A 57,671-nucleotide genomic window follows, 5' to 3' on the forward strand; every position below is an offset into this window, starting at 1 on the left:
GTGGCCAAGCTGGGAGGACGCCCGGATGCCATCGCCGCCGCACAGTCCGGGGTGAAGGCAGCCCGCGACCAGCTCGCCGGAGCAGAGTGGCGGTTAAAGGAAAAATCCCAGGCGTCCCCGGCTACCGGCCGGGTGGAAGACACCCTCTATGAAGCCGGGGAATGGATCCCTGCAGGCACACCGGTGGTGACACTGCTGCCACCGGAGAACGTGAAAATCCGCTTCTACGTGCCGGAGACCCGGCTGGCCCGACTCGCCAAAGGTTCCAGCGTGGAGATCCGCATGGATGGCGCGACATCTGTGCAGGCAACCGTCAGCTTCGTTTCCAACCAGGCGGAGTACACGCCCCCGGTCATCTACAGCCGGGAGATCCGTGAAAAGCTGGTCTTCCTCTGTGAGGCCCGCCCCAAGCCTGAGGATGCCGCAAAGCTGCACCCCGGCCAGCCGGTGGAAGTGCATCTCCGTTAGGAAACAACTACCCATCAATGCGACCATGAGCGCTGTGATCGATGTACGACACCTCACCAAGGCCTTCGACGGCCGGAAGGTGGTGGATGACTTTTCCATCCGGGTGGAGGGAGGCCGCATTCACGGCTTCCTGGGCCCCAACGGCAGCGGGAAGACGACAACCATCCGCATGCTGTGCGGACTGCTGACCCCGGACGCCGGTGAAGGCACCTGTCTGGACTTCGACATCCGCACCCAGACGGCCGAGATCAAAAAGCACGTGGGCTACATGACGCAGAAGTTCAGCCTCTACGAGGATCTGAGCATCTCAGAGAACCTCGACTTCATCGCCCGCATCTACGCCGTGCCGCGGAGAAAAGAGGTGGTGGCAAAGACCCTGGAGCGTCTGGGCCTGGCCACCCGCAGCCGGCAGCTTGCCGGGTCCCTCTCCGGAGGGTGGAAGCAGCGCCTGGCGCTCGCCGCCTGTTTGCTCCACGAACCCAAACTGCTCCTGTTGGACGAGCCCACCGCCGGCGTGGACCCCAAGGCACGACGAGACTTTTGGGAGAACATCCACCAACTCGCCGCGGAAGGCATGACGGTGCTGGTCAGCACCCACTACATGGACGAAGCCGAGCAATGCCATGAACTGGTGTACATGGCCTATGGCAGAAAGGTGGTGGAAGGCACCGCCGGAGAGGTGGTGGATCGCTCCGGCCTGGACATCTGGGAGGTGACCGGCCCCGACCTTCCCAAGCTCTCCCGCGAACTCAGGCAACTCTCTGAGGTGGAGATGGTGGTGCCCTTCGGCCTCACCCTTCACGTGAGCGGACGCAACCACGGAGCCCTGGAAAAGGCACTCGCCCCCTTCGGCCAGCGTTCGGGCCTGACGGTACATCGCATCAAGCCGGGCCTGGAGGACGTGTTCATCAGCCTGATGGACAAGAGCGTCGATAATTTTGGTTAGGCGTTAGATGTTAAAGGTTAGACGTCAGCACACACCAAAATTCCACGTCCAGCCATCCTCAAGTCTCCCACCTCTTAACTCTTAACTTCTACCCTCTAACCCATAACTCTCCCCCCCATGAGCCACCGCTTCTCCCTCGCACGAGTCCGGGCCGTTCTCATCAAAGAGTTCATCCAAGTCCGCCGGGACCGGCTCACCTTTGCGATGATGATCGGGGTGCCGCTCCTGCAACTGCTGCTCTTTGGGTATGCCATCAACTCTGATCCCAAACAACTGCCCACCGCAGTGGTCTGTGCGGATCCCGGCCCCTTTGCGCGGAGCATCGTCAGCGCCTTGGAAACGTCGGCCTACTTTGCAGTGACTCACAAGCCCGCGAGCGAGGCAGAGGGTGATCAGTTGCTGGCGCTGGGCGAGGTGCAGTTCCTCGTGGTGATTCCCGCAGGGTTCGACCGCAGCCTGCAGCGCGGGGAACGGCCGAACATCCTTGTGGCGGCGGATGCGACCGACCCCTCCGCCACCGGAAATGCGCTCAGCGTCATCAGCACCCTGGGGCGCCAGTCCATCAACCGGGAGTTGAGCGGCCCTCTGGCATCACTGAAGACCAATGAGGACCCGTTTGAGGTGCGGGTGCAACGCCGTTACAACCCCGAGGGTCTGACAAGTTATAACATCGTACCCGGCCTCATGGGTGTGATCCTCACCATGACCATGATCATGATGACCGCCCTTTCCGTCACCCGGGAGCGGGAGAAGGGCACCATGGAGAATCTGCTGGCCACTCCTGCCCGCCCGCTGGAGGTCATGGTGGGCAAGATCATCCCCTATGTGGTCATCGGCTACGTGCAAGTGGGCGTGATCCTGATCGCTGCCAAGGTGTTGTTTGAGGTGCCCATGCTAGGCTCACTCGCCCTGCTGGCCGGTGCAGCAGGCCTCTTTATCGTCGCCTGCCTGGCCGTGGGTTTTACTTTCTCCACCCTGGCGAAGAGTCAGCTGCAGGCCATGCAGATGACCATGTTCTTCTTCCTGCCGAACATCCTCCTCTCCGGGTTCATGTTCCCCTTTCGTGGGATGCCCGAGTGGGCACAGTATGTTGGCAGCGTCTTTCCCCTCACCCACTTTCTCCGGATCGTCCGCGGCATCCTGCTCAAGGACAACACCATGTATGAAGTCCTGCCCCACGTCTGGCCCATCCTTGCCTTTGTGCTGGTCGTCTCCGGCCTGGCGCTCAAGCGGTACAAGATGACGCTGGATTGACCAGGAGACAAAAGAAGAGCCCGGCTGCAACCGAAGTCACAGCCGGGCGAGGATCTCGCATGACAGAGGCGGAAATCAAAGGTCCGCAATGAACTTGCGGACTTCGTCCTTGCTTCTGCCAAGTCGTTTTTGAAGTCGGCCCAGAAGTTCGTCTTCTTTGCCTTCTTCAAACTTGAGGTCGTCGTCTGTCAGCTGACCATATTTCTGTTTCAGCTTGCCTTTGACCTCGTTCCAAGTGCCTTTCATTTGTAGCGTTGTCATGCCTCTGATTCGGGACATGCCCGCAAGGTGGTTGTCTCATCATTTTCGTCCCGGGCAAGTCCGCAGCAACCGCCTCCGCACATCCACGCGATGGATGATTGAAGGGTGCAACCTTTGCCTGCCATCATGCCGACGCCCGACTCCAATCCCACTCCCAAGGATCATCGCGAGCCAGGCACTTCTCTGCGGCAACCTATCGCAGGCTGGTGGGAGAGACTTCGTCGCATCAGAATCACTCCACAGCAGTGGCGACTGGCAGCCTTTCTGGTTGCCCTGTTGTTGTTGCTCTCCTGGGGATACCGGCAGATCGATGTGGCCGCGCTGCACGACCGGGCAGCCCACATCAGCGGGCCGGTGGTGTTCGTCCTCATGACCGTGCTACCTCTGCTGGGGTTTCCCGTGAGCGTGCTTCACGCCGTGGCGGGCGTGCGCTTCGGACTGGGGTGGGGATTTCTCCTGGTGGCGATTTCCATCCTGCTACAGTTGCTCGCCGCGCATCGCATCGTCGGCCTGGCACCACACTTCTTTGCCCGCCGGTTGAATGCCCTGCGCCGTCGTCTGCCGGATGCAGCGCACCAGCCTCTTACCATCTTCACCATGCTGCTGCCAGGAGCTCCCTACTCGGCGCAGATCTACGTGCTGCCTCTGGTGGGAGTGCCGCTGAATGTGTACCTGGCATGGAGTCTGCCCATCAATGTCGCCCGCAGCATTGTGGGCATCGCATTTGGCGAGTTCAGCGACCGGCTGACGCCGCTAACAGTCAGCCTGTTCCTGCTCTATGGTGTGACCATCATGGTGCTTTCGGCGTGGTCGTTTCAACGGCTTCGGAAGCAGATAGCCGCAGGTCGGCCACCAGCGGAAGGTGATCCGACGCCACCCGCGTGACCTGAGTGCGAGGCACACGCAGCTTCTCCACAGTGAAGTGCGAGGAAACGAAGACGTGATCCAGTCGAATGAAGGGCTGTAGAGAGCTGAAGGTGTTCACCGGACGCCACCCCTTCGTGATCCGTTGCACGTCCCGCAGAGTAGTGAGGGCCAGCTTGTAGCCCGGGCTGCCCACGCCAAAGTTGAAGTCTCCACAAAGGACGACCGGCTCCTTCTCCACAACCGGGCCGAGCCAGTGCGGCCCAAGCAAGGCCAGCATCTGGGCAACCCGCTCCCTGCTGCTGAGCCCCAAGTGGGTGGCCACCATGTTGACCACCTGTCCCTCCAACTTCGTCCGCACCCAGATCGCGGAGCGTGGCTCCGGCCACCAGTTTCCCGGATCAGCCGGCAGCAGACCCGTCTTCACCACCTCTACCGGGCGGCGGCTGAGCAATGCGTGGCCATAGCGCTCCGCTGCTCGGGTGACCGTGGGGCAAAACACCACCTCGTACCCCGTGAGCTCCGCCACCCGGGTGGCCTGGTCCTCGCCGCGAGATCGTGACCGCCCATGCTCCAGCTCCTGCACCGCCACGAGGTCCGGAGAGTAGTGATTGATCACCCGGGCGATGCGCCGGGGTGAGACGCGCCCATCCATGCCAATACAGCTATGCGCGTTGTAGCTCATCACCCGGAGCACAGGCCCCTCGCCAGCATCCGTGTGCGGTTCGAGGTCATTATCACGCCCCAGGAGATGCAGGGCCGCTGCCCGGAGCCGGTCGGGGCGGACAAAGCCGCTTCCTCCCACAAGCCCACGAGTGGCAGGCGGCACGAGCAAGAAGCCCTGTGTCTCCTCCGGCCCTGCCCCAGCATGAGATCCCCTCTCCGCGGCGAAGGTCCAGCTCCGGTCCTGAGGTCCCCACCCCAGCAGCACGAGATCGCCTGCGTTGGGATTGTTGCAGAAGGTGACCAGATCCTTTGCCAGCACCTCCCTCATGCCCTCTGGGTGCCGGTTGAACAATTCCGCCGCCCCGTCTGGAACTGAAGCCTCACCACCCGCATGATACCAGGTGATGCGGCCATCCTCCTGTTTCATCAAAACTCCCGGCACCTGTTTTTCCTGAACCAACTGCCTGGCCAGTCGGGTGCGATCATCCACTGCCAAGGGCCTGTTGAAGTAGACGTGCCCCACCGGCCCCACTGCAGCGACAGAGAAGCCCCGCCTCATTTCGCCCTCGGGCACAGCAGTATCTTGATGAGACCTTTGCTTCTGGGCCTGTGTATTGCAGGAGGGATTGGACGTCACCGCGGCTTCACTCTTGCGTGCCGTGGGAGGATCCACCCCCAGGCAGTCGGCGATGACCGCCTCGATGCCACCTTCCACTTCTGTGGCAAAGGAGCGCGATCTCTCCTGACCGTGATCGGAGAAGATCCACACTTGATAGTCCCGTCGACGCGAACGATGCGCGGCGCGATAGAGGTTCTTGATGGCGCGGTCGATCCCCTTGAGCGACCAGTGCGCGAAGTGGGAGCCCGGACCGCGGCGATGGGCCAGTTCGTCGTAGCCCAGAAAGTTGAGATGCACGACGGGAAGACCGCGGGTGACGTCCACCTTCCCGCCAATCGTCACCACTTCACGCAGGCCGATGCCGATGAAGGTGCGAGACAGGACCATGGACATCTCCCGGCCCCAGCCCTGCCCTCTGATCACCCCCATGAGGGCCAGAGGCACCGCGATCACCACCTCCAGGAGCAGCAATCCCACGATGCGCAACACCGCAGGGATGTTCAGCACGGCGAACACCAGCATGTTGCGAAACTTCCCCGACCGCCACATGTCTCCCAGCCCATTGCTCGCCGCGCAGAAGTGGCTCTCCTCCAGATCAGCACCTCCGGAGTAGATGTTAGACCACGAACTTCCGCCTTTCAGCAGGCCCTCGGCGCGCGCCTGAAATTCGGCCTCGAACTTCTTGGCCCACTCTGAGTAGAACATCATGCCGGTCTCTCCACTGGACCGGTCCCGGAAGCTGAAGGCCGGCACCCCGGCGTGCACGCCGTAGTAGAGCTCTGCCTGCACCGCCGGTGTGGTGCTGGGCAGGCCGGAGTAGAAGGTGGTCAGGTGATGCTCACTGCGATCCACCAGCTTCTTAAGGAAGGGCATGCGCCCCTTTTTCATCGCTGCTTCCAGCTGATGACGGGCCAGACCATCGATCTGGATCAGCAGGAGCCCCGGCTCCTCCCCGGTGTCATCTGACGCCTTCAGTCCCAGATGGCGGATGGCCCACTCGCTGCGGCTCACGCGACGGCGGAGCCGATGGAAGAAAGATTCAATACGGTCAAACATCTTGAAGGGAGTTTATCGTCACGCTGCACGCGTCATTTCCTCATACCAGCAACGCGCTGACCACGGCATCTGTCCTCTCCGCCAGGAGACGCCACTCCACGCCAAGCCGTTCCACCACGGTGCCCCAGGGACTTTGCTCGATTTCCTGGCGCTGCTGTCTCGTCCCGTTTCTGATCTCCGCGTAGAAGTCCAGCGCCATCTCCGCGCACCGTTCCTTTGAGAACGCCTTGGCCGTCTGCCGGGCCGCTATCGCACAGGCATCGCGCATGCCCGGATCCTGGTGCAAACGTTGGAGCGCATGGGAGAATCTCCGCACCCCCGCTGACTCTGGAAGCTGGATGCCATTTACCCCGTCTTTCAAGACCTCCCTGGCACCCGGCGCATCCAGGGCCACTACAGGCAGACCTGCGGCCATGGCCTCCGCCAGCACCAACCCCTGGGTCTCGCTCATGGAGGCGAAGGCAAACACATCCATGGCATGGTAAGCAGCCGTCAGCGGGGGGCCCGTGAGCTTGCCTGCCAGGTGGAGGCGGTCGGCCACGCCCTGCCGCGTGAGCGACGCCAGCACCGTATCCTCGGCAGGCCCGCTGCCCACCACCAGGAACCTCGCACCAGGGGTATTCTTGAGAAACAAGCCCACTGCGTCAGCCAGGTATTTGAGATTCTTTTCCGCAGCGAGACGGCCCAGGTGACCCACGACGAAAGCATCGTCCGGGATCTTGAGTTTTTTCCTCATTCCCCGGCCGTCACCGGAGGAGAAGGCCTTGATGTCAATGCCGGTGGGCACCACCTTGATGGGAGACAACACCCCGCGCTCCTTGATCATGGCAGCGATGCTCTCACTCGGAGCAATCACACCGTCACAGAGATTGGCAAACTGGGTGGACAGATTGATCGCCACTTCGCGGAAGGCAGGGGAGTCGAACGGGACATAGTGCGTGTAGTCCTCGTACCGCGTGTGGTGGGTGAAGACCACCGGCACATTCTTGCTCGCCCCCACCCTCAGGGCCGTGGCGCCCAACAGGAACGGGTGATGCGCATGGATGATGTCCGCATGAAAGGTGTCCAGCCGCTCATTCAGAGCTCCTGCCATGGGCAGACAGACGGAGAAGTCACTGCCATTGAAGTTCTGGATGGCCGCGACCCTTTCCACGTAGGACTCCAGTTTTTTTGCGGGCGGTTTCCCCTCGAACGTAGGGGCCACCACCAGCACCTTGTGGCGCTGTTTTCTGTATTCCTCCGCAAAGGTGCTCACCGAGCGGGCCACCCCACCCACATGGGGCAGGTAGGTGTTGGTCATCATGCAGATATTCATGTGATGTCTTATCTGCGTATCGCATCTGACCGCCTGTCACGTGGCTTTTCCGTTACCAAGCACAAGTTGATACCCGCAGCAGAAGAGGCACCTCCGTAGCTCCGAAAAACCCACCCTCCTTCATGACTCTGTGCACCACCCTCATCCCGTCCGCGCCGCCGCCCTCATCATCGAAACGATCCCCCCTCCCCTTCCTGTTCACCGGCGGGCAGCTTCCCGTCTGGGTCGGCGGCTACATTCCCTCTGGCAAATCTTTTGGGTCCCTGCTCGTAGGGGTGTGGGAACGCAAGGGACTGCGCTACATCGGCTGCCTGCAGAAGGACTGGAGCGAGCGTGAGAAGGCGGAGATCCTGGCTCAGATCGAGGAGATTCCGCTCAAGCGCTGCCCCTTCCACAACCTGGAGACTGAGACTGCCCTTTTCCCCAAAGGCACCACTCCACACTGGCTCTTCCCCTCGCTCAAGCTGACCGTCACGGCGGAGGATCTGACGCCGGCCGGCCCTCACCACCAGGCCGACCTCGGCCCGGTCCTGGTGGCCTGATACCCTGTCTTCTCATCGGGCGTTGAATTCCCTCCATCCATGAGTGGAGCAGCGCCCGATTCAGTGGGGGTATCCTAATTCACATCCTCACGGCCATGAAAACTGATTTTGACGAGTTCAAAGCGGCGTTCGATTCCTACCTCGACATCTGTGAAGAGCCTGTGGAAGGCATCCTGTTCCTCCGGTACGAGGACCTGGAGGCAGCCAGCCATCTTCACACTGTGCAGGATGAGGGATTCACCCCAGTGGTAGCCCTTCAGGATCACATTGACACCCTGACAGACTGCCAGAACTACGCGGTGGAGCATGGCGTAACGTCCACCTACATCTTCTTCAAATCGCACTCCTACCAGCAGTGGCTGGACGCTCGGGAGTGGGTGGACAGCCCGGCCCATCGCGCCCAATGGGCTCAGGATCAGGTGGATGTGGAAATCGTCCCCCACGCCTCCCGCGGTATCATCTGGTTCTACAGCACTGGGGTGCCCATCCGCCAGCTCGTGGACGTGCTAGAGTAGGGATCCGCTGCTCACCCGGATCAGTGGGAGGCCTCGCCCTGATCCGTGGGATTGGGCTGGCCTGTCGCCTTCATCTCCTCGTACGCCTTTTCCCGGTCCTGGCCTGTCACGGTCTCGCGGCCGTCGCGTTTGGCGATTTCCACCGCGCGCAGTTCCAGCTTGTCCGCACTGGCGGGCTGGGGCGGATCTTCTTGGGTCACAGGAGGTTTCGTATTCATGGGATGCGGGCTTTCCTCAGGCATCGGCTCGCGCCACCAGCCCGGTCGCATTAAGGGGATCATCCTTAGTTGTCCAATCTGTCACCTGTAGACCGGTCCACTGCTGGAGGCGCGGGGTTGGTTTCTGAATAGCACTCTCATTTGCCTACGATCACCCACCGGACACTTTGCGATAAACGATCATGCAGGTTTTGTCTTCAGGCGTGGCGATTAGCGGTTTGGTACTGGTGGTGGATGATCAGGTCCGGAACCGCCAGATGGTGACCAATCTGCTCACGCATCGTGGATTTGAGGTCATTACCGCCACTGGAGGTCGGGAGGCCCTGAACTGCCTAGCGGCCAAGATCCCTGACCTCATCCTCTTGGATGTGATCATGCCAGAGATGGACGGCTTTGAAGTGTGCCGCCAAATCAAGAGCAACCGGGCCACGAGTCATGTCCCCGTGGTGTTTCTTTCCGGCAGCGCGGATCAGTCCTCCATCGTGCGGGGGTTTGAAACAGGTGGAGTGGACTACATCGCCAAGCCCTTCAACAAAGCCGAGCTGCTTGCCCGCGTCCTCACCCACGTGCAGCTGGTACAAACACAACGCCGTCATGAGGCGCAATTGCTGGAGCACAACCGCACACTGGGCATGATTGCAGAGGAGTGGCATCAGCCTCTTCAGCACATTGCCCTGCTGACAAAAAAGATCGCTGAACTCCACCGCCCGGGGGAGACCTCGCTGGCCATGGAGGCCAATGCGCAAGTTGAATCCATGCTCACCTCTGTGGAGCGCTTTCTGCACAAGCAATCGCAGGAACAGGCAGGTCTTCGCGACTTTCCTGCCATCACGGAACAAATCACCTCGAACCTGGAGACACTGGCCGGCCGCTGGTACCTTACGGCCAAGCGCAAGTGTGTAGACATGCGCATCACCAGCCCTTCACAAGAGCCACTGGTGGCGGCCTCACCCTTCGCTGTGAGGCAGATCGTGGATGCTGTCCTTTCCAATGCCATCCATCACACCCCGAGAGATGGCATGATCCTGGTGACCATCAGTCGCAGCAATGGTGATGTTCTTTTCCAGGTGGAGGACCAAGGTTCAGGCTTCCCCGAAGATTATTTAAACGAACCCTTTCATCCCTACGTGCGACATGCCCAGACCAGTACCCCGGCTCTGGGACTAGGGCTGGCTGCGGCCAAGCGCACAGCCGACCGCATCGGTGCCACCCTCTCCATCAGCAATCCGGCCCAAGGTGGAGCGCGGGCCACCGTGTCCTTCAAGGATCACGCCAGCCACTAGGGCGATCACACCCGGTCCTTCAGGCCCTGCTCACCTGCGTGTTTCGCGCAGTGGGCACAGCAGTAGATTCCTCCGTCCGATTCAAGGCCGTGCCCCACAATTCGACAGCCACAGTGGCTGCACTGGGGCGCGAGCGCATGAATAGCACATTCAAAGCTGTCAAAAGTGTGGCTTTCACCAGCAATGACGACTTCAAAGGCTTTGTCATAGACATTCCCACAGGTTTCACAGGCAGCAGACATTGGTCCTCCTTTTTTAAAAGGGTTCTGGCAACAGGGGCAGTCCGGCCGTTTCCATTGAACGGGGGGTGTTCATGTCACGGAGTGGCAAAGCGCGAAGGTGGCCTCCCGCCCGAACCCTTTGGTCAGGCCGCCTGCCTCAAGCTTCCTTAGTCCCGTGGACAGGTCGGCTGCCGCTGTTGCCAAACCCCACCTTCTGGAAAATGTCCGCCCCCACCTTCAACAAGAATCTCGCGGGACTCCTCGTGCCCGTCTTCGCCTTGCGTCACGCCAATGACTTCGGCATCGGTGACACGCTCGCCATGAAAGAAGCCGTGACCTTCTGCAAGGAGAACCGCTTCGCCGTGCTGCAGACCCTGCCCATTCATGAGACGATCGGCGACCACAGTCCGTACAATCCCATCTCATCGCGGGCCCTCTCGCCAGCCTTGCTGGACCTGTCTCCTGCGAGTGTACCGGGATTGACGGAAGGCGTGCTCACCCACTTCGCCCCCGGAGCCTGGCTCTCCCAGCTCCGCGAGGGCACGGTGAAACACCACACTGTGCAGCTCCTGAAGCTGCACATCCTCCTCGCAGCGTTTCATCGCTTCAAATCGGCTCAGGCAGAGACTCCCGATCTCTGGCATGAGTTCGAGGAATTTCAAAAGGATGCAGCCGACTGGCTGCCTGCCTATACTCTGTACCGCCTCCTCATCCGCGAGTATGAGGGCAATCCGAACTGGACCCAATGGCGGCCTGAGCACCACGGGGTGGAGGCCGCGGAGGGCTGGTTCGAGTCTCATCCTGAGCGCCGCTATCTCACCGAGCTGCGCCAGGGCTTTGCCTACGTGCAGTGGGTGGCCTGGCGTCAGTGGCAGGAGGTGCGTCGCCATGCGGATGAGTGCGGCGTGATGCTCATGGGGGAGATGTCCTTTGGCGTCTCGAAATCCAGCGTGGATGTCTGGGCCAGTCCTGAACTGTTTGACGCAGACTGGAACATGGGCACCCGGCCCATCGTGTATTTTGACACCAACAAAGACTCCGAACGCTGGGGGCAGAACTGGGGCCTTCCGCCCTACCGGTGGGAGAACCACCGCTCCAGTGGCTTTGCCTGGCTGCGCGGCCGCATTGCCTCAGAGAGGCAGTTCTTCCACATCTGCCGGCTCGATCACCTGAGAGGTTATTTCCGCGCCTACATGTTCCCCTGGGGAGGCGGGGCCCGGCACACGGAGTTCGCCACGTTGACTGATGAGGAGGTGCTGCGCCGTACCGGAGGGCGCATGCCCCGGTTCGTCCCCGGCCCGGATGAAGATCCCGTGAGCGCCAGCATGAACGAGCTGCAAGGTCACGAGATCATCTCCGTGATGAAGGAGGCAGCGGGGGACATGTATCTCATCGCCGAGATCATGGGCAACATGCCGGACTACATGCGGCGCACGCTGGATGACCTGGGCGTGGCCAATCTCGTCTTCCCCCAACTGGAGCGCACCGACGAACGCACCCTCCTGCCTCCCACCACCTACCGGCGCCCCAGCCTGGGGGCCTACGCCAATCACGATCACGCCCCGCTCGCCTCGCTGTACTTGCACCTGCTGGCCGGCGCCAAGGCAGACCTCCAAGGCGATGCCGCCAAGGACCTTGCCAACCTCCTGGGCTTCGCCGGATGGTCCGCCCCTGCGCCGGACATGCTGAATGATGAGCTCCTCCTCGCACTGCAGGAAGCCCTCTTCAAAACCCCCTGCGACCTCACCGTGCTCATGAGCAGCGACTTGCTCGGCACGCCTCAACGATTCAACCTGCCCGGCAGCTACGGCACCGAGACCTGGAACGAACGGCTGGACCACCCACTCTCCACTTGCGTCAATCACCCCGTCTTTGGCCCCCGCATCGCCAGAGTCCGCGAGTTGATTCAACGAACCCACCGCGTGCCGGATCCAGGTTGAAACCCGAGCCCTGTTAACTCTTAACCCCTAACCCATAACTCCCCCCACTACCTCACTTCCACCTTCACTCCGGCTTTGACCAGACCGGCAAGGCGAAGCACATCCCAGTTGGCGAGACGGATGCATCCATGGCTTTCTGACCTCCCAATCGAGTCGGGGGCCTTGGTGCCGTGGATGCCCAGCCCTTTGCGATCCAGCTCAATCCAGATCACGCCGACGTCGTTATTGGGCCCGGGTGGGATCATGAGAAACTTGCCGCTGCGCTCCCCCTCCTTGAGCATCTTCTCATCGCGGCGAAACTTGGGAAAGCGCTCCATGCCCTTGATCGTCCACGTTCCGGTGGGCGTCCCAGTCTCCGTGGATCCAATCGTCACGGGAAACGCCGCGGCAATCTTATCTCCTTGCACCACCTCCAGCATGTTGTTGCTGCTGAGAATTCGCACCAGCGTTTTCTCCTCCCCCTGCGGCATGGCGTGGCCGGGCGCGACCGTTTTCACCGTATTGACGTCGAAGGGCTCCACCTTGGGTACCAGCACCTCATCACCTACTTTGAGAGCATCAGCCTTGCCTCCGTTTAGCTGGCGGAAGAATTTCTCGTCGCAGTGGAACTTCTCGGCCACCGCCTCGGCCAGGTGGGCATACGGCAGCCACTCCCGCCCCGCCTGATCCTCCGGCTTCTCCGGGACCTCGCCTACCAAGGAGGCATCCTCCTTGGTCACGACATACTCCGTGAGAGCCTGGGATCCCTCTGGACCCGCCGCCGGGGCGGACGCATCCACCTTGAGCTCCTGCTCAGGCACGGGGCCATGGGCTTTCTCATAGAGCTCCCTGGCAGTCCGCGTGAACTGGCCATCTTTGCCGTCGATTTTTCCAGGACCATAGCCCGCTCGATCCAGAAAGACCTGCAATCGAAGCATGGACTCCACCTCCGGCGTGAACTTGATCTCCGGCTCCTCGGCGAGGGAGCCAGTCCATACACCGAAGGCGAGGAACGCAGTCCCCGTGAGTAAGATACAGGGCAGTCGTTTCATGTCCCCGAATCGCGGCACCGAGTGGCACCGGTTGGAGAAGCATCGTCCCCTACCTACACCCGCGAAAATGTTCACCCCGCGTTTTCTGCCAACCGCACGCGAGGATTGCTCCGATAGCCCTGTACAAGGCCCCCATCGGCCGATCTCTCCCTATGTCCTTTACTCGAGCTCCCCTCCGTCCTGGTCGCCCCTTCCCACTCGGTGCCACCGCCGCGCTGGACGGCACCAACTTTGCCGTGTACTCCGCCCATGCCACCCGCGTGGAACTCTGCCTCTTCGACGGGCCCAAGCTTCAGCGGGAGACGCGCATTACCCTGCCAGAATGCACCGATCATGTCTGGCACGGTTTCGTGCCCGGGATCAAAGCCGGCCAAGTTTACGGGTACAGAGTCCACGGCCCCTATGAACCGGAGCACGGTCATCGGTTCAATCCCCAAAAGGTGCTGCTGGATCCCTACGCCAAAGCCATCGGCCGCCCGCTGGTGCGCTGGGGTCCCTCTCTCTTTGGCTACCGCCCCGGGGCGGCTCGGGAGGACTTGAGCATCGACCGGAAAAACTCCGCCCACCTGGCCCCTCTGGGCATGGTGATGGACACCCGGTTTGACTGGGGCGGCGACGAACCACCGCGTGTGCCCTGGCGGGAAACGGTGATCTATGAGGCGCATGTGAAAGGTTTTACCAAGAACCTGAGTGCCCTTCCAGAACACCTCCGTGGCACCTACGCCGGGCTCGCTTCTGATCAGGCCATCCGGTTTCTGAAAGACCTGGGGATCACCACGGTGGAACTGCTGCCGGTGCATCACCACTTGGACGACGCCTTCCTACTGGAGAACGGGCGCACGAACTACTGGGGTTACAACACGCTCTCGTTTTTTGCCTTTGAGCCGGAATACGCTGCATCCCGTGATCCTCATGAAGCCATGCGCGAATTCAAAGGCATGGTGAAACGCCTGCACCAGGCGGGGCTGGAGGTGATTCTGGACGTGGTGTACAACCATACTGCAGAAGGCAGCCAGCGCGGCCCCACCCTCTCCCTGCGCGGGCTGGACAACGCCTCGTACTACCGGCTCTCACCCACCTCCGCCCGCTACTGCGAGGACTTCACCGGCTGCGGCAACACCGTCAATACCATGAACCCAGCCGGGCTCCGGCTCGTGATGGACAGCCTGCGCTACTGGGTGACGGAGATGCATGTGGACGGCTTCCGCTTTGACCTCGCCAGTGCCCTGGCCCGGGAGGCGCACGGCTGGGACAAGTACGGCTCTTTCTTCGATGCCGTCGGGCAGGATCCCGTGCTCAGCCAGGTCAAGCTCATCGCCGAACCCTGGGACATCGGCATGGGCGGCTACCAGGTGGGCAACTACCCCACAGGCTGGTCCGAATGGAACGGCCGCTACCGCGACCAGATCCGCCGTTTCTGGAAGGGGGTGGATGTCGCCAATGACGCCGCCTTCCGCTTCAGCGGCAGCGCAGACCTGTACAACCACAGCGGCAGGAATCCCCAGGCCAGCATCAATTTCATCACCGCCCACGATGGCTTCTGCCTGCGGGATCTGGTGAGCTACAATGACAAGCACAATGATCGCAATGGCGAGGAGAACCGGGACGGTGCCAACGACAACGAGAGCTGGAACTGCGGCCATGAGGGGGACCCAGCGCCCCCGGAAGTGGACGCACTCAGGAAACAACAAGCAAAGAACTTCATCGCCACCCTCTTCCTCTCGCAGGGAGCTCCCATGCTGGTGGCCGGGGATGAACGCTGGCACACCCAGCAGGGCAACAACAACACCTACTGCCAGGACAATGAGCTGACCTGGCTGTCCTGGGACTGGCAGTCCGATGCCGTGGAGATGCGGGACTTCACCCGCAGTGTCATCGCCTTGCGCCGTGAAGAAGCGGTCCTCTCCCGCAAGTATTTCCTCACCGGCAAGTCCCACGGCCCTGACCTGCCGAAGGACGTCATCTGGTGGAACCCGGAAGGCAGGGAGATGGAAGGCCGGGACTGGGAGGCGGGATTCACGAGGTGCTTCGGCATGCTCCTGCCCGGATCCGCTCTGCAACTGAAAAGCGAAGACGGCACCCCGCAAAAGAGCAACACCGTGCTCGTGCTGATCAACGGGCACTATGAAGATCTCGCGATGGTGTTGCCCGCCACCGACGGCCCCGGTGACTGGACCTTCCGCCTCACTACCTGTGACCGGGTACCCAAGGAGAACCTCATGAGCGGAGCAGAAATTAATTTGCCCGCACGGAGCCTGACGGTGTTCACTTCAGCGCCTGAATAATAAGCGCGAGGGGTCTGCGGCATCGCTACGTGAATTCGTAAGCCGAGGCAGGTGAGGCCCTGGCAGGCTGCACTATGCTTTGCGCTACGGATCATGATGCCCAGACCTGCTCGCCCGCTTCTTCTCCTGCTGCTGCTCACCAGTGCCCGGCTTACCGCTGACGATCTGGAGCCGACGAATCGTTTCTATGCCGAAGAAGCTGCACGTCTGGCGGCGCTGCCCTATGCCCCTGGATTCCAGCCTCCCACCGCCTTTGCCAGGAACCTGAACTACGATGCTCTCAGAAACATCCGGATCCAGCGTCAGCATTGTCTCTTCAATGAGTCGGCGGGCAACCTCCGCGTTGAGCCCCGACTCGCTGGCAGCTTCAACAGCAAGGGCATCCAGCTCAACCTCCTTCAAGACGGATTGTCCCATCCCGTCCCTTTCAAGGCCAGTTTCTTCAAGTTTCCTCAAGACATCACCACTCCGGGAGAAAACGACCTGCCAGGCTACGGAGGGTTTCGTGTTCTTGGTCCCACTAACACCGGCGGACCGGTCTATGAACAATTCACCTTTGGAGGAGCCAGCTACTTCCGGGGCCACCCGGACACGCTCAACTACGGATTGAGCGCCCGCGGCCTCATCTTGAGAAAGTCCGGCAAAGAGGAGTTCCCTTTGTTTGAGCGCTTCGCGTTCGAAGAACCCGCCCCCCAGAGCTCGCAACTCGTGTGGCATGCATTGCTCAACAGCCCCTCCACCACCGGTGCCTTCCGGTTTCATTCCACTCCCGGCAGCCCCGCCATCATGGAAGTGCATGCGGACATCTTTCTCCGCGCCGGCCTCCGTTGGGATGATGTGGGCATCGGCCTCGCGGGTTTCTCCTCCATGTTCTGGTTCAGCCCGGCCAGCGCGCGCCGTACCGCAGATTTTCGCGAGCGCGTGCACGACTCTGACGGTCTGGCCGTGGCCACCACTTCCGGGGAGCACTTCTGGCGGGTCCTGACCAACCCCGCCAAGCTGCGCCACTCCAGTTTTCCTATCCAGGGTTTGAGCGGCTTTGGGCTGATCCAGCGTGAGCGATCCTTCGCCGCGTATGAGGATGAAGTCGCCCGCTATGAGCGACGCACTTCCGCGTGGGTCATTCCTCTCAAGGGGATGACTTCGGGCCGGATTAAGCTGCTCGAGATTCCCACTGCCAACGAGTACAACGACAACATCGTGGCCTTCTTCGAGCCCGAGACCCCGCCTGCTCCCGGCGAGCCCTTGCGCATCGCCTACCGGCTCATGTGGTGCGATGACGTTCCGGCCGACACCGGCAGCCCGCCCGCCCGCATCGTCCAGACCCGCGTGGGACAGCTTCCCGACAAATCAGGCATCACGTTGCTCACCGTCGATTTTGCTTCGGCATCAATCGATCCTCTTCCCATCCCTGAAATCCAAATGCCCAGCGGGCTGAAAAAACAGTTCGCCTATCTCAAGCCCCTTCCGGACGGCAAAACCACGCGTCTCCACCTCGGCGTCCTTCCTGAAGACAGCGGTACCGACGCCAACCAGAACGGCAACACCGGCGAGATCCGCGTCAGACTGGTTCGCGAGGGAAAACCGGTCAGTGAGACATGGATCTATCCATGGAGCGGAGTCCCCCGCCCCGCACCATAGACTGCCCGGACAACTGGTCAGAAAGAACAGTGTCACCTCACCTGGTTCAGGCTAGAATGATGCGGAGTTGCTCCATCGCTCCATGTCAGAAACTTGCTTCACCCTTCCTCGTCTGAGAGGAGTCATCCGGACCGTTCGCACGTGGTGTGGAACGATTGTCGCCACGCTGGGGTGTATGGCCGCCACAGACATCGCAAGAGCCGCGCCTTTGTCGTTCAAAGAGGCTGTGGCAACCTACGAGCCTGCTGATGAAACGGGGCGCATTGGCGAGACCATTGATGGCATCCTCAGTGCAGACAACGGCTGGGATCTCCGCGGCGGCCAGCATCGTCCGCAGGGCGCGCTCTTCATTCTGGACAAGCCCGTCACCGCCTCCATCTACCAAGTGCAGCTGTCCTCCCTCGCCGCCATCTCCGGGGCCCATCCGGCCTGCTTCTCGGCAAGCGTGACCACGGACTCCGCGCCCACCATGAACTCCCGATGGACGCCGCTCATCCCCAAGACAGCCTTTCTCAATGACTTCAGCCAGGTCAGGCAGGGGGGCATCGAGTTTCAGGGCGGGCGCATCATCATCCGCCCGCATCCCAGCCCCACCGTGCTGACCTTCCGCGCCACGGCCCCGGTCGGCAACGTCACGGCATTCAATCTGCGTTTGTTTCCTTATACCAGTGATGGCGCACCGGGCCGTCCGGCCAGTCTGGGATGCGATGCGCAAGGCAGCCTGGTCCTGACTGAGTTCCACGTCGAGGCAGATCCACTGCGCTCCACGAACATCGCCATTGGCCGGGTCGCGACCTGCTCCGGTCCCATCGTCGGCTACCTGCCTGCCTGGTATCTCACGGATGGTTTCGACAGTACCTTCACTCATCCGGAAAACCCGGAGGGACGGCCCTTCCACTTCGATTTCGATCTGGGCAGGCACATGGATCTGGATCATATCGTCATTCGTAGTCGCGGCGACGGGCGACGGCCTGACCGGTTGAGCCGCTACCGGATGCAAGTTCTTCAGGAGGGCTCCAAGAACCCGGCATGGGAGGCCTCTCTACGCTCGGATGGCTCAAATCCAGGCGTGGGCGGCAGCGACGTCGTCCGGAATCACGACGGCAAAGGAACCTTCGGCGGCAGACACCTCCGCATTCTCAACCAGACCGGACAGGCGGACTCACCCCAGATCGCAGAGGTGGAGATCTACCCCGCGTTGCGTCCTGTGCTCTCCGACTGGTTCGAGGATGCAACACCCGTCTCCGGCGGCACAGAACTGGAGGTCTCGGCGCGGAGCCGCCGCATCGCCTTTACCGTGCAGACCTCCGCCGTCCCCACAGTGAGAGACCTCATCACCTACCGATGGAAAGTGGTGGGCCAGGGCGACTCCTGGCAGATGGTCGATTCCTCGGGCAAGGCGGTCATCAGCCCCATTCCAGTTGAAGGGCACTACCGCCTCGTCGTCCAGGCACGCCACACCGACGGCCGATGGGATGAGTCGGAGGCAAACGTCTCCCTCTCCATCATACCGCCCTGGTGGCGTCGGCCTGGCCGTGTGCTCGCACTCCTGACTGCCTTCATCGGCCTCGTGGGAGCCACCTGTTGGGCGGTTTCAGTCCGGCGCATCAAGACGGAATTGGGTCTCGCCCGGCAGCGGGCCGCGCTTAATCAGGAGCGGCTGCGCATTTCCCGGGACATGCACGATGATGTGGGAGCCCGACTCACGGGACTGGCCCTGCTCGCAGACCGGTGCCAGAAGACGGGCTCCCCCGAGGCACTGCAGCGGCTGGCCACGGAAGCTCGCGCATCCGTCGCGGCGCTGGATGAGATCGTCTGGTCCGTGAATCCGCGCCACGACACCATCGGCAGCCTCGTGGAGCATCTTGAAGACCACGCCCTGAGCTATCTTCAGACCGCCGGGATCAATTGCCTCCTGGAGGTGGACGTACCCTGGCCGGAACACTCCCTCGGGCTCCAGGAACGGCATCTTCTGCTCATGGCGTCCAAGGAAGCCTTGCAGAACGCAGTCAAACACGCCCACGCGGACACCGTAACGTTCACCTGTCAGCAGACCGCCCGTCTCCTGACCCTTCAGTTCGCGGACAACGGGCAGGGCCTGTCATCTGGCGTTGTTTCCGGAACCAAAGGGGACGGCGTGGAAAACATGCACCAGCGGTTGCGCGAGGCAGGTGGCTCCTGTGAAATCCAGACTGCCGCGTCCGGAGGCACCGCCGTCACCTTCCTCCTCCCCCTGCCACCACAACCACCTTCAACATGACCATCACCGTCAGCCTTGTGGAGGACAACCCGCTGCTCGCCAGCGAGCTCCAGCAGCTTGTTGCCGGGGCTCCGGACATGGTCTGCCTCGATGTCTATGCCACCGTGGCCGCCGCCCTGGAGGGGCTGCCAGCTCGCAAGCCTGAGATCCTCCTCGTGGACCTGCGCCTGCCGGACCATAGCGGGGTGGATCTCATTGCCGCCGTCAGCGAACGCCTCCCGGATGTCCAGTGCGTGGTCCTCACCATGTATGAAGAGAGCGACCTCATCTTCAGCGCCCTCCAGGCAGGGGCTTGTGGTTATCTCCTGAAACGCACGCCCCCGGAGGAGCTGCTCCAGGCCATTCGTCAGGTCCAGGCGGGAGGTTCCGTCATCACCCCAAAGATTGCCCGCCGTATTCTGGAGATCTTCCCCAGGCTGACCCGCGCTCAACCAGAACCCGCGACACCTCCCATGGAGCAGCTCAGTGACCGGGAACTGTCGGTGTTAAAACTGCTCGTTAGCGGCCGTGCCCGCAAACAGATCGTGGACGATCTCGCCCTCAACGTTCATACCCTCGACTACACCATCCGCTCCATCTACCGCAAGCTTCGGGTCAACTGCCTGGCTGCCGCGATCTCTGTGGCAGTGAAGGGCAAGATCGTGAAGCCGTGAGCCTCTACGAACTGACCTTGTTGCGCACAGCTGGCCTCCGACGGCGCAGTCCTACGGAAACAACTCCCAGGGAGGCAAGCAGTGCCTGCGAAGGCTCAGGCACGGCACGGATCTGAAAACCGTTGAGCTGAGTGGAGTCTGTCGCCCCCGCGTTGTGACTGCCCAGGAGGTTGAAGATCTGGGTCGCCGCGTCAGCAGTGAAGGTTCCAATGACGTACTGTCCCAGTCCGCCTGCCACATTCTGCACATTGAGGTCCAGCACCGCCGTCGTTCCTGCAGTGATATCCAGCGTCCGGCCCGAGGTGCCTCCGCCCCGCGAGTCGTTGACCCAGAATTGCACCAGATAGCTTTGTCCGATGGTCAGCCCGCTCAGGTTGAGCGTCTCCAGCGTAGCCCCATCCGTGTACCTGCCGGAACTGACCAGGGCCTGATAACCCGCGCTCAGCGCACTGTATGGTGCCGCCGCATTGCCGAACACCGACCCTGGGTTCAGATTCAGCGTGTCAGTGAGTCCTGGGATCGTGGCCGTGTTGTTGTAAGCCGCGAAGGTCACCCCATTGACCGTTGTTGCCGTGGCGGCCCCAATATTTGCCGCGAGAATGACACTGCCAGTGGTGCTGACATCCGCATCCCCGGAAATGGACTGCGGGCTCGACCACAGCACGGTAGCTCCCGGCAGCGCGGAAGTGCCGGCCGCTGCCAGGAGCAGCACGGCGAGCCATGTGAAGATCTTCTTGTTCATCATCTTGAGGGCGTGGAGGCTCCTCATGCGAGGTCCTCCAAACGCTCAAAATGTCAGGGCTGCCCGCCCTGCTTCAACATCTTCACTTTACGAGAGCTCGTAAGCCCAGCTCACGGCTTCACCTGCCGGATGGTGTTCGCCAGCATCTGCCGCGCCACCCGAAGATTCGCCGGCTGGGGAGAGCGTCTCATGGCTTCCAGGAACATCTCGGCCTTCTCAATCGTCTGCTTCAGCTTGGGTGAGTGGAACCGGGCAATGAGGTTATCCATCAGATCGGCCACTTTCACCGCCACAGCCACGTCTGAACCATGCAGCACCTGGACGACGTAGTCCGCCTCAGACATGTCTTCCGGGCGGGTGAGCGCCTGGACCGCCAGGGAAACACTGGTGCCAAAGACCGCCTCAATCAATCCGGGATCGGTGGGGGTCTTTTCCAAGACATCATGCAAGAGGGCCACCACAGAGTACTCGGGAGCATCCAGCAACAGGACGTTGTGCACGATGTTGGCCACGCGATAGGCGTGATCCGCCTCGGGCTCCTCAGGGTCGCTGCGGCGGAAACCCTCGAGATGGCGATTGGCAAAAGAAGCCGCCTGCAGCACATCGGAGTCAGTGGAGTCGAGATAGAGGAATTGCGCCATGCCCACCACCGGATGGGCGTGGGCTCGAAGGGGCATGCTGGAAAGGAGGGTCATGACTTAAATGGGGTTTCGGGAGCGTGATCGCACCTGATGGCACGCACACTCTCGCTTGGCCGGAAATCGCGTGCCACCCCACAATTGGGTGCAGTTGTTTCATCAGAATCCGCCCAGCCCACCCTGAACGAGGCATCATCCATCCCAGCCCCAAATTCCCCCCGCCCTTTTCGCAGATTCAGTCACTCATTTTGGGCTTGAAAACGGCGCTCCGGGCCTGTTTGGCCGCCAACCGGACCACTCCGAGGCAAGCCGACTGGAGAATTCAGCCGCACCCAGTGGATTGGGATGAAGATGGTCCGCAAACTTGTCAGCTGTCAGCCAGTCATCAGCATACTCAATTCTGCAATCGAACGCGGCCAACTTCCTTTCCAAATGCTGGCAATAGGTGCCCCATTCGGCAGTGTCGTACCTGCCTTTTCGATGTTCTGGAGACACTGGCAGCGCCACGATGCGGATGTTCTTTCCCGCAGCCATAACTTCAGAGAACAAGGCGACCAGCACAGGAGCAATTTCCGCATTCCCCGCCACCGCATCCGAGCAACGCTTTTTGAAGGTGTCGGAATCGGGAACGGCTACCAACGAAAAATCTCTCACGCGTCCAAATTTGTTGTACGCCTCCGGCGGCATTCCCAGTCCGCCGGTTTTTCGCCTCAACAACTCCACCTTTCCCCAATATGCGCCCCTCTCCACATACAGAGGAACGCGAGCCAGAACGGAAAACATCTTTTGATCAAACCAGCTGTCACTCAAATAGGGCGCCGCCAGATCAGGTTCATACAGGAAGGCCACCGTGCGGTTGCCGATAATCTTTGATACCGGACACTGCGTCGGGTCCGTCAGAGCATGGTCGAAGAACCCAAAGATCACGGTCTTGCACTCTGGCTGCAGGTGCAAGATCTGTCGACCGATCAGGTAGTGCTCCACACTAGCACTTCCGCCAAATCCGGCATTGAAGGCGTGGATATTTTCTCCATTCTTCAATCTCCACGAGTCTTCAAACGCCTTGGCGTCAAAGACGGCGGCCACCACAGAGTTTCCCAGCATCGTCACCTGCGACTCGGAGTGCGAGGCGATATCCCGAAGATGAGACTTGGGCAGTGAGTTGCTCGAGACGCGCGCGACAACCACGTTAAGCAGGACGACCGCCAGCAACGCAAGCGTACACAACTTAAAAAGCACTCGACGGGAAACCATGATCAGAAATCGATGTAGATAAATCGGGATCCCTGGCCCGAAAACAAGATGATTAGCCCGATCAGAAGCAGCCACCAAACCCCTAGCAACCAAGTGACTGTGCCCGAGGGCAATGGCTGCGGAGGTGTTTCCGAAACACCCCCTATATACTCCAGCCACATTTTAGCTTTAGTGATCAATTCTTTCATCCTGCGATCATCCTCCTGAAGAAAAACAGCGCTGTCGGCACGTCCATGCAGAACCAGGCCCACCCTAAGATGACGACAATCATCGTGAGGGCCCATGCTGCGAAGTTTGCCAGCGCCGAGGCTGGCCGCCCAGAGTTAGAGGTTCGGCGAGACCACCAGCGATTCACAGCCAGCGCCGCGCCATGCCACGCCCCCCAGATCACGAAATTGAGGCCTGCGCCATGCCACACCCCGCTCACTAGCATCGTGACAAACAAATTGAAATACACTGCAAAATGAGACCTGCCGCGAGACCCACCCAGAGGAATATATACGTAATCCATGAGCCACTTGCTCAGTGACATGTGCCAGTGACGCCAGAAATCGGAGATGCTCGTCCGTGCGTATGGCCAGTCGAAGTTCTCCTTTACCCGCAGGCCAAACAATCTTGCCGAGCCAATGGCAATGTCAGAATACGCCGAGAAATCAAAATAGATCTTGATGCCGTAAGCCACGAGCCAGATCGGCAGCACCCACCGCTCTGCCTGGGCGATATCCGTGGCATTCAAGTTCTGCGTGAAGCTCGACATGAAGTCCGCCACCACAAACTTCTTGGCCAACCCCGTGAGAATGCGCGTGATGCCTCGCTCGAAGTCCAGGGGCCAGTTGTCCGAAGGATCCCGCAGGGCAGGTACAAAGTCCTGATAGCGCTTGATAGGCCCAGCAACCATCGTGGGAAAAAACAGGATGAACGCCAGATACTCATCCAACCTCCCTTTCTCCGCCGTGCCCTGTTGGCGGTCACGGGCATAGTGGATGAATTCAAAAGTGAAGAAGGAGACTCCCAGCGGAAGAAAAGCTCCCGCCCAAATCAGAGATGAGCTGCTTCCTCCTACAGTCGATACCACAAAGTTCCAATACTTGAAGACGAACAACACCAGAAGGGCCTGCAGAATTCCAGCAAGGCACCAGGCAGAACCTGGCCTGTAAAGGCGACTGAAAACAGCCTCCCAAAAAAACACCGTGAGACACAAAGCCCCCACCCAGCCCCCGAGCTCCGTCACGGAAAAGTAGATGAAGAACAGGGCTCCTGAGGCGATCAGAACACGGGCTCGATACTCTGCCGCGGCCACGCGAAACAGCACCGCAGCCGGCAGCAAAAAGAGGAAAAAGTAGGCGAACGTATTAAAAATCATCCCTCGGCTCCTCTTCTTCCCGAGATAGCCCCTGCCGTCAACGCAAGACCGCAATCAGACGAATGGCTCCAAGGGATATCCCTGGAGCCATTCGAGGCGTTCCTAAACTGACTGCAATCTAGATCTGCAAATGCCTCAGGCACCGCCAGCGGAGTGGGTGATCCCAGTAGTTGGAGAGTCCGCCACGTGGGCCTCCTCCTCTTCCTTCTTCGGCGGGCCCGAGATCTTCTCTGCCAGGGTCTGGACCTCCTTGTAGAGCCACGGGATGAAGAAGACCCCGATCAAGGTGGCCGCGCTCATGCCGAAGCACACGGCCGTGCCCAGGCTCTGCCGGCTGGCCGCGCCAGCTCCAGAAGAGAGCACCAGAGGCACCACTCCGAGGATGAAGGCCAGAGAGGTCATGATGATCGGCCTCAGCCGGAGCCTCGCCCCTTCGAGTGCGGCCTCCTCAATGCCCATGCCCGCCTCACGTCGCACCTTGGCGAATTCCACAATCAGGATGGCGTTCTTGGCCGCCAGACCGATCAGCATCACCAGACCAATCTGCACATACACGTCATTGGTCAGCCCCCGCATCCACGCCCCAAAGAAGGCACCGAAGACGCCGATGGGCAGGCCAAAGAGTACCGCGAACGGCACCGCCCAGCTCTCATACTGGGCGGCCAGCACCAGGAAGACGAACAACAGCGCCAGGCCCAGGATGACCGTCTGTTGACCAGCTGCCTGCTTCTCCTGGAGGGCCGTCCCCGTCCATTCATAGCCGTAGCCGTCCGGCAGGTTTTCCTTGGCCAGCTCTTCCATCGCCGCAATAACCTGACCCGAGCTCACCCCGGGAGCTCCGGTGGCCGTTATTTCCGAGGTCCGGTAGAGGTTGAAGTGAGGCAGCAGATCCGCGCCGGTGCTGGACTCGACCTTGGCAAACGTGCTGAAGGGCACCATGCTCCCGTCTGCGCTGCGCACATAGATGTTGTAGATGTCCTCCGGCACCATGCGATAGGCGGGCTCTGCCTGCACCTTCACCTGGAAGCTGCGGCCAAAGAGCGTGAGATCATTCACATACAGTCCACCCAGATAGCTCTGCAGGGCGCCGAAGACACTGTCCAGCGGAACGCCCAGCGTCTTGATCTTGTCACGGTCCAGCTCCACAAACGTCTGGGGCACCTGCGTGCTGTAGAAGGTGAACACCCGCGCCAGATCCGGACGCTGCGCGGCGGCAGCAAGCATCTTGTTGGAGACCTCCTGCAGCTCTTCCGGAGAGCGGCCACTGCGATCTTGCAGTTCGAACTGCACGCCCCCGGCATTGCCCAGGCCCTGGATGGGCGGAGGTGAGGTCGGGATGATCAGCGCCTCTGGAATCTGGCTGACTCTGGCATAGATCGATGGCACGATCTGCGCCACCTGCTCAGAGGGATCGGGCCGCTCTTTCCAGTCCTTCAGCGACACGATGCAGACCCCGGCATTGGAACTGCGGGCTCCGCTCAGGAGGTTCAGACTCCCGATCGTGATCACATCGCTCACGCCCGGCGTCTTCGCCAGGATGTCCTCCACCTTGCGGAGCACCTTGTCTGTCCGCTCCTGGGAAGCCCCATCCGGCAGCGTGGTGATGACAAACAGATAGCCCATGTCCTCATCAGGCAGGAAGGAAGTGGGCAGTTGTTTCAGCAATCCCACCGTGCCTGTGTAGAGCCCGGCCAGCAGCACAAGGGTGATGATGGCATAACGGATGAGCCAGCGGCAGATGCTCACATAGTGCCCGGTGATGCGGTCAAACCAACGATTGAACGCCGCCAGTCCACGCCCCAGGGGCCCTTTGGGCGGCTCCCGATGGCGCAGCAGCATTACGCAAAGCGCCGGAGTCAGGGTCAAGGCCACGAGCGCGGACAGCATCACCGAGACCGACAGGGTGATCGCGAACTGCTGGTAGAGCTTGCCTGTGATGCCGCCCATGAAGGACACCGGGATGAACACCGAACATAACACCAGGGCAATGGCCACCACTGGCCCCGACACCTCGTGCATGGCCTTTCGGGTTGCAGCCAGCGGGCTCAGTCCTTTTTCAATATGGTGCTCCACCGCCTCCACCACCACGATGGCATCATCCACCACCAGACCGATGGCGAGCACCATGGCAAACAACGTCAGGGTGTTGATGGTGAAGCCGAGCGGAGCAAAGATGGCAAAGGTACCGATCAATGAGACTGGCACTGCCAGCATGGGGATCAGGGTGGCGCGCCAGTTGCCGAGGAAGATAAACACCACCACGACCACCAGCACAAAGGCCTCGGCCAGGGTGTGCAGCACTTCTTCAATCGAGGCCGTCACGAATCGCGTGGTGTCGAAGCTTACCTTCACCTCCATGCCGTTCGGGAAGGCAGTGGCCAGCTCGTCCATCCGCTTCTTGCAGGCCTCCGCTGTATCCAGCGCGTTCGCCGTGGGGAGCTGGAAGATCCCGATGAGTGCGGCAGGTGAACCATTGATGCGGCCGAAGCTTGCGTAGTCCTTGCCGCCCAGTTCGGTCCGCGCCACATCCCGCAACCGCACCACGGTGCCGTCCGCCAGGGTGGTCAGCACGATTTCCCCGAACTCATCCGGCTGCACGAGCCGCCCCTTCACATTCACGGAGAACTGGAACTCCGTCCCTTTCTCCGCGGGAGGTGCCCCGATCTGCCCTGCCGCCGCCTGCACGTTTTGCTCGGCCAGCGCATTGGAGACGTCATTGGCCGTGAGCCCCAGCTTGGCCAGCTTGTCCGGCTGGAGCCAGACGCGCATGGAGTAGTCCTTCTGCGTGAAGATCTGCACCGCACCCACGCCCTGCACACGGGCCAGCTCAGACTGCAGGTTCAGGAAAGCATAATTGTTAAGGAAGAGGTCATCATACGTGCCATCCGGTGAGCTGAGGGCAAAGACCAGCAGCATGTCCGGAGACTGCTTGGTGACGGTGATGCCGTTTTTCGTGACATCTGTGGGCAGCTTGGGCTGGGCTCGCGCCACCCGGTTCTGCACGTCCACGGCGGCATCGTCAATGTTCTTGCCCACCTTGAACGTCACCTTGATGGAACTCTGGCCATCGCTGGTGCTGCCGCTGGACATGTAGAGCATGTCCTCCGCACCGTTGATTTCCTGTTCCAGCGGGGTGGTCACCGTCTCCTCCACCACCTTCGAACTCGCCCCCGGATAGGTGGCGGTCACCTGAATGGTGGGGGGCGTCATGTTAGGGTAGCGGGCGATGGGCAGCGAGCGCAACCCCAGCCAGCCTACCAGCAGGATCAAAATCGAGATGACCATCGCGAACACGCGACGGTTGATGAAGAACTGGGCCATGGTGGTCTCCGGTGAGGGTGGATGTTACTTGCCGTCGTTTGCTGCCGGCTTGTTGTCTCCTGAAGGAGCCGCTGGTGCTGTGGGGGAAGATGTGGCCGCTGGCGCTGGCGCAGACGCAGGGGCCGCCTCCGGGGCTTTCTCCGGAGCGGGCGCTGCGGGTGGAACCGGTTTACCGCCCTCGTCCGTGCTGGCCTGCTGGGGATTCACCACCATGCCGGCCCGTGCTTTCTGCAGACCTTCCACCACGACCCTCTCCCCTGCCTTCAATCCGTTCGTGACGATGAAATAATCTTCAAACCGATCTTTGGCTTCAATCGAGCGCTGCTCCACCTTGTTGCCCTCGCCCACCACCATCACGGACTGCACGCTCTGCGTGCTCACCACCGCCCGCTGGGGCACCAGCACCACATCCGGCCGCTCCTCGGTCATGGCCCGCACCCGGCCGAACTGGCCCGGCTTGAGCAGTCCCTCGGCATTGGGGAAGGACACCACGATCTTCAACGTCCCCGCCTTGGCGTCCAGCGCTCGATCCGCGAACTCGAACTTGCCCACATGCTCATACGTCGTGCCATCACTGAGCAGCAGGCGGAACTGCATGGCCGCGCTGTGCTTGTCCCGCGCTTCATCATCCCCCATGAACCGTCGCTGAAAGCGGATGTAGTTCCCCTCCGGGACATTGAAATGCACACGCATGGGATCCACGATGGACACCACCGCCAGCAGCATGGTGTCTGAGCTGCTGCCCACGTAGTTTCCCACATCCACAAGACGGGCGCCGATGATCCCGTCAAAGGGCGCTCTCATCACCGTGTACCCCAGGCTGAGTTCCGCTGAGGTCAGGGCCGCCTTCAGCGCCAGCACCTCGGAGTCCGCCACCCGCGCATTGGCATTGGCGGTGTCGAGATCCTGCTGAGAGATGGCGTTCTGTTTCACCAGGGGCTCCAGTCGTTTGGCGTCGGCCCGGGCTCGCTCCGCGGTCGCCTCCGCCTTGGCCACGTTGGCTTTTGCCTGGGCCACTGCCGCCTCATACGGCTTGGGATCGATCTCAAAGAGCAGGTCGCCCTTCTTCACCAGCCCCCCTTCACGAAACGGGGCCTGCGTCAGGAAGCCCTGCACCCTCGCCCGGATTTCGACCGTGGCCGCCGCCTGAGTCTGCGCCACGTTTTCCACAAAGATGGGCACCGTGCGCTGAAGGGTTTGGGCCACGATCACAGCCGGTGGCGGCGGGGCCATGGGCTGCTGCTTTTTCTTCCCGCACGCGGGCAGGAACACGGCAGCAGTCAGGGCCACCGCCAGATGAGGTACGACGTTGAGTTTCATGGAGGAGTGGATCGGGAGATGGAACGGAGCGCGCATTCAGAGACAAACCTGGCCTGGGCCTTCCAAGACTTGGGTGAGAGCAGCCCTGACGCCCACTGGCGAAACAAGGCCACGACCATCCCCTGGATGACCATGGTAAACAGCCGGGGATCCCCCGGACGGAACTCGCCAGCCTTCTGCCCTGCCGCAATGCGGGCTGCCAGCCAGGATTCGAACCGATGCCTGAGGTCCTCCAGCCGCTTCTGCGAAGCTGGCTCCTTCATCACCTCTACCCCTTCCGAGAAATAGATCTGGATGAGGGTGATGTCGCGGCTCGCATACTCGATCTGTGACTCCACCACCACCCGCAGCGCATCATGGGGGTCCGCTGCGGACTTCACCGCCTCCTGCACATGACGCGTCACGCCAGACATCTGCCGCTCCAGCAGCCCCATGAAGAGGGCTTCCTTGCCGGAAAAGTAGCGATAGATCGCCCCGGTCGCGTATTCGGCCGCACGGGCAATGTCTTCCATCGAGGTCCGATGGTAGCCCTTGGCGGCAAACTCCTGCGCCGCAGCCGACAGCAGCCCCTCGATCTTCCGTTCCCGTTCCCGGGTCCGGCGATCGGCTGCTTGCAGTTGTGAATCAGCATTCACGTTTCTGAATACGCATTCACTTTAAGAACTGGATGTGAAGTGACGAAAAAAAATGCCAGCCTCGTCTCGAGGCTGGCATCATGAAATTCTGAAGGCTGGCGCCCCGGGCTATTTCTTGGCCCAGGCCAGACCATCGGCCACTTTGCCCACATCCACGAGGGACTCCACTTTCCAGGTCTGCAGATCGATCACGGCCACCTGGGCGCTGGCGTCACAAGACACATAGGCCTTGGCCCCATCCGGGCTGATGACCACTGCCTGAGGAGCAGCGGGCACGTCCACAGAGCGACCGAGCTTCATGGTGGCCAGATCCACTTCCACCACCTGGTTGCGATTGATGATGGTCACCACCAGCGACTTGCCGTCCGGAGTGGCGGCCGTGCCATAGCCGTAGTCCGGCAGCGCAATGCTCTGCTTCACGGTGTTCGTCGCGGTATCCACCACCACCAGCAGCGGCTGCACCTGGTCTGAGGTGAAGGCCAGCTTGTCATCCGCCGAAAGGGAGATGCGCTGGGTGCGTGGGGCCACCTTGATGCTGGTGATGAGCTTCCGGCCTTCCAAATCCAACACAGAGACCGTGCCGGATTCCACGTTCGCGGTGTAGCCGCGCTTGCCGTCTTTGGAAACGGTCAACATGTGGGACTCGGGATGGCCTGTCGGCACCGAGCCGAGAATCTTGAACGTCTTGGGATCAATGACCGCCACCGAGTTCTCCAGTTCCGTGGTCACATAGAGCAGCCCCGTCTTCTCGCAGGTGATCGGGCAGTGCGGACGCACCCCTTTGCCAAAATCGATCGTCGCCACGATGGCTTTCTTCTCCAGGTCGATCACACGAATGAGCTGGCCATCCGTACCCGGCTTGCCTACACCCGAGTTCCCAAAGATGGGGACAAAGGCCAGCTTGCCATCCGCCGAAGCAGACACCTCATGCCCCGTGATGCCTTCTTCCGGCACCACCGCGACCTGCTTGTTGGTCTTGGGATCGATCAGGGACAGCGTACGGTCTCCTTTGTTGGTGACGAGCACGGTGCCATCCACCACTGGAGCAATAGTTTGAGCTCCCACGATGCCCTGGCAACCAAAAGCGATGCAAGCTGCCCCCAACCCGGCGGCGAGCCAGTGCCGGCGTTTGATAACAGGGCGGAAAGGTGAGGGAGAGAGTGCAGTTTTCTTCATGAGGTGCTTCGAAGTGAGCTGACATTAACCGGGGCGCAACACGGATCTTTCAGCGGGTGTCCTGTGGGGCCGGTTGCCGATCCGCGCGTTCCGCATTACGCTCAAGCAATGCAAACACCCGCCGACGTCAAACCTGGTTTCAACTTGCAGCCTCGGTTGCGAGTCTTCTCGGGCTCCGCCATGGTTTTGGGTTGGGGAAAGATCCTGCTGCTGCGTCAGGTTCACGAGACAGGATCCATTGCCGAAGCGGCGCGGATCCTGGGCATGTCTTACAACCACGCCTGGAGCCTCATCAAACTGATGAACCAGCACTTTAAGGAGCCAGTGGTATCGGCCAGTCGCGGTGGTCCAGGCAGAGGCGGCGCAGTCATCACTCCCGCCGGGGAGAAGGTGTTGGAGCTCTACGAAGAAATGGCGAGCGAGTGCCTGAAAGCCACCAAGACCCAATGGCGTCGGCTGCAAGGGATGCTGAACGATCCCGCTGAATAGTCAGAATCCGAATGGTTGGGCGCTCATGCCTTGGATGAATATACTTGATAGATGATATCATTGACAAAATATATCAACTCGATCCATTGGCCACACCGCTCACAACCGGCGGCTCTCCCACATGAAAACAAGGCATCAGCCTCTCAAAACGCTGTCACCGGCCCTGGCTGGTCTTCTCCTGCTCTCACACGCGGCGATTCCCGGGCTCCAGGCCGGCACGACTGCCGCCCCCGCCCCGGCACCTGCCGCGGACAAAAAGCCCGTCAGCGCCGGATTGCTCAATGATGCGCTGCGCCTGCAGAACCCGGCGTTTGATGCCTGGGACATCGGCGGCCAGTTCCGTTTCCGCTATGAGTTGAAGGATGATGCCGGGGTGGTCGCCAGCCAGGACTTCATCAGCCGTGGGGTGGACAACGACAACGATGTCTTCCTGTTTCGCGAGAAGCTGCACATCGGCTGGCAGCCGGAGTCCTGGCTCAAGCTCTACGTGGAAGGCCGCGGCTCCCAGGCGGAGTCGGATGATCGTGACCCCAGCCCTGAGCAGGATGTGTGGGACCTGCACCAGGCCTATCTTCAGCTGGGCGATCCCCAGCTCTTCCCCCTCACTCTGAAGGTTGGCCGCCAGGAGATGACCTACGGCGACCAGCGTTTCGTCGGCATTGGCGACTGGAGCAACACCGGCCGCAGCTTCGATGCCGCGGTGCTGCGCTACTCCTTCAGCAGCACAAGCTGGATCGACGCCTTCACGAGCCGCGTTGTCATTCCGCGGGATGATTATTTCAATGAATCCAACGAGTACGACCAGTTCTCCGGCCTCTACGCCTCCACCCAGAGTCTCTGGACCGGCGTGGAGACCCAGGCGTTTTTCCTCGCCCGGAATGTGAGCGGCAAGTCCCCCAACGCCATCGCCCCCGGCATTGGCGGCCCCACCGAGCGGGATGTGTACACCTACGGCGTGCGCCTCAAGTCGCTGCCGGACAAGTTCGGCCCCTGGGACTTCGCCTTTGAAGGCGCGGGCCAGTTCGGCGACATCGTCACCGCCGGCGTGGAGCGCGATCTCCAGGCCTTCGCCCTCACCGGCACGGTGGGCTACACCCTCCGCGATGTCTGGGCGAAGCCCCGTATCGCCCTCGGCTATGACTATGCCAGCGGCGACTCCAACGGCAGTGACGGCGATCACGATACCTTCGAGCCCCTCTTCGGCACCAATCACTCCTTCTATGGGGTGATGGACCTCGTGGGCCTGCGCAACCTCAACAGCCCGCGGATCTCCTTCTCCGTGAAGCCGGCCAAGGGACTGACGCTCTCCGTGGACTACCTCCTCTTCTGGCTGGCGGACACCAGCGACTCCTTCTACCCGGAGTCCGGCTCCGCCCGCAGCGGCAATGGTTACGGGAAAAACCCACAGTACAGCTCGTTCGTTGGCTCTGAACTCGATATTGTGGCCAAGTATGCCTTCAACTCCGCCACGGAGTTCCAGCTTGGCTATGGCCACTTCTTCCCAGGCGACTACATCAAGAGTTCGGTGGGCAGCGTGCCGAGGAACGGCGGTGCCACCGGGGCCGACTGGCTCTATGTGCAGGCCGTTTTCAACTTCTAAACAACAGCCCCACTACAGTATGAAAACACGCACTCTGCTTTCCGTCCTGACCGCCCTGGCAGTGGGCAGTCTGATCCCCCACTCCCTCTCTGCCCAGACGAAGGAACTCCGGGTGTCAGCGGCCGCGAGCCTCGCCGACGTCCTCAAGGAGATTCACGCTGGATTTGAAAAGGCCCACGGTGCCAAGGTGGAACTCAATCTGGGAGCCTCCAGCGCCCTGGTGAGACAAATCGAGGCCGGAGCCCCGGCAGATGTCTTCATCTCAGCAGACGCTCCCAAGATGGACCAGCTTGAGAAGGCCGGGCTCATCAACACCGCCACACGCGAGGACCAGCTCTCCAACGCCCTGGTGGTGGTGGTGCCAGCCGACAGCAAACTTGCCATCACCAGTGGCAAGGATCTGCTGAAGCCCGACATTCGCCGGCTCGCCCTGGGGGACCCCAAGGCCGTACCCGCCGGAGTATACACCAAGGAGTGGCTCACCAAGCTGGGCCTCTGGGCCCAAGTGGAGGCCAAGGTCCTGGCCACGGAAAACGTCCGCGCTGCGCTGGCAGCCGTGGAGTCAGGCAACGTGGAAGCCGGCGTGGTGTACAAGACCGATGCCGCCATCACCACGAAGGTGAAGGTCGCCCTGGAGGTGCCCGCCTCTGAGGGACCGGTCATCACCTACCCCATGGCCGCTCTGAAGGAGGCAAAAAACGCCGATCTGGCAAAGCAGCACCTGGAGTACCTGGACACCCCAGAGTCCCATGCGCTCTTCCAGAAGTACGGCTTCATCGTGCTTCCTGAACCCAAGCGTTGATGGGCTTCAACCATCAGGGGCAGTGCCCGCCACCCGGCAGGCACTGCCCCCCAACTTAACACAACTCACTAAATGATTTGCTGGGAGACAGGCTGATCTCCCCAAACGGTCAGAAGCTCAACCGGACCGCGGAGATCCAAGTCCAGCCGCTGAAGCTGCCGCCGTCATCGCCTCCGTTCATGTCGGAGTACTCCACCCCGGACATGACTTTGAGCTTGTCGCCGTAGAAGCGGTAGTTCAGGCCACCATAGACGGCCTGATGTTCATCCCCTTTTCCGGAGACCAGCTTCTGCTCGTACCGGCTGGTGAGGGAGAGGCCGTTTTCGCCATCACTGTTCGCATAGGCGTAGCGCACCACAGCCTGCAGCTTCTCCGTGATGTTGTAGTACGGCATGACCAGGAAACCAAACACGTCCGGCTGACTGCCCAGACCATCTGCTGCCAGAAAATCCGTGACAAGACCCACCCGTCCCTTTGCCAGTTGCAAGGAGAGGGATCCGGTGTTGTTGAACTTGCGGAATGCGGTGTTGCCGCTGTCGCCGTCGTTGTAGAAGTACCCCGCCGTGATGAGCCCCTTGTCCAGACCGACACTACTGCTGAAGTCATAGCCGATGCGGGCCAGGATGCCGGCCCCAGCGTCGAACTCGCTGAACTCCTTCTCAAGATCGCCCGCAAATCCGCCCACGGCGTACACCCAGTGCCCCACCGTGCCCGAGGCCACCACACCCGTGATGTATTCAGGCGAAGGCCAGACGGTGCTGGTGATGAGCGAGCGCTCGATCGTCAGGATTTCGTTGGAGGAAGTGCCACCTTCATAGGTGTACTCCACCGGCTGCTTGCCGACGCGCAGGCGAAACTCCTTGGCAGGCTTCCACTCGACATAGGCATCCGTGAGACCCGTGTAGGAGGGGTTCACATCGGGATTGAGGTCCACCTGGACGTTAAAGGAGAACTCTTTGAGGAAGTCCCCTTTCAGACCAATCCGGATACGACGGTTTTCCCAATCGTCAGCGGAGGAATCCCCGTCATCCACCACGTAGTACTGCCCATGGTAGCGACCGGTAAGCGCCAGCTTCTGGATCAGCGGGTTCTCCTTGTTTTCATAGATCGTGGCCAGCCCCCAGATCTTGTCATAGATGGATTCTTCCTTGGCGGGCGCCACCGGTTCCACCGGGGCTTTGCCCGAAGCCGCCGTGACGACTTCTCCCGCCTGGGCCATCGGCAGCAGCGCCGCCGACAACAACAATGTGTACAGTGATTTCATGGAGTCTACTGAGTTTTGATGACCGGTGAGTTCGATCCCTGGGGGCGAGGGCCGGCGCAGGCTCCGGTGCGGCCTGTCACTGGGGGAAATACTTCTGCAGAGCGCCCCTTCATCAAGCCGACGCGAGGGGCAACATCGGCACACTGCCGCCTGTCCAATCCCAGCCGTTTCAGCGGTCTTGCGCGCGGAATATCGATACAGGATTTTGCTAGCGAGGAGCATCCAGACTCGGAGCCAACACCCCCATCACGGTTGCCACCGAGTTCCATGCAATAACATGGGCCATCCCCTTCTCCTGCGGATTCGCAGTGTGGGAAGTCATGGAAGGACCCGCTCATGGTTGAGTAGGGCTGCATAGGGAGAGAATCGTGAGGCGAAGCGCGCCACCGGGCCAGGTAGGACCTGAGATGGAGCGGGGCGCGCATTAGTCTCATATGCGCATAAATGCAAGTATGAGCGCTTGAGATGAATAGGAGGTTAGGCTCTTCGCTTCGTGGGCACAAAAAAAGGCCGGGGGGACACCCCGGCCTTCTGTGAAATTCGCGACTCGGCGCAGCTGGCTCAGTTCATCTCCATCATGGCCGGAGCTGCCGGCGGCGCGGCAGGCTTCGGAGCCATTTCGGACATGGCACCCTCTCCATTCATGGCCGGGGCCATGTTGGACATGGGGGCGTCTCCATTCATCATGGAAGGTGCTGCAGGCGCCGGTTTGGCCGGCGCGCTGGCATCAGGAGCCGGGGCAGGCGCTGGAGCAGGTGTGGGCGCAGGGGCCTTGCCTTCCTCCTTGGGGGCGGGCGCGGCGTCTTTTTCCACCCCGTCACTGGCCTTGTCGCGAACCTTCTTGATGACATCGCCAATCAGGAAACCACCGGTTTCCACACCGTGACGAACGTGCAGCCCCACCGCAAAGGCCAGGACCAGGAACAAAAGGAAGGTCAGAAAGCCAGCACAGCCGGAGGATTCCTCATACTGCTGCACCGGACGGGAGGAACGACGCGGGCCGGGCGCGATCGGCACCGAGCGGCTCGTGGCGTACTTCGACGCCACCGGGGCTGTGGCTGCCAGGGGGACCGGGATGGGCACCGGGGCCGTGGGCACGCCACGGGTGATGGGTGCCACAGAAAGGTGCACCACGGCAGGAATGTCACCAAACGTCAGCTGATCGCCGTCCTCCAGACGGGCCTCTTCCACTTCCACCCCGTTCAGGCGGGTGCCGTTGGTCGTCCCCAAATCCTGCACGTAGTAGCTGTCCCCACGCTGGCGGATGGTCGCGTGGTGACTGGACACTGAAGAGCTCGGCAGCACCACGATGCTGTCGGCGTGACGCCCGATCGTGATGACTTCCGCATCAAGCTCGGTTTCAATTTCTGTGCCGTCTTCCAGGGTGAAAACTATCCGCGCCATGGTGGTGCAATAAGGTCAATGTTGGGGTGAGAGGCGTTTTCGTTTGAACAATCGGATGCAATCCAGAGCATATTCTCTATACTTTGCGGAAAGCGGCGGATACTAGCCCTGTTTTTCATGAGCGCGAATGCAATCTTTACAAAGCGCCTGCCCGCAGCAGGCAGGTCATCGGTGATGGAGTTTTTCAAGGCAGCCACCTTGGTGGTCGCCGTCTTGGCCCTGTTCGCCGGTGGCGAAATCAGGGCCGATGAGGCGGACGATTCCGAGGCCGCCATCATTAAACTCGCAGAGCAACAGGAGAAACTCGGATTCGATTTCCGAGCGGACATCTGGCAGCGTGAGCTGAAGCCCGATTTGGGCAAAGCAGTGCGCATCCAGCTCTTTAAAGGCAACGAGTACCGCGTCTGCGTGGCCGTGCCCCCCAAGAGCGGAGTCCAGATCGCCGCCCACGTCCTGGATGCTGAGGGCAACCCCGTCGAGGCCAAGGTGGAGACATCCGAAGGCAGCTGGGGCGTGACCCTGCATGTCACCCCCAAGCGCACCGGCGTCTTCATGGTGGCCATCCGCCGCTCTGGCGGCAAGGAAAAGGCCACCATCTGCGCCATGATCAGCGGGTACAAGTGAGTCTTCCCGCCAAAAACATGGTTCACATGCTTGACAATAGTTCAGGCATGATTTAAACACTTCCCCCTTCATTTTAGTTCCCTATGGCCAACATCCGCTCTTCAGAGAAAGACATCCGCAGAACGCAGACCCGCACCCTGCGCAATCAGGCGAACAAAAGCCGGATCCGTACGCTGCGTAAGAAGGTCCTCGGTGCCGTGGCCAAAGGTGACGCGACTGCAGCCCAGACCGCCTACAATGAGTTCGCCTCTGCTGCCGACAAGGCCGCCAAGACCAAGGTGCTTCACAAGAACACCGCTTCCCGCCTGAAGAGCCGCGTGGCCGCTCAGCTTGCCAAGGTTGGCGCTGCCAAGTAATCTCCGGGGGTCGCTGGCACATCTTTTGTTTGCAAGAAGGCGCGGTGCATGCCGCGCCTTTTTTTGGCTCGCATGCGATCTTTCGTGCCATGACGTCGCAGGTAACGTAATACTCAGCACAACCCATGAGTTCCCCAAGCGAATCCCATCGTGAGCGTCTGAAGCAGGCTCAAAAAATCATGGAGCAGCCGTCGGACTACAAAGTGTGTGAAGGCTGCGGCTCCATCGTGACGGTGAGAACCACGGCGTGCCCCAGTTGCCACGCCTACAAATTTGACGAGACCGAGCCTCGTGTCGTGGCCCAGGCCAAGGCCTTGGCCAAGCGCCAGGCCAACTCGGTTTTGTCCTCCGACCTCGCTTAATCTCGACAAGCCAGACCCGACCTTTCTCAAACAAGGTCGAAGATCGATTTTGCCTCTTCAGCCCAACAGGAGCTTGAAGGGGCCTTTTTAGCCCTCTCTTCGAAAAATCAGGAGGGGCCTCTTCCTCAGAACGGAAGATCCCGTCAGCGGGTTGACACGGGCAAATGCCCCAGGATGTCCACAAAAGGCTGCGCCTTATCCGGAAGTGGTTCGGAATTTGAGCGGATTGAGCCAGTTGCGATTTTTCCGCATCGCGAGAGGCAGTCTCAAAATAGACGTTACCTTCTCAAGATCAGCCCTCAAGTAAGCACATTGTGATGCCCAATCGGCGTTCAATCTTGGGCAAAAAAAACACAAAAACACTTCACAGCCCAGAGTTTACTGCTAATTTCGGGCATCCAAATACAGCAATTTCCCACACCACTGCTCATCACAGCGTTGCGGGATGTTGATGTGATTCGGATGCCCAAACAACAACCAAACACAACAAACTGCATGAAATTGAATACCTTGCTCATCCCTGCATTGAGCGCGGCGTTCGCAGCCTCGGCTTACGCCGGCGCTCCCGCCAAAGCCCCCGCTCAGGTTCAGCCCCCCGTCGTTGAGGAAGACACCTCCCTTGGTTTCTCCCTGACCGCTGGTTATGACACCGACTACGTCTATCGTGGTGTGCGTTTCGCCCAGAACCTCGTGACGGTCGCAGTGGACGGCAACATCCCCTTCACCGACGTCCTCTCCTTGAACGTGGGCGCCTGGTTCGGCACCTCCGCTGACGACTCCTATGTCGGCACCGGTGACTCCTACCATGAACTCGACCTCTACGCCGCCCTTCTGGCCGACCTCGGCCCGGTGACCGTGGGTCTGAAGTACCAGTACTACCTCTTCGAAGGTGACGCTGGCGACGTGCTCGACGACATCAACGAAGTCGGCGTGCTCATCTCCTCCACCGTGGGCCCTGTCGACGTGATCGGCGGCGCTTACTACGACGAATCCGCTGACGGCTTCTACTTCGAAGCTGGCGTTTCCAAGACCATCGAAATCACCGATCGCATCAGCCTCGTTCCTGCGGCGCTCGTGTCCTACGCCATCGACTACTATGGCGTGGACGGTTTCAACCACATCAAAGTTAGCCTGGCCGCTCCGATCAAGCTGACGAAGACCGCTACCCTCACCCCCTACATCGCTGGCAACATTCCGATCGACGCCCTCGATGACCTTGGTGAAGAAGACCGCGTCTACGGCGGCGTGAGCCTCAGCGTCAGCTTCTAATCGAAGCCCGACCAGAGAAATCGCTTCCAACTCCTTTGGAGTTATCCAGCCCCCTGGTGAAAACCGGGGGGCTTTTTTGTGCAGGGTTGGGAGTCTGACGGAACTGGCCAAGGAGCGAGGGCTGCGCCTCAACCATCGGGCAATGCGCATGCGAGTCAGGTTAAGATCCTGATACGTCCATTCGCCGATTCAAGGTTGTGACGCCAAAGGATCCAAGGAGCGGCGGTTTGTGCTTGCACAACCGCCGGTGGTTGCCGGAGGAAGCATGCTTCCAAGTAAGAAGGCGGCGGCAAGACCCCATCAGGTGGTGGCTGTTTGGAGATCGAGCGCTCCGTTTACCCTCGGCGATTGTGCAAGCACAAACCGCCGCTCCTTGAAAGACGCACCGCACCTCAACCATCCAGCAATGCGCCTGATTGTCAGGTTAGCAAGATGCAAAGCCCGGGCGGAGGATCATCCCATTTCCGCATGGCCGGAAGCCCCACGCCAACGGCGTGATACACAATAGCCCGGGGTCAGACCGCGAAGCGGTCGCTACCCCGGGTAGCACGAGGTAGTGATGGAACTCCAAAGGAGTTCTACAAACCGTCCAGATCACCTGCAGACGACCGCTCTGCATACGACGGACAACTGAGGGACGCGTCCACGGTTTGTAGAACTCACTTCGGAGTTCCAGTTCATCTGCCCATGTACCCAGGGTGGCGGCTCGTGCCTCGCCTTACCCTGGGCTATTTTGTATGACGCCCTTGGCGTCAGAGCACTCGCCTGTGGAACCGATGGGCCTCCCAACCTGGGCGCAGCGTCTCAACCAGCGCAGCGCCTCAACCAGCGGCAGCGCCTCAACCAGCGGCAGCGCCTCAACCAGCGGCAGCGCCTCAACCAGCGGCAGCGCCTCAACCAGCGGCAGCGCCTCAACCAGCGGCAGCGCCTCAACCAGCGGCAGCGCCTCAACCAGCGGCAGCGCCTCAACCAGCGGCAGCGCCTCAACCAGCGGCAGCGCCTCAACCAGCGGCAGCGCCTCAACCAGCGGCAGCGCCTCAACCAGCGGCAGCGCCTCAACCAGCGGCAGCGCCTCAACCAGCGCAGCGTCTCAACCATCCCGCTTGCGGCCCACCCCCAGCGAGGCATGATGCTCCCTCCCCGCATGAACGAATCCGCCAGCTCTCCACGCAACGAACAACCTCAGTTGTTCGCAGAGCTTGCGGGATCGGGACCAGAGAAGGCGGCTCCGCCTTCACGCGGCGTTGCGCGGGTGTTGCTCGAAGAGACGGCCCTCGAGCTCGACTACCTGATCCCCGAGTCCCTTGCACATCGCGTCAGTTTGGGATCGCGGGTTCACGTCCCCCTTCAGGGGCGCAAGACCGTGGCCGTGGTGGTGCAGTTGCTGGATTCCTCCCCGTTCGGCGGCAAGCTGCGCCCCATCTCAGACACCATCACCTCCCGGCCCATGTTCACCGGGCCGCTCCTCAAAATGGCCAACTGGATGGCCACTTATTACCTCTGCCCGGTGCGGCAGATTCTGCGCACTATGCTGCCCGAAGCGGTGCGGAGCAAACCAGAGAGCTTCCTCTCCGACAGCCACATCACCCTGGTGGGGAAACTCTCGGCGGATGAAATGACCAAGCTGCACAAGGCGGCTCCCGTCCAGGCCCGGATACTTGACCTGCTTCAGGCCAACGGCAACGAGTCCACCCTGAGCTACCTGCGCAAGCAACTACCCCGTGCCACCCAGGTGATCCATGTGCTGGTCAACAAGGGCCTGGTCACCCGCAGCGAGGTCCGGGTGGAGCGCGACCCGTTTCAAGAGGAGGAGTTCCTCCCCTCCGCCCCGCTCACGCTGACCGAAGAGCAGGCCGTTGTCTTTGCCGGTGTGCTCAAGGCATTGGAACAGCCCTTGGAAGCGCGGCCCATCCTGCTGCACGGGGTGACCGGCAGTGGCAAGACAGAAGTGTATCTCCAGGCCATTGGCCGGGTGCTGGAGAAGAACAAAACCGCCCTCGTGCTGGTGCCGGAGATCAGCCTCACTCCGCAGACCATCGAGCGGTTCAAATGCCGGTTCGCGGAGCGCAAGCAGCGCATCGCAGTGCTCCACAGCCACCTCTCAGACGGCGAGCGACACGACGAGTGGTTCAAGATTCACGAGGGCCGCGCCGACATCGTCATCGGGGCCCGCAGTGCGATCTTCGCCCCGCTGGAGAACCTCGGCATCATCATCGTGGATGAGGAGCATGAGCCCAGCTACAAGCAGGAGGAAGCGCCCCGTTACAACGCGAGGGACCTCGCCGTGGTTCGCGGAAAGATGGAAAACTGTGTCGTCCTGCTCGGCAGCGCCACCCCCTGCCTTGAGACCTTTGAAAACGCCCGAAACGGCAAGTATGACCTTTTGAGCATGAGCCGCCGGACGGATGGCAAGGAGCTGCCACTGATCCGCATTGTGGATATGCGCCTGGAAAAGCGGAAGACCAAAGACGGCTTCAGCATCCTGAGTGAGAAGCTCCGTCTCGCCATCCAGGGACGGCTGGACAAAGGGGAGCAGACCATCCTGTTTCTCAACCGCCGCGGCTTTCACACCGCCCTCTCCTGCATGGAGTGCGGGGTGGTCTGCCAGTGTGAAGACTGCGCCGTGCCCTTTACCTTTCACAAAAAGGAAGGCCGCCTCGTCTGCCACATCTGCGGTATGCGAAGGCTCGCCCCCCGCAAATGCGAGGCCTGTGGCGAGCCCAAGCTCAGCTACACCGGCTTCGGCACGGAGCGGGCCGAGGAAACGATCCGTACGGTATTTCCTCAAGCCCGGCTCGCCCGGGTGGACACAGATACCATGCAGCGCAAGAACCAGCTCCGCGACACCCTGCGGGCCTTTCGCAGCCAGAAGCTGGACATCCTCATTGGCACCCAGATGATCGCCAAGGGGCTCGACTTCCCGAACGTGACCCTCGTGGGTGTGCTCAATGCCGACCTCGCGCTGAGCATGCCGGACTTCCGTGCCGCAGAGCGCACCTTCCAACTGCTCACCCAGGTGGCTGGCCGTGCCGGGCGCGGTGAACGCAAGGGAGAAGTCTTCATCCAGACCAGCACCCCGCACAGCCCGGCGGTGCAGTTCGCCCGCCACGGAGACTTCGTCGGCTTCACGGAGCAAGAGTTGGAGCAGCGACAACAATGGCACTACCCGCCCTACACCCACGTGATCCTGCTCGGATCTCGCGGCAAGCAGGCGAATCACGCGGAGTTCGCCCTCCAGACCCTGGCGGGGAGGCTCAAGCAAAATCTGCCCGCTGACACGCGCATGGGTGAGCCCTGCCCCAGCCCTCTGGAGAAGGCCCACGGTCAGTACCGGTTCCAGCTCATGCTCCGGACGGAGAAGATCCGGCCTCTGGTCGCCCATCTCCAGCGTACCCTTTCCGATCTGACTTTTCCTGAGGAGGTCATCGTCACCTGGGACGTGGATGCCATGTCCCTCCTCTAACGCCCCGACACTCGCATGCCCCTCAGGCTCAAGCTTCCCGCTTGCTATGCCTCCCACGATTTGCTAATTCTTGACTATGCAGACCGCAAAAACCGACCTGCGCCATTTGCTCAAGCTGCTGGATGACGACACTCCTGTCGTCCGGGAAGCCGTGCGCGCCCGACTTTCCTCGCTTCGGCGGGAGCTGCCTGAGCAGCTCCTCGCTTTGGGCGAGCCGTTGGATGAAGAGCAGGAACGGTTGCTGAGTGAAATCTTTGCCCCCGTCTGCCGGGAAGAGCTGGAGGACACTTGGTTGTCCTGGCGCTGGCTTTCCACGCCGCAGGCCCGCCTGGAGGAGGCTCTCGCCCACCTCTCCGCTTTCTTGAGCGGCTGGCAGGCCCGTGCCGATGAACTGGGGCGCAAGCTCGACTCCCTCGCCGAGCAGGCGGTGAAAAAAGGCAACGCCTACGACGCCCGCAAGCTCGCTGAGTACCTGTTTGGTGGTCGTGGGCAGGAAGCCTGTCTTCGCGGCAACAGCAAGGACTACTACGCCGCCAACAACAGCAACCTGCTCTGGGTGCTGGCCAACGGTCAGGGCAATCCCCTTTCTCTCTCCTGCATCTACATTCTGGTGGGCAAGCGTCTCGGTATCAAGGTCGAAGGCTGCAACTTCCCCGGCCACTTCCTCGCCCGGGTGGAGCATGACGGTCAAACCTGGCTGGTCGATTGCTTCAACCGCGGCCGCTTCATGCTGGCCGAGGATGTGGCCAAACACCATCCGGCGGCCAATCCCTCCATGGAGGAGATCGTTCACGAATCCGCCACGGTGGAGACCGTGGTCGCCCGCGTGCTGCGCAACTTGGACGAGGCCTTCGAGCGCGAAGGCAACATGACGCAGAGACAGGTGGTGCGCCGTCTGATGCTCAAGCTGATGGAAGAGTAAGCCATTCACACAGGGCTGGCTTCGTTGACTTGATGCACCCGCTGACCATGGTGCCAGCGCATCCGCTGCCCCATGTCCTCCGCCCCCAATCGACTGACTCAGCACCGTATTGCCATCCGCACGGTGGTGAAAAGCATCATCACCAATGCCACCCTGGCCGCGGTGAAGATCACCACCGGCGTGGTGGGCCATTCCTACGCCCTGGTGGCGGACGGGATCGAGTCGGTCAACGACATCATCTCCTCCATCATGGTCCTCATCGGACTGAAGGTGGCCCAGATCCCTCCGGATGCCGATCACCCCTATGGCCACGGCCGGGCCGAGCAACTCGCCGCTTTGTTCTCGGCGCTGTCCCTTCTCTCTGCAGGCGGCGTCATCGCCTGGGAGAGCATTCACAACATCTTCCATCGGCACACCTCGCCCGCCTGGTTCACCCTGCCGGTTTTGATCCTGGTCATCATCGTCAAGGAGTCCATGTCCCGCTATGCTCTGAAAAAGAGCAAGCAGGCAGGCAGCACCGCCCTCCATGGTGACGCCTGGCATCACCGGGCCGATGCCATCACTTCCGCAGCGGCCGTGATCGGCATCACCATCTCCCTCATCGGAGGCGATGGTTATGAGATGGCGGACGACATCGCCGCGCTCGTCGGCTGCAGCATCATCTGGGTGAATGGCTTCATGCTGCTCAAGACCGCCCTCCATGAAACCATGGACGGCGTCCCTCCCCAGGAACTACAGGACGTAGCCCGTGCCATCGCCTCTTCCGTACCCGGTGTGGAAATGATCGAAAAGCTCCGCATGAAGAAATCCGGCCTGGGCTATCACATGGACATCCATGTGCAGGTGGAAGGAACCCTGTCCGTCGCGGAAGGCCATCGCATCGGCCACGAAGTGCAACGCACCCTCGTGGACTCCGAATGCCACATCCTGGATGTGGTGGTGCATGTCGAGCCGTATTCCGGAAGTGCGAAAGGGGCGCCCGTGGCCCAGGGTACGGCGCGGTGATGGGGAAAAATTCGACTCGACACCCTGTCGGGAAAATGGCACCGTCTTCTGACTGCCACATTGGCAGTCACGACCTTGCTCCGGGGTAGTTCAGTGGTAGAACGCCCGGCTTGTTACCGGGTGGGCGCTGGTTCAAATCCGGCCCCCGGACCCTTCATTCCTAGTGATGCCTCCGCCCCCCCTTTCAGAGTCAGATAACGAGTCCGTTGGCGATGATTACGCTGCTTGGCAGCTCGCCAAAGCGCTGAAAACCCTTGACGCCAGCTCCGATGAAACCGCACATGCCCAGGCCGCACGGCGTGTGGCGAAGTGGGAGCAGGTGCTACGCGGCAAGTTGGACGCAAGCCTTCTCCATGGCTCCAGAGCCCCCCTGCAAGGCACTCCAGTCTGGGCGACGCTTGAAGTTGTCACTGGAGGGTTCGCCACCGGCGGACTCTGTGCGGGAGGGCCGCTGCTGGAGCACGAAAATGCGTTGCTGGCGAACATCCCGGAAGCTCTCCACGGCAGCGGAAGACTGGCGCTGAACCATTGGTTCCTCACGGAGGCCGGATGGGGCCAGCTTCAAGAATGGCTGGACTCCGGCGCCTACCACGTTCGCCATCCGGAGGAGGCCGCCCTCCTCACTGTGGCCTGGTTGACTGGGAACAACCAGGGTCATGCAGCCCATGCCATCCTGGAGGAAATCGCCCCCTGGTTCGAACAGTTGCGTTTCTACCCAGAGCCCGCTCCCACCCCTTCCCGTTCCGCGGTGGAGTTCAGCTTTCAGGATGTCAAGAGTACCATCACCAAGCTGCTGGCGGCCCGCCCTCACCGTGCCATCCTCGCCCAACGGGAGGCGGTTCAGGTCTGGGCACCGTTCTATGATCAAATGATGGGGCTGTTGCAAGAGACTGTGGTGGAAGACTGGCCCTGCCGTCACTACCCGGCCGGATGGACCGATCGTGTCCGCCACCTGCTGCAATCCTACTCCGCCCTGAGACTGAATCACACTCTTTGCGGCCGTCCGGACGACGCCGGAGGGTCGTTCGCCCAGGCTCGTAATTTCCTCGAACGCTGTAGCACGGTCCCGGAACAGCTCACTGGAAAGGATGTGGGACGGCTCCGCCTGCTACTCAAGCGTTATGTGACGAAGCATGGACTGCCGAACTCAGAAACTGTCCGACAACAGCGTGAGCGCCAGATGCTCGATGTCAGCGCTCCATTGTACCACAATCTGGCAAAAATTGCGGCCGAGCGGCTGGGTCCTTACGCGACCGACGACGGGATGGAAGACATCTCTTCGCTCAAGCTTCCAGCCACCCCGGCGGAAGCATCACAACATGACGTTCCTCCCGGAACCGAAATCCCGGTTCCGGTTCAGCGCCGGCTGGCAAGGTGCGAAATCAATACGCTGGATTCCTTCGTACAGCAGGGATTGATCAGTTCTGCAGACATGCTGGCGGAGTATCTTCCGCGTTTCACAGCAGAGCTTCAGGCTGCAGAAATGACCTCGCCGTCATTGCGGCGACTGTATTCCAGCCTCTACCGGGCGTTCCGGAAACGCCGTTCGCTGCTCCTTGTCAATTTTCAACATCAAGTTCAACTCGATGAGCTCCCCTGGGCAGCGAGCCTCGGGTCAAACCGTACCTGCTCGTCTTCAGAGCCGTCAGCGCGCCATCAGCCCATGCGGGAGCTGGCCGCGCTTACCATCTCGTTCTTTCCTCACACCATCCTTCCCAACAAGCTCCTCAAAGAATTCTCGGCCCTCGCCAAGACCGCAGGCCTGGACCTGCCGCTGGTGGAAGAAGTCGCCGCGGACATCTTCATGGGTGACTTCACTCACAAGTATCTCCAGGCAGCCAAGATTGCAGCCTTCCTGTTGAAAGGCACGCTCTATGAAGCTTACTACGATATTGACTACGCCGCAGTCTTGTCGATTTCCGATGCCAAACCTTCTCTCATGAGCAGATGGCTGAGAAGAAGCGCGGTCACAAATGACGGGACGTTTGCCAGCTTGTGCTACGCGAGGGCGGGCAACTCCTCCGCGTCGCACTCCGTGGCGGCAAATGGCGTGGTCATTGAGCAGCAACAGATCCTCACCACGCAGAATCTTGCCGTACTCTTTAGCCGCCTGGACTTGATGGATGTGTTGGTTGAAAAACTCCCGCAGCTTGCGAGGCAGAGCTTCACCTGGATCTGTCAGCGGCAGCAGATGAAGATCTCTCACCATCATGCCGGACTCATCATGCTGAAGAACACCGCTTACGCCTGGCGTCAAATGCTGTTCTATCTCGCATTGGTTTCTCCCGACGAGTTGAAGTCTTTCTCCGCATGGATGGATGACACGGTGAAACAACAGAGCGACGAGTTTCAGAAGCGTTTTCACCCGGTTGTCGCCGGATTTAAGCATGTAGTGGAAGGCGGCAGACTGAACTCCTATCCTCACGATGGACCGGCGACGGGTGCCCCTCAAGTTTTCCTGGGATGGTCAGCCACACCCCACTGGCTGATGCCGACTACAGCGGCAAAAAAGGCATAGTTTGGAATAAGGCCACAAACACGGTGGACTCAGAGAGGGGGGTGTGGAGAGGCTGGTTTTGAGTCTGGGTTCTGGACTGAAGAATCGATAGCGAAAGGCAGATCTCTGCCCCCCTTCGAGCGCAGTCGTTCCATCTCAAGGCAATCCAATCATTCGATGACAACACCTCCAATTCCTCGGGCCACCATCGGCGGTTGTGCTCAAAGCACAAACCGCCGCTCCTTGCGCGAGGCAAGCATGCATTGCGTGATTCGCTAGAGTCCTGCCTAACCCCTTGGCACGTTTTCATGAGCCATGCCGAAGGCATCCCAGAAGGTAGCCAGGGACCGGGCGAGTTTGACGAGCCCTGTCCCTGGAACACGCGAGAGAATTTTTGCGCCCTGAAGGGGTGCCAGAAATGGTGGCCGCCTCCTCCAACTTCTCAATCCAGAAACCGATCTTCGAACCGAACTCCAGCCTTCACCAACATTTGGGCCAACTCCTCTCTGAATGACCGGGTACGGTGGTGGTCCTCCTGTTGAGCAATGTACTTCAACACAGGCTCCCGGGAGGTCGCACTGATGGAGAATGCCGCATATCCCTCCTGCCAGGAGAAGTCACGAATCCCCATCTCCTGATGAACCCAAATCGATGATGCCCTTTTGAGATCTCTCATAAAATCCGACAGGCAGTGCGTTGCCTTCAGCCCGACGAGAAGGTGGACGTGATCTGCGACGCCACCGATCCCTTCAGGAATGCCGCCAAGTCCGTGTACTGTGCCACCCAGATATTCGTGGAGGCGGGCCATCCACTCGCGGGAAATGCAACGCTCGCGATTCTTGGTGCTAAAGACCAGGTGGTAGTGCAACGAGGTAAATGTACCAGGCATAGTTGTGAATTTGATCGAGAAGCCTCCCTTTCTGGCATCCCTTCAGGATGCAAATGTTTTTGAGCTTTCCAGGGACAGGGCTCGCCAAGCTCACCCAGTCCCTGGCTACCTTCTGCGATGCCTTCGGCATGGCTCATGAGAACGGGCAAGCAAGGTGATTGGGCTGGATTCTATCGATCATCGCGCAATGCGCGCTTGCCTTACCCAAGGAGCGGCGGTTTGTGCTTTGAGCACAACCGCCGATGGTCACCGAAGATTTGGAGCGTGCGACATGGAAGGGTTGCGCTAGAAGGAGCCGATTACCCCCTTTTCTGGCACCCCTTCAGGGTGCAAAATTCTCTATTTCCCTTCCAGGGACAGGGCTCGCCAAGCTCCCCTGTCCCTGGCTACCTTCTGCGATGCCTTCGGCATGGTGAACTCGTCTACAGGAGGCAGATTCTGAGCCATTGCTCCCACGCGGAGCTGCCGGACTAAAGATGCCAGATTGGCGAGACTCGTGAGAAGCAACCCGCCTTCCTGATTCACATCTAAAGAGAAGCTTTTCGTTCCTCCTATTCCCTTCCCGCTCCAACCACCAGAAGCAGGGACCGAAGAATCGGGCAAATGATTGTGGGAGAACTGATTCCAGTGGTCCTTCCATGCCGAAGGCATCCCAGAAGGTAGCCAGTGGCTGGGCGAGTTCAGCGAGCCCTGCCACTGGAAAGCGAGATAAGAGATTTGCACCCTGAAGGGGTGCCAGAATCGCGGCTTCTCGATCAAACCACCAAACACCTTCGCCTGCCCCAGCCTACCCTCACCCATCTCACTTTTCCCAGGACGCCTCCACAATCCGCTTCACTTCCTGCACCGTTTGGCCCGGGGGGACGTGAGTGTAGAAAAAGCGAATCACCCTGGTGTCCAGCGGCGTCAGACCGGTGAACACTTTGTCGAGACTAGTGAATGCCGTCTCATCGAATTCCTTGCTGGTGCTGGGAAAACCGTAGGCACCCAGGATGTTCGTGAGCAGCAGGTCCTTTGCTTTTTCACCTCCTGTACGGTCCGTGAAAAGGAACACCGACCCGACCACGATCTCCTTCTGCTTGCCCCAACTGATCCAGTAAGTTGCCCCGCCTTGGATGTTGATGCGCTTGTCGATGCCCAGCGCTATCTTCGCGAGTTCACGGCTCGGACCAATGTAAATGGTGAGGGCAGGCCCCTCTGCAACGGTCAGACCAGAGGCGGCATTGATTTGCCCCACCACCTTTTCTGCATAAGCCGTCATCTCCGCGGAAGTGGACTTCACCTCCAACCTGGGCAAGGCCAGCCAACGCTTGGACACTCGCTCGATATCGCCAGCTTCCTCGGTGAATGCCACATCTTCGACGAACCGCTTCACCTTGGCCGTCGCTTTGCTGAAGTCAGGATCAGCACCAAACGTGCAAGTGGCAACCACGAGCAAGGCGGAAAAGACGAAGGCGAGAACCGGGCGAGGCATAAGGAGAGGGCGTCAGCGTAACACAGCCCCTTTCTTCCCGCCATCCTGAAGGAATCCCCCAACCGCCAGATCGGGAAGCCATCCTGCCCCATGAAACGGGATCACCACCTGCCTGAACGTTTCTTCATTTGAGCCCTTTACCAAGCGCGACATCGTGCCAAAAATGCAAGCAACCACTTGCATTCCTTTTTTGACATGCCGACCGCGATCAAGCCATCAAGGCGCACCACCACTCCTGCCCGGGAGAAGCTCCTGCGCGCGGCCGCGGTGGTCTTTGCGCGGGACGGATTGCAAGCTGCCACCACCCGCTCCATCGCTCAGGAAGCCGGGGTGAACGAAGTCACCCTCTTCCGCCTCTTCGAGACCAAGGAGCGACTGCTCGCAGAGGTCCTCAAGAAGGAGTGCCTCACCCAGCAGAACATGATGGCGGCACGCACTTCGTGGACGAGTGATCTGCGCAAGGATCTGCGGGCTCATGCCAAAGCGCTGAACAAGGCCTTGGAGAAGGGTGAGGCCATGATCCGCACTTTGATTGGCGAGGCTCGACGCCAGCCCACCCACGCAAAAGAGATCATCCAGAACTCGATCCGGCCAGCACGCGAGGGCTTCATCGACTACCTCACGCAGGCCCGCGATGAGGGGCGTATTCGCGGAGACTTGGACCTGTCGGCAGCCGTCGACATGTTTACCGGCATGCTACTGGCCGGGATGCTCCGCCGAACTTCCCACGGAATTGCCGAGTACACCGCTTCCACCTATCTGAACACCAGCGTGGAGATCTTCGTCTCCGGCATTACGCCTATCACTGCCCCCCGCTTCAGTCACCGTTCATGATCGTCACTGACCCGTCCCGGCTGTCGCCGCTTGCCGCTCTCGCCGCCCGTCAGGGATGGCTGCCTTGGGCCGTGCTGATCACCGCATCACTGGGAGCCATCCTGGAGGTCATCGATGTCAGCATCGTCAATGTGGCCCTCACTCATATGCAGGGGAACCTTGGGGCCACCCTCTCGGAAATCAGCTGGGTGGTCACGGGATATTCGGTGGCGAACGTCATCATCATTCCCCTCACCGCCTGGCTGGGGCGACGGTTTGGCCGGAAGACTTATTTCCTTTTCTCCCTCGTTCTCTTCATCGCCTCCTCCATGCTCTGCGGCCTGGCGACTTCTCTGCCCATGCTCATCGCGGCCCGCATCCTGCAAGGGCTGGGTGGAGGCGTGCTGCTGGCCAATGCCCAGTCGGTGATCTTTGAATCCTTTCCTCCCGAGCGTCGCAGCCTGGCCCAGGCGGTGTTCGGGCTGGGAGTCATCACCGGCCCCGCCATCGGCCCCATCCTGGGCGGCTACCTGACCGACACCCTCGGCTGGCGGTGGATCTTCTTCATCAACCTGCCCGTTGGGATTGTTTCCGTGATCCTGGCCATCACCTTCCTGCCGAGGGACGACGCCTCTCAGAAAAAGACCGGGGAAAGCGTGGACTGGCTGGGAATCATTCTGCTCACCATTGGCCTGGGCAGCCTGCAGACCCTGCTGGAGGAGGGGCAGCAGGATGACTGGTTTGCCTCCCGGTTCATCAGTGCCCTGGCAGTGACCAGCGTGGTGGCCGCAGTCCTCTTTGTCTGGCGGCAGCTCACGGTGAGCCATCCCGTGGTGGATCTTCGGGTACTGCGTCACCGGTCCGTCGCAGCGGGCAGCCTCTACTCCATGGTGCTCGGAGCGGGTCTCTACGGGGTGATCTTTGCGGTGCCGGTGTTCGCGCAGAACTACCTTCACTTCAATGCCATGCAAACGGGCAACCTCCTGGGCCCGGGTGCGATCACCTCTGCCGTGGTCATGATCATGCTTGCGCGGGTCACCAAGTTTGTGGATCCCCGTGTGCTGGTCGCCATGGGGGGCCTGCTCACTGCGCTCGTGGCGTATCAACTTTCCCACATCACCACCCAGTCTGGTACCAATGAACTCTTCTGGCCGCTCGTACTGCGCGGAGGCAGCAGTGTGCTGATGTTCCTCCCCTTGAGCCTCGCCACGCTGGGCCCCGTTCCCACGCGGGACATCGCCGCCAGCGCCGGCTTCTACAATCTCACCCGCCAGTTGGGCGGAAGCATCGGTATCGCCCTCATCACCACCGTGCTGGCCCGGCGCCAGGCGCTGCATGAAAGCATCCTCGCAGAAAAGGTCAGCCTGTTCAACCAGGCCACGCAGGAACGACTGGAGATGCTCACAGCCGGATTCCAAACTCATGCCTCCAGTGTGGTCAACGCCCATCATCAGGCTCTGGCCGTGATGAAGGGCACCATTCAGGCTCAGGCCGGCGTGCTCAGCTACGCCGACATCTTCCGCTACGTCGCCCTCGCCTTCATCCTCACCCTGCCCCTTCTCCTGCTCCTCGGCAAAGGAGGCAAACAGGCCCCGGTTGACGCCCACTAACCCAGCCGCCGGACCTTTCTATTTCCTCAATCCCCCAAAAATCGCATGAGCACCCAGACTGCCGTCGCCCCGAACAAAGACGATGCCGCGCCCCCGGCCTCGGTAGCACCACGAACCCGCCCCCGCATCATGAGAGCGCTCATGCTGGGGATCGTCCTGCCTGTCGCCTTGCTGGCCTCCGGCCGGGTGGTCTATCACATGCTCACCCATGAGGAGACAGATGACGCCTATGTCACCGGCTCCATCCACACCCTCAGCTCCCGTCTGGCCGGGGTGGTGGATCAGATCCTCGTGGATGAGAACACCCACGTGAAAGCGGGCCAGCCCATCATCAAACTCGACACTCGGGATCTCACGCTGGAGTGCGACAAGGCACGCGTGGCCCTGCAGCAGGCCCAGGCCCAACTTGCTCAATCGGAAGCCCGGGTCTCCGATGCCACCTCGCAGGATGATCTGGTACGCGCCGGCATCAAGCTGGCCAAGGCCAATGTCTCACGTGATGAAGCGACGGTGGCCAAAGCCAGGCTCGACTTCGAACGCGCCGAAACGCTGAAAACAAAAGACCAACTCTCCGCCATTTCCCAGGCAGACTACGATACAGCCAAGACCACCCTGGCCACAGCCACGGCAGGCCTTGAAGCCACCCATGCCTCCCTGGAGGCAGCCCAGGCCTACATCGCCAGCATCGCAGCCAAGAAGAAAGCAACCGAGGCTGAACGGGACGCCGCCAAGGCCCAGGTTCACGCTGCGGAATACGCCCTGAGCTACGCCGAGCTGCAACTTTCCTACACCACCATCAACGCCCCGTCAGATGGCATCATCAGCCGCAAGAATGTGGAAGTGGGCAACCGCGTTCAGCCAGGGCAGGCCCTCTTTGCCGTGGTGGATCAGGAGGTGTGGATTCAAGCCAACTTCAAAGAAACTCAACTCTCCCATCTGCACCCCGGCCAGGCTGTGGAAGTCACCGTCGACGCCCTGCCTGGGCACGTCCTCGCTGGCCATATCGACAGCTTTGCTCCCGCCAGCGGCGCCCAGTTCGCCCTGCTCCCTCCTGACAACGCCTCCGGCAACTTCACCAAAGTGGTCCAACGTGTGCCCGTGAAGATCACCTTCGACCCCGCCACCCTCTCAGGCATCAGCCAGCAAGTCCGGCCGGGACTGTCGGCTATTGTGAGCATCGCGGTGGACTAGGAAATTATGAATTAGGAATGAGCTGTCCGATGCCGCCGATTCACGCCCACGTGACCGGGGAGTCATGGCTCATTCATAATTCCTAATTCATCATTCCTAATTTTCTTTTCCCAGTTCACGCAGAATAAACGCATACCTCCGCGCCACATCCTCAAGCTGGGCGTAGCGACCGGTGGCACCGCCGTGGCCGGCGTCGAAGTTGGTTTCCAGCAGCACGGGGTTCTTTCCTTGATGCACGGCACGGATCTTGGCCACCCATTTGGCAGGCTCCCAGTAGGCCACCCGCGGATCATTCCAGCCGGTGGTCACGTAGAGGGAGGGAAAGACCTGGGGTTTGACATTTTCATAGGGCACATAGCGCCGCATGACATCAAATACGGCGCGATCCTCAGGATTGCCCCACTCCTCGTACTCGCCCGTCACCAGCGGGATGGAAGGGTCGAACTGGGTGTTGAGCGCATCCACAAACGGCACATCCGCCACCACGGCCCGGAAGAGTTCGGGCGCTTGATTCATGACGTAACCCATGATCAACCCGCCGGCACTGGCGCCGTAGGCACACAGGCTAGAGGGGGAGGTGTACTTGAGCTCCACCAGTCGCTTCGCACAGGCGATGTAGTCGGTGAAGGTCACTTCCTTCTTCAGCACCCGGCCGGCTTCATACCAGGTGCGGCCGAACTCGCCACCGCCACGCACTTGCGCCGTCGCGACCGTCACCCCGCGATCCAGCAGGCTCAGGGCCCCCGCGTCGAACCACGGATCACTGCATGATCCGTACGAGCCGTAGCCGTCCAGCACCAGCCCGGCGCTGCCGTCCAGCGGCAGGTCCTTGCGGCGCACGAGCCAGACCGGCACGACCACTCCATCCGCGGCCTTGGCCTCGACCTTCTCCACCACATACTTGGCAGGATCAAAGCCCGAGGGCACTTTCTTCTGCTTCAGGACCTTCATGGTGCCGTCAGCCAGATTCAAATCAGCCACGGTGAAGGGCGTGACATAGGAGGTGTACATCACCCGCTGGGCCGTGGCGTGGTAGTCAGGAGTGTCATCTGAATCGAGCGATCCCCCCTCCACCGGAGCGGGCACCCAGCGATGGTCTTTGACCTTGTCTTTGGTTTCAGGATCCAACAGGAACACTCCAGGCACGCCCTGATTCCGAGCCCCTACTACGATGTGCGAGGCAAAGGCATCCACCCACTGGAGTGCCAGCTTCTCTTCATACGGCCACAATTCCTCCCAATCACCAAGCTTTCCGTCCGCATCCACCGCCGTCAGCAGGCAGCCGTTGGTACCGCCCAGATTGCTCACAGAGTACCAGCGCCCCTCCCGGTGGGCGACATTGTGCCGGATACCCGCCTTCCGGGGAATCAACACGACGGCCGGCTCCCCGGGACGATCCAGAGGCACCACGCGGGTTTCAGTCGTATTGGTGCTGCCGGACTCAATCATGAGGTACTTCCGGTCCTTGGTCGGTGAGATCCTGACGTCGAACTGCCGGTCAGCTTCCTCATACACCACCACATCGGCCTTCGCCGCCGTGCCCAGCACGTGCCTCATCACCCGGTAGGACCTCTGGGTGTCATCCGGCGTGGTGTAGAAGAGCGTGCGATTGTCATTGCCCCACACCGGGCCCATGTGAAAGGCCGTGCCTTGGACCTCGTCCGGCAGAAGTTTCCCAGTGGCGAGTTCCAGGAAATGCAGGGTGTACACGTCGGTCCCATCGTGATTCTCCTTCCAGGCCAGCAACCGGTCATCTGGGCTGACCGAAGCTCCGCCCCCAAGAAACACCTGGTGTCCCTTGGCACGCTGGTTGAAGTCCAGCATGATTTCCTCGACACCGTCCGCCACCTTCTTCCGGCACAGGGTCTCGTACTCGCTGCCGGCCACATACTTCTCGTAGTACAAGTAGGCTCCGCGTTGGACGGGCACGCTCACGTCCTCATCCACCACCCGCGAGCGCAACTCTTTGAGCAGGGTGGTGTAGAGAGGCTTGAGCGGTTTGAAGTAGGCACCGGTGTATGAGTTCTCCGCCACCAGGTACTTCCGCACCGCCGGATCATCCCGCTGCTTGAGCCAGGAGTAGTCGTCCTGACGGGCTTCTCCGTGCTCGCGGTGCGAAAAAGACCGCCTTTCAGCCTTGGGGGTCGGCTCTTGGCCTACAAGAGGGGTCACCAGCACGAGGGAAGCGAGGATACTCCGGAGCATGCCCGCTCATAACCCGCTCAGCCGAAACGTCAACCACCCACCCCGACGCCCGGCAACGACAGGCAATTGGGTATTGCATTTGAGACCTAGACGCAATATCTCTAACCCTTCCGATCCAACCCTCACCCTTCCCACTCCACGACACCGGCGCTCCCGCCTGCCTCCCGCAGCCCTGCAACCAGACGCCCCTTAGCATTTCATGAAGCGCTTCCTCTTCAACCTTCACTCCTGGATGGGCCTGATCGCCGCGCTGGGGCTCATCGTAATCGGCCTGACGGGCAGCATCCTCGTCTTCAATGAGGAGATCGACCGGAACATCTCACCTGCTGAGGTGATCGTAAGCCCGACTCCTGCAGGCAGGCTCTCTTATGACACGCTGCTGAGCGGTGTGCGCAAAGCCGTCCCCGGCTATGTGGTCACCGGCTGGTCCGTGGCAGACTCCCCCACCAAAGCGGATCAGTTCTACGTGGTAAAGGAGGGCACGAGTGAGTGGCGCTTCGTAAGGGTGGACCCATACACCGGCGAAGTCCGGGGTACCCCCACGGAGTCCAGTAAGACGCTGACGGGTTGGCTCCTGGAGCTGCACTACACGCTCTTCGCAGATCACGCGGGATTGATCATCGCTGGCTTGTTCGCCACGCTCCTGTTCTTTCTGGGTATTACCGGTGTCTGGTTGTACCGCGGTTTCTGGAAGACGCTCTTCCTGCTGCGTTGGGGTCGCAGCGCCCGCATCTTCTTCTCAGACACCCACAAGATGGTGGGCATCACCAGCGTGGTCTTCAATCTGATCCTTGGCTTCACTGGAGCGTGGTGGAACTTCAGCCACATCCTTCATCACATGATGGAAGAAGAGCACGTGGAAGAAGACCCTCCCATTCATCGCACATTCGAAGCTCCCGGCACCTCCATCACCGCTCTGATGGCGAAAGCAGAGGCCAAGGCCACCGGCTATGTCCCTGGTTACATCTCCCTGCCCACGACGGAGAAGGACGACCTCGTTTCCTACGGCAAACTGGAGTCCTACGGCCCCTTCCGCAGCAACTACGGGTGCGTCGCCACTTTTGATGCCAAGTCCGGAGAGCTCAAGGACTTCACAGACGTGAGCCAGTCCGGCGCCTGGGACCAGGTCTTGGACAGCTTCACCCCCTTGCACTACGGCACCTTTGGCGGCCTGCCAGTGAAGATCCTCTGGAGCCTCGGCGGCCTCGCCCCCGGCATCCTTTCCATCACCGGCTTCCTCATGTGGTACAAGCGCAAGTTCCCGAAGCGCCGGAAGCAAACCGCGAGTGAACCCGTGGGTGCCCGCGAAAAAGGCGAACTGGAACCTGCCAACTGATCCGCGGCTCTACGCCAACGAGTAGGTTCCTAAAGCCCGTGTCTGGTCTGCATGACCGGTCACGGGCTTCTCATTTCGCACTCCCCGCATCACTTCAGATAGCTCTGCCAGGCTTTGGCACTGGCTTCACCGGGGAACCAGCAGGCGATGCGCTTGTTTCCCTTGAAGTCCTTGTAGGGGGCGACCTCCTTCGTTCCCAGATCCCCCAACCAGCCGTCTTGATCTTTGATCTTGTTCAGGCTGGGTCCGCTCCCTGCTGCGCTCCGGGTGGGACGTTGCCCCAGCGCCGGACGTCCCGTTTCAGCTGCCGGAGTTGCTGCTCCCAGGCGAAGCGTGATGGCGTCATCCATAAACGGCCGGATGGCCTCTAGGGTTTTCCCGGCCTCATGCCCTTCGTTGGGATGGTCGCCGATCGCCCACACCGCCCCGCTCTTGCGAGCCTGCGTCCAGGAGTCCTGATTGCTCTTGCGCCAGTCTGGCTTCTCCTTGGCTCCGGTCGTCAGAAGCACCGGCACTTCCAAGGCATCCCGCACGTCAGACGGCCCACCCGCAGTGGCCTTCGTCACCGCCATCACCACCACTCGCTTGGAGTGCAATCCCGTGAAGACCCGGCTCAGATTCGCCCCCGCTGAGTGGCCCCAGAAGGCGAGTGGGCCGGTCACGATCTCTGGATGCTGAGCAACCTTCGCCGCCTCTGCCAGCGCCTTTTCCAGGAGTTCCACCGTGGCCGGCATCATCTGGTAGCCAGCCTCCTGGTCGTCGTCCTTCAAGTTGCAGGCCAGCAGGGCAAAGCCATTCTTGGTCGCCCAGGCCTGCCAGTTCGCGTCCCCCGCGAGGCCACGGCCATCCCCATTCTTGCCGGGAATCAGGAACAGCGTCCCTCGCAGCGTCTTGGCGTCGTCTGGGAACCAGACCCGAAACTGGGCCGCCTCCAGATCGAGGGATGTCTGCGGACCGAGGTCAATCTCCCCGCCCCCGGCCAGCAACTGGGGGCCGTTCATGGCCACCATGACGGCAGCCGAGATTGCCGCAATCCGGCAGGGCGAGAATATTTGCGCGAGTTTCATCATGGTATTTTGTCGACACCAAAGCAGAAATCCTCCCAATAACCAAGCCAAATCAAAAGAACACTAATTGACCAATTGAGGGCCAAAAAGATGACAAATTGGACAGAAACAGGATTGACTATCTGTTGCGACTGCGTCTTGATTGCGCCGCAATTGAGACCCAATCGCGCTTTCTCCCTCAAAGGCCGGCCGCAGTCTCCCTTGCCCTCTCACAACAACCCGTTCCGTCCGGCGTCAGCCGGCGGAGTTCCCGCACATAATGAAGCAACGCAACTCATCCAAGACCAAGCGTCACCGGATCGCCCGTGAAAGCGTGGCCGTGACGACTCTCCTCGCGACCGCCAGCTCCCTGACGGCCCAGACCGCAGCACCGGCTCCTGCTCCCGCCCCGACTGGCACCCAGCAGCTCCCAGAAGTCGTCGTTTCCGGCGCTCAGGTGCCTCTCTACAAGCCCCAGGCCGTGTCTTCTCCCAAGTACACGGGCCCGCTTCGCGACGTTCCCCAGACCATCACGGTCATCCCGCAGGAACTCATGAAGGAAC

The 57,671-nt window shown here is 60.8% G+C and carries 48 protein-coding genes and 1 tRNA gene (1 of these 49 running past the window's edge); 29 read left to right on the plus strand and 20 right to left on the minus strand.

Annotation, left to right across the window (positions count from 1 at the left end; translation table 11 throughout):
* The 3 genes from BV106_RS33115 to BV106_RS33125 all read left to right on the plus strand — a co-directional run.
* The coding region (locus tag BV106_RS33115; protein WP_038172175.1) for an HlyD family efflux transporter periplasmic adaptor subunit at window positions 1-468 on the plus strand (468 nt) is incomplete at its 5' end.
* A gap of 25 nt (window positions 469-493) precedes the next feature.
* Window positions 494-1,414 (plus strand): ABC transporter ATP-binding protein, encoded by a 921-nt coding sequence (locus BV106_RS33120; protein ID WP_038172177.1) that lies wholly within the window; start codon window positions 494-496, stop codon window positions 1,412-1,414.
* A 117-nt stretch (window positions 1,415-1,531) separates the two neighbouring features.
* On the plus strand, window positions 1,532-2,668 hold the full coding sequence (locus tag BV106_RS33125) for an ABC transporter permease (RefSeq protein ID WP_038172178.1): 1,137 nt from the start codon (window positions 1,532-1,534) through the stop codon (window positions 2,666-2,668).
* Between the two features lie 75 nt (window positions 2,669-2,743).
* Here BV106_RS33125 and BV106_RS33130 read toward each other — a convergent pair whose 3' ends face one another.
* Complete coding sequence (locus BV106_RS33130) at window positions 2,744-2,929, minus strand: CsbD family protein (RefSeq protein WP_038172179.1); 186 nt, start codon at window positions 2,927-2,929, stop codon at window positions 2,744-2,746.
* Window positions 2,930-3,055: 126 nt separating this feature from the next.
* Between BV106_RS33130 and BV106_RS33135 the strand changes: the two genes are divergently transcribed.
* Window positions 3,056-3,814 (plus strand): hypothetical protein, encoded by a 759-nt coding sequence (locus BV106_RS33135; RefSeq protein ID WP_038172181.1) that lies wholly within the window; start codon window positions 3,056-3,058, stop codon window positions 3,812-3,814.
* On the opposite strand, the gene BV106_RS33140 is transcribed toward BV106_RS33135, so the two are convergent.
* Both BV106_RS33140 and BV106_RS33145 read right to left on the minus strand, forming a co-directional pair.
* Entirely contained in the window at window positions 3,720-6,134 is a 2,415-nt protein-coding gene (locus tag BV106_RS33140; protein ID WP_038172182.1) for an endonuclease/exonuclease/phosphatase family protein, read from the minus strand. The two genes, BV106_RS33135 and BV106_RS33140, sit on opposite strands and share 95 nt — an antisense overlap.
* Before the next feature lie 40 nt (window positions 6,135-6,174).
* Window positions 6,175-7,437 carry a glycosyltransferase gene (locus BV106_RS33145; protein ID WP_265596341.1) on the minus strand — a complete coding sequence of 421 codons (1,263 nt, stop codon included), beginning with the start codon at window positions 7,435-7,437 and terminating at the stop codon, window positions 6,175-6,177.
* Window positions 7,438-7,571: 134 nt separating this feature from the next.
* On the opposite strand from BV106_RS33145, the gene BV106_RS33150 reads away from it, so the two are divergent.
* Window positions 7,572-7,991: a hypothetical protein gene (locus tag BV106_RS33150; protein WP_038172186.1), complete on the plus strand. Its 420-nt coding sequence runs from the start codon at window positions 7,572-7,574 to the stop codon at window positions 7,989-7,991.
* A 95-nt stretch (window positions 7,992-8,086) separates the two neighbouring features.
* The gene (locus BV106_RS33155; RefSeq protein WP_038172187.1) at window positions 8,087-8,506 is read left to right on the plus strand and encodes a hypothetical protein; all 420 of its coding nucleotides are present in this window, start codon (window positions 8,087-8,089) and stop codon (window positions 8,504-8,506) included.
* A 20-nt stretch (window positions 8,507-8,526) separates the two neighbouring features.
* On the opposite strand, the gene BV106_RS33160 is transcribed toward BV106_RS33155, so the two are convergent.
* Window positions 8,527-8,724 carry a hypothetical protein gene (locus tag BV106_RS33160; RefSeq protein WP_265596342.1) on the minus strand — a complete coding sequence of 66 codons (198 nt, stop codon included), beginning with the start codon at window positions 8,722-8,724 and terminating at the stop codon, window positions 8,527-8,529.
* Window positions 8,725-8,906: 182 nt separating this feature from the next.
* On the opposite strand from BV106_RS33160, the gene BV106_RS33165 reads away from it, so the two are divergent.
* Entirely contained in the window at window positions 8,907-10,007 is a 1,101-nt protein-coding gene (locus BV106_RS33165) for a response regulator (protein WP_038172191.1), read from the plus strand.
* Between the two features lie 5 nt (window positions 10,008-10,012).
* Here the strand turns inward: BV106_RS33165 and BV106_RS39310 are convergent, their stop codons facing one another.
* Complete coding sequence (locus tag BV106_RS39310) at window positions 10,013-10,249, minus strand: hypothetical protein (protein ID WP_081892540.1); 237 nt, start codon at window positions 10,247-10,249, stop codon at window positions 10,013-10,015.
* Window positions 10,250-10,449: 200 nt separating this feature from the next.
* On the opposite strand from BV106_RS39310, the gene BV106_RS33170 reads away from it, so the two are divergent.
* The gene (locus BV106_RS33170; protein ID WP_038172193.1) at window positions 10,450-12,168 is read left to right on the plus strand and encodes a 4-alpha-glucanotransferase; all 1,719 of its coding nucleotides are present in this window, start codon (window positions 10,450-10,452) and stop codon (window positions 12,166-12,168) included.
* 47 nt (window positions 12,169-12,215) lie between these two features.
* Here BV106_RS33170 and BV106_RS33175 read toward each other — a convergent pair whose 3' ends face one another.
* On the minus strand, window positions 12,216-13,199 hold the full coding sequence (locus BV106_RS33175; protein ID WP_038172194.1) for a L,D-transpeptidase family protein: 984 nt from the start codon (window positions 13,197-13,199) through the stop codon (window positions 12,216-12,218).
* Window positions 13,200-13,351: 152 nt separating this feature from the next.
* Here BV106_RS33175 and glgX point away from each other — a divergent pair, with 152 nt between their 5' ends.
* The 4 genes from glgX (at window position 13,352) to BV106_RS33195 (ending at window position 20,038) form a co-directional block, all read left to right on the plus strand.
* Entirely contained in the window at window positions 13,352-15,484 is a 2,133-nt protein-coding gene (gene glgX / locus BV106_RS33180; protein ID WP_038172196.1) for a glycogen debranching protein GlgX, read from the plus strand.
* Between the two features lie 93 nt (window positions 15,485-15,577).
* Window positions 15,578-17,125 (plus strand): glucan biosynthesis protein, encoded by a 1,548-nt coding sequence (locus BV106_RS33185; RefSeq protein ID WP_051946821.1) that lies wholly within the window; start codon window positions 15,578-15,580, stop codon window positions 17,123-17,125.
* Between the two features lie 82 nt (window positions 17,126-17,207).
* Window positions 17,208-19,385: a histidine kinase gene (locus BV106_RS33190; RefSeq protein ID WP_081892542.1), complete on the plus strand. Its 2,178-nt coding sequence runs from the start codon at window positions 17,208-17,210 to the stop codon at window positions 19,383-19,385.
* A complete protein-coding gene (locus BV106_RS33195; RefSeq protein ID WP_038172201.1) occupies window positions 19,382-20,038 on the plus strand; it encodes a response regulator transcription factor in 657 nt (218 codons plus the stop codon). Before BV106_RS33190 ends, BV106_RS33195 begins: the two co-directional genes overlap by 4 nt.
* Window positions 20,039-20,042: 4 nt before the next feature.
* Here the strand turns inward: BV106_RS33195 and BV106_RS33200 are convergent, their stop codons facing one another.
* The 8 genes from BV106_RS33200 to BV106_RS33240 form a co-directional block, all read right to left on the minus strand.
* Complete coding sequence (locus tag BV106_RS33200) at window positions 20,043-20,807, minus strand: PEP-CTERM sorting domain-containing protein (RefSeq protein WP_038172202.1); 765 nt, start codon at window positions 20,805-20,807, stop codon at window positions 20,043-20,045.
* 83 nt (window positions 20,808-20,890) lie between these two features.
* Window positions 20,891-21,475 (minus strand): HD domain-containing protein, encoded by a 585-nt coding sequence (locus BV106_RS33205; protein WP_038172204.1) that lies wholly within the window; start codon window positions 21,473-21,475, stop codon window positions 20,891-20,893.
* 186 nt (window positions 21,476-21,661) lie between these two features.
* The gene (locus tag BV106_RS33210) at window positions 21,662-22,672 is read right to left on the minus strand and encodes an SGNH/GDSL hydrolase family protein (protein WP_265596343.1); all 1,011 of its coding nucleotides are present in this window, start codon (window positions 22,670-22,672) and stop codon (window positions 21,662-21,664) included.
* Between the two features lie 184 nt (window positions 22,673-22,856).
* Window positions 22,857-24,035, minus strand: a complete 1,179-nt coding sequence (locus tag BV106_RS33220; RefSeq protein ID WP_038172209.1) for an MBOAT family O-acyltransferase — start codon at window positions 24,033-24,035, stop codon at window positions 22,857-22,859.
* A gap of 135 nt (window positions 24,036-24,170) precedes the next feature.
* Window positions 24,171-27,356 (minus strand): multidrug efflux RND transporter permease subunit, encoded by a 3,186-nt coding sequence (locus tag BV106_RS33225; RefSeq protein WP_038172211.1) that lies wholly within the window; start codon window positions 27,354-27,356, stop codon window positions 24,171-24,173.
* 24 nt (window positions 27,357-27,380) lie between these two features.
* Window positions 27,381-28,676, minus strand: a complete 1,296-nt coding sequence (locus BV106_RS33230) for an efflux RND transporter periplasmic adaptor subunit (RefSeq protein ID WP_051946823.1) — start codon at window positions 28,674-28,676, stop codon at window positions 27,381-27,383.
* A complete protein-coding gene (locus BV106_RS36670; protein ID WP_051946826.1) occupies window positions 28,673-29,311 on the minus strand; it encodes a TetR/AcrR family transcriptional regulator in 639 nt (212 codons plus the stop codon). Before BV106_RS36670 ends, BV106_RS33230 begins: the two co-directional genes overlap by 4 nt.
* 108 nt (window positions 29,312-29,419) lie before the next feature.
* The gene (locus BV106_RS33240) at window positions 29,420-30,487 is read right to left on the minus strand and encodes a cytochrome D1 domain-containing protein (protein ID WP_265596344.1); all 1,068 of its coding nucleotides are present in this window, start codon (window positions 30,485-30,487) and stop codon (window positions 29,420-29,422) included.
* A 108-nt stretch (window positions 30,488-30,595) separates the two neighbouring features.
* Between BV106_RS33240 and BV106_RS33245 the strand changes: the two genes are divergently transcribed.
* The 3 genes from BV106_RS33245 (at window position 30,596) to modA (ending at window position 33,378) form a co-directional block, all read left to right on the plus strand.
* Complete coding sequence (locus tag BV106_RS33245; RefSeq protein ID WP_051946829.1) at window positions 30,596-30,976, plus strand: LysR family transcriptional regulator; 381 nt, start codon at window positions 30,596-30,598, stop codon at window positions 30,974-30,976.
* A 121-nt stretch (window positions 30,977-31,097) separates the two neighbouring features.
* Window positions 31,098-32,576, plus strand: coding sequence for an alginate export family protein (locus tag BV106_RS33250; RefSeq protein WP_038172213.1), 1,479 nt, complete (start codon window positions 31,098-31,100; stop codon window positions 32,574-32,576).
* Window positions 32,577-32,595: 19 nt separating this feature from the next.
* Window positions 32,596-33,378: a molybdate ABC transporter substrate-binding protein gene (gene modA / locus BV106_RS33255; protein WP_038172215.1), complete on the plus strand. Its 783-nt coding sequence runs from the start codon at window positions 32,596-32,598 to the stop codon at window positions 33,376-33,378.
* A 109-nt stretch (window positions 33,379-33,487) separates the two neighbouring features.
* Here the strand turns inward: modA and BV106_RS33260 are convergent, their stop codons facing one another.
* Window positions 33,488-34,642, minus strand: a complete 1,155-nt coding sequence (locus tag BV106_RS33260) for a porin (protein WP_038172217.1) — start codon at window positions 34,640-34,642, stop codon at window positions 33,488-33,490.
* Between the two features lie 561 nt (window positions 34,643-35,203).
* Window positions 35,204-36,046 (minus strand): FHA domain-containing protein, encoded by an 843-nt coding sequence (locus tag BV106_RS36675; RefSeq protein ID WP_051946832.1) that lies wholly within the window; start codon window positions 36,044-36,046, stop codon window positions 35,204-35,206.
* Between the two features lie 117 nt (window positions 36,047-36,163).
* Here BV106_RS36675 and BV106_RS33270 point away from each other — a divergent pair, with 117 nt between their 5' ends.
* The 9 genes from BV106_RS33270 (at window position 36,164) to BV106_RS33310 (ending at window position 46,565) form a co-directional block, all read left to right on the plus strand.
* Window positions 36,164-36,670, plus strand: coding sequence for a hypothetical protein (locus tag BV106_RS33270; RefSeq protein ID WP_038172219.1), 507 nt, complete (start codon window positions 36,164-36,166; stop codon window positions 36,668-36,670).
* Window positions 36,671-36,753: 83 nt separating this feature from the next.
* Window positions 36,754-37,026: a 30S ribosomal protein S20 gene (gene rpsT, locus BV106_RS33275; protein WP_009964375.1), complete on the plus strand. Its 273-nt coding sequence runs from the start codon at window positions 36,754-36,756 to the stop codon at window positions 37,024-37,026.
* 125 nt (window positions 37,027-37,151) lie between these two features.
* Complete coding sequence (locus tag BV106_RS33280) at window positions 37,152-37,388, plus strand: Zn-finger protein (protein WP_038172221.1); 237 nt, start codon at window positions 37,152-37,154, stop codon at window positions 37,386-37,388.
* Between the two features lie 495 nt (window positions 37,389-37,883).
* Complete coding sequence (locus tag BV106_RS33285) at window positions 37,884-38,657, plus strand: TorF family putative porin (protein ID WP_038172223.1); 774 nt, start codon at window positions 37,884-37,886, stop codon at window positions 38,655-38,657.
* A 733-nt stretch (window positions 38,658-39,390) separates the two neighbouring features.
* The gene (gene priA / locus BV106_RS33290) at window positions 39,391-42,120 is read left to right on the plus strand and encodes a primosomal protein N' (protein ID WP_265596345.1); all 2,730 of its coding nucleotides are present in this window, start codon (window positions 39,391-39,393) and stop codon (window positions 42,118-42,120) included.
* Window positions 42,121-42,196: 76 nt separating this feature from the next.
* A complete protein-coding gene (locus BV106_RS33295; RefSeq protein ID WP_038172225.1) occupies window positions 42,197-43,042 on the plus strand; it encodes a transglutaminase-like domain-containing protein in 846 nt (281 codons plus the stop codon).
* 72 nt (window positions 43,043-43,114) lie between these two features.
* A complete protein-coding gene (locus BV106_RS33300) occupies window positions 43,115-44,047 on the plus strand; it encodes a cation diffusion facilitator family transporter (protein ID WP_051946835.1) in 933 nt (310 codons plus the stop codon).
* A gap of 79 nt (window positions 44,048-44,126) precedes the next feature.
* Window positions 44,127-44,198, plus strand: a tRNA-Thr gene (locus BV106_RS33305).
* A gap of 15 nt (window positions 44,199-44,213) precedes the next feature.
* Entirely contained in the window at window positions 44,214-46,565 is a 2,352-nt protein-coding gene (locus BV106_RS33310) for a hypothetical protein (protein ID WP_051946838.1), read from the plus strand.
* A 421-nt stretch (window positions 46,566-46,986) separates the two neighbouring features.
* Here BV106_RS33310 and tnpA read toward each other — a convergent pair whose 3' ends face one another.
* Both tnpA and BV106_RS33325 read right to left on the minus strand, forming a co-directional pair.
* Entirely contained in the window at window positions 46,987-47,433 is a 447-nt protein-coding gene (tnpA, locus tag BV106_RS33315; RefSeq protein WP_038172227.1) for an IS200/IS605 family transposase, read from the minus strand.
* An 802-nt stretch (window positions 47,434-48,235) separates the two neighbouring features.
* Window positions 48,236-48,907, minus strand: coding sequence for a hypothetical protein (locus BV106_RS33325; protein WP_038172231.1), 672 nt, complete (start codon window positions 48,905-48,907; stop codon window positions 48,236-48,238).
* Window positions 48,908-49,102: 195 nt separating this feature from the next.
* On the opposite strand from BV106_RS33325, the gene BV106_RS33330 reads away from it, so the two are divergent.
* Genes BV106_RS33330 through BV106_RS33340 form a run of 3 tightly spaced genes read left to right on the plus strand, consistent with a single transcriptional unit; the run spans window position 49,103 to window position 52,521 of the window.
* Entirely contained in the window at window positions 49,103-49,741 is a 639-nt protein-coding gene (locus BV106_RS33330; RefSeq protein WP_051946841.1) for a TetR/AcrR family transcriptional regulator, read from the plus strand.
* Window positions 49,738-51,330 carry a DHA2 family efflux MFS transporter permease subunit gene (locus BV106_RS33335; protein ID WP_051946844.1) on the plus strand — a complete coding sequence of 531 codons (1,593 nt, stop codon included), beginning with the start codon at window positions 49,738-49,740 and terminating at the stop codon, window positions 51,328-51,330. Before BV106_RS33330 ends, BV106_RS33335 begins: the two co-directional genes overlap by 4 nt.
* Before the next feature lie 45 nt (window positions 51,331-51,375).
* Window positions 51,376-52,521, plus strand: a complete 1,146-nt coding sequence (locus BV106_RS33340) for an HlyD family secretion protein (RefSeq protein ID WP_038172232.1) — start codon at window positions 51,376-51,378, stop codon at window positions 52,519-52,521.
* A 96-nt stretch (window positions 52,522-52,617) separates the two neighbouring features.
* On the opposite strand, the gene BV106_RS33345 is transcribed toward BV106_RS33340, so the two are convergent.
* Window positions 52,618-54,726 (minus strand): S9 family peptidase, encoded by a 2,109-nt coding sequence (locus BV106_RS33345; RefSeq protein ID WP_038172234.1) that lies wholly within the window; start codon window positions 54,724-54,726, stop codon window positions 52,618-52,620.
* A gap of 199 nt (window positions 54,727-54,925) precedes the next feature.
* Here BV106_RS33345 and BV106_RS33350 point away from each other — a divergent pair, with 199 nt between their 5' ends.
* The gene (locus tag BV106_RS33350) at window positions 54,926-56,062 is read left to right on the plus strand and encodes a PepSY-associated TM helix domain-containing protein (RefSeq protein ID WP_038172236.1); all 1,137 of its coding nucleotides are present in this window, start codon (window positions 54,926-54,928) and stop codon (window positions 56,060-56,062) included.
* A gap of 89 nt (window positions 56,063-56,151) precedes the next feature.
* On the opposite strand, the gene BV106_RS33355 is transcribed toward BV106_RS33350, so the two are convergent.
* Window positions 56,152-57,132, minus strand: a complete 981-nt coding sequence (locus tag BV106_RS33355) for a hypothetical protein (RefSeq protein WP_265596346.1) — start codon at window positions 57,130-57,132, stop codon at window positions 56,152-56,154.
* A gap of 256 nt (window positions 57,133-57,388) precedes the next feature.
* Between BV106_RS33355 and BV106_RS33360 the strand changes: the two genes are divergently transcribed.
* Window positions 57,389-57,671, plus strand: partial view of a TonB-dependent siderophore receptor gene (locus tag BV106_RS33360; RefSeq protein ID WP_038172240.1) — the start only. The gene runs 1,997 nt beyond the window's last position; 283 of the gene's 2,280 nt are visible here — the first part of the coding sequence; the start codon lies at window positions 57,389-57,391; the stop codon falls past the right edge of the window.

The organism is Verrucomicrobium sp. BvORR106 (genome assembly GCF_000739655.1).
Lineage (GTDB): Bacteria > Verrucomicrobiota > Verrucomicrobiia > Verrucomicrobiales > Verrucomicrobiaceae > Verrucomicrobium.

Coding starts and splice junctions, on each gene's coding strand:
- BV106_RS33120 (WP_038172177.1), top strand. CDS start 494: ATGAGCGCTGTGATCGATGTACGACACCTCACCAAGGCCTTCGACGGC.
- BV106_RS33125 (WP_038172178.1), top strand. CDS start 1,532: ATGAGCCACCGCTTCTCCCTCGCACGAGTCCGGGCCGTTCTCATCAAA.
- BV106_RS33130 (WP_038172179.1), bottom strand. CDS start 2,929: ATGACAACGCTACAAATGAAAGGCACTTGGAACGAGGTCAAAGGCAAG.
- BV106_RS33135 (WP_038172181.1), top strand. CDS start 3,056: ATGCCGACGCCCGACTCCAATCCCACTCCCAAGGATCATCGCGAGCCA.
- BV106_RS33140 (WP_038172182.1), bottom strand. CDS start 6,134: ATGTTTGACCGTATTGAATCTTTCTTCCATCGGCTCCGCCGTCGCGTG.
- BV106_RS33145 (WP_265596341.1), bottom strand. CDS start 7,437: ATGATGACCAACACCTACCTGCCCCATGTGGGTGGGGTGGCCCGCTCG.
- BV106_RS33150 (WP_038172186.1), top strand. CDS start 7,572: ATGACTCTGTGCACCACCCTCATCCCGTCCGCGCCGCCGCCCTCATCA.
- BV106_RS33155 (WP_038172187.1), top strand. CDS start 8,087: ATGAAAACTGATTTTGACGAGTTCAAAGCGGCGTTCGATTCCTACCTC.
- BV106_RS33160 (WP_265596342.1), bottom strand. CDS start 8,724: ATGAATACGAAACCTCCTGTGACCCAAGAAGATCCGCCCCAGCCCGCC.
- BV106_RS33165 (WP_038172191.1), top strand. CDS start 8,907: ATGCAGGTTTTGTCTTCAGGCGTGGCGATTAGCGGTTTGGTACTGGTG.
- BV106_RS39310 (WP_081892540.1), bottom strand. CDS start 10,249: ATGTCTGCTGCCTGTGAAACCTGTGGGAATGTCTATGACAAAGCCTTT.
- BV106_RS33170 (WP_038172193.1), top strand. CDS start 10,450: ATGTCCGCCCCCACCTTCAACAAGAATCTCGCGGGACTCCTCGTGCCC.
- BV106_RS33175 (WP_038172194.1), bottom strand. CDS start 13,199: ATGAAACGACTGCCCTGTATCTTACTCACGGGGACTGCGTTCCTCGCC.
- glgX (WP_038172196.1), top strand. CDS start 13,352: ATGTCCTTTACTCGAGCTCCCCTCCGTCCTGGTCGCCCCTTCCCACTC.
- BV106_RS33185 (WP_051946821.1), top strand. CDS start 15,578: ATGATGCCCAGACCTGCTCGCCCGCTTCTTCTCCTGCTGCTGCTCACC.
- BV106_RS33190 (WP_081892542.1), top strand. CDS start 17,208: ATGTCAGAAACTTGCTTCACCCTTCCTCGTCTGAGAGGAGTCATCCGG.
- BV106_RS33195 (WP_038172201.1), top strand. CDS start 19,382: ATGACCATCACCGTCAGCCTTGTGGAGGACAACCCGCTGCTCGCCAGC.
- BV106_RS33200 (WP_038172202.1), bottom strand. CDS start 20,807: ATGAGGAGCCTCCACGCCCTCAAGATGATGAACAAGAAGATCTTCACA.
- BV106_RS33205 (WP_038172204.1), bottom strand. CDS start 21,475: ATGACCCTCCTTTCCAGCATGCCCCTTCGAGCCCACGCCCATCCGGTG.
- BV106_RS33210 (WP_265596343.1), bottom strand. CDS start 22,672: ATGGTTTCCCGTCGAGTGCTTTTTAAGTTGTGTACGCTTGCGTTGCTG.
- BV106_RS33220 (WP_038172209.1), bottom strand. CDS start 24,035: ATGATTTTTAATACGTTCGCCTACTTTTTCCTCTTTTTGCTGCCGGCT.
- BV106_RS33225 (WP_038172211.1), bottom strand. CDS start 27,356: ATGGCCCAGTTCTTCATCAACCGTCGCGTGTTCGCGATGGTCATCTCG.
- BV106_RS33230 (WP_051946823.1), bottom strand. CDS start 28,676: ATGAAACTCAACGTCGTACCTCATCTGGCGGTGGCCCTGACTGCTGCC.
- BV106_RS33240 (WP_265596344.1), bottom strand. CDS start 30,487: ATGAAGAAAACTGCACTCTCTCCCTCACCTTTCCGCCCTGTTATCAAA.
- BV106_RS33245 (WP_051946829.1), top strand. CDS start 30,596: ATGCAAACACCCGCCGACGTCAAACCTGGTTTCAACTTGCAGCCTCGG.
- BV106_RS33250 (WP_038172213.1), top strand. CDS start 31,098: ATGAAAACAAGGCATCAGCCTCTCAAAACGCTGTCACCGGCCCTGGCT.
- modA (WP_038172215.1), top strand. CDS start 32,596: ATGAAAACACGCACTCTGCTTTCCGTCCTGACCGCCCTGGCAGTGGGC.
- BV106_RS33260 (WP_038172217.1), bottom strand. CDS start 34,642: ATGAAATCACTGTACACATTGTTGTTGTCGGCGGCGCTGCTGCCGATG.
- BV106_RS36675 (WP_051946832.1), bottom strand. CDS start 36,046: ATGGCGCGGATAGTTTTCACCCTGGAAGACGGCACAGAAATTGAAACC.
- BV106_RS33270 (WP_038172219.1), top strand. CDS start 36,164: ATGAGCGCGAATGCAATCTTTACAAAGCGCCTGCCCGCAGCAGGCAGG.
- rpsT (WP_009964375.1), top strand. CDS start 36,754: ATGGCCAACATCCGCTCTTCAGAGAAAGACATCCGCAGAACGCAGACC.
- BV106_RS33280 (WP_038172221.1), top strand. CDS start 37,152: ATGAGTTCCCCAAGCGAATCCCATCGTGAGCGTCTGAAGCAGGCTCAA.
- BV106_RS33285 (WP_038172223.1), top strand. CDS start 37,884: ATGAAATTGAATACCTTGCTCATCCCTGCATTGAGCGCGGCGTTCGCA.
- BV106_RS33295 (WP_038172225.1), top strand. CDS start 42,197: ATGCAGACCGCAAAAACCGACCTGCGCCATTTGCTCAAGCTGCTGGAT.
- BV106_RS33300 (WP_051946835.1), top strand. CDS start 43,115: ATGTCCTCCGCCCCCAATCGACTGACTCAGCACCGTATTGCCATCCGC.
- BV106_RS33310 (WP_051946838.1), top strand. CDS start 44,214: ATGCCTCCGCCCCCCCTTTCAGAGTCAGATAACGAGTCCGTTGGCGAT.
- tnpA (WP_038172227.1), bottom strand. CDS start 47,433: ATGCCTGGTACATTTACCTCGTTGCACTACCACCTGGTCTTTAGCACC.
- BV106_RS33325 (WP_038172231.1), bottom strand. CDS start 48,907: ATGCCTCGCCCGGTTCTCGCCTTCGTCTTTTCCGCCTTGCTCGTGGTT.
- BV106_RS33330 (WP_051946841.1), top strand. CDS start 49,103: ATGCCGACCGCGATCAAGCCATCAAGGCGCACCACCACTCCTGCCCGG.
- BV106_RS33335 (WP_051946844.1), top strand. CDS start 49,738: ATGATCGTCACTGACCCGTCCCGGCTGTCGCCGCTTGCCGCTCTCGCC.
- BV106_RS33340 (WP_038172232.1), top strand. CDS start 51,376: ATGAGCACCCAGACTGCCGTCGCCCCGAACAAAGACGATGCCGCGCCC.
- BV106_RS33345 (WP_038172234.1), bottom strand. CDS start 54,726: ATGCTCCGGAGTATCCTCGCTTCCCTCGTGCTGGTGACCCCTCTTGTA.
- BV106_RS33350 (WP_038172236.1), top strand. CDS start 54,926: ATGAAGCGCTTCCTCTTCAACCTTCACTCCTGGATGGGCCTGATCGCC.
- BV106_RS33355 (WP_265596346.1), bottom strand. CDS start 57,132: ATGATGAAACTCGCGCAAATATTCTCGCCCTGCCGGATTGCGGCAATC.